This window comes from Pseudomonas sp. KBN12P06040 (assembly GCF_037574965.1).
Taxonomy (GTDB): domain Bacteria; phylum Pseudomonadota; class Gammaproteobacteria; order Pseudomonadales; family Pseudomonadaceae; genus Pseudomonas; species Pseudomonas aeruginosa.
On the sequence record NZ_JBBELS010000002.1, the window covers coordinates 431,457 to 474,587 of the forward strand.

General features: G+C 54.3%; 37 protein-coding genes and 1 pseudogene (1 of these 38 cut by a window edge). 16 read left to right on the top strand and 22 right to left on the bottom strand.

The genetic code is table 11. From position 1 onward, the window contains the following. Positions 1–734 carry the beginning of a SulP family inorganic anion transporter gene (locus tag VQ067_RS32970; protein WP_340081051.1) on the bottom strand. 754 nt of this gene lie to the left of the window's left edge, so the window shows 734 of its 1,488 coding nt (coding positions 1–734); the start codon lies at positions 732–734; the stop codon falls past the left edge of the window. 556 nt (positions 735–1,290) lie between these two features. After that, positions 1,291–2,055: an IS6-like element IS6100 family transposase gene (locus VQ067_RS32980; protein ID WP_001389365.1), complete on the bottom strand. Its 765-nt coding sequence runs from the start codon at positions 2,053–2,055 to the stop codon at positions 1,291–1,293. Positions 2,056–2,103: 48 nt separating this feature from the next. Between VQ067_RS32980 and VQ067_RS32985 the strand changes: the two genes are divergently transcribed. Continuing rightward, positions 2,104–2,631, top strand: a complete 528-nt coding sequence (locus tag VQ067_RS32985) for a recombinase family protein (protein ID WP_237043905.1) — start codon at positions 2,104–2,106, stop codon at positions 2,629–2,631. Positions 2,632–2,696: 65 nt separating this feature from the next. Beyond that, entirely contained in the window at positions 2,697–3,500 is an 804-nt protein-coding gene (gene aph(3'')-Ib / locus VQ067_RS32990; protein ID WP_010794532.1) for an aminoglycoside O-phosphotransferase APH(3'')-Ib, read from the top strand. Between the two features lie 270 nt (positions 3,501–3,770). On the opposite strand, the gene VQ067_RS32995 is transcribed toward aph(3'')-Ib, so the two are convergent. From VQ067_RS32995 to VQ067_RS33010, 4 genes are read right to left on the bottom strand one after another with little or no spacing between them, the layout of a single operon-like run. After that, on the bottom strand, positions 3,771–4,184 hold the full coding sequence (locus VQ067_RS32995) for a hypothetical protein (RefSeq protein WP_103518201.1): 414 nt from the start codon (positions 4,182–4,184) through the stop codon (positions 3,771–3,773). Next, positions 4,185–6,314 (bottom strand): hypothetical protein, encoded by a 2,130-nt coding sequence (locus tag VQ067_RS33000; RefSeq protein ID WP_103518202.1) that lies wholly within the window; start codon positions 6,312–6,314, stop codon positions 4,185–4,187. Positions 6,315–6,319: 5 nt separating this feature from the next. Then, the gene (locus tag VQ067_RS33005) at positions 6,320–7,774 is read right to left on the bottom strand and encodes a tyrosine-type recombinase/integrase (protein WP_103518203.1); all 1,455 of its coding nucleotides are present in this window, start codon (positions 7,772–7,774) and stop codon (positions 6,320–6,322) included. Beyond that, complete coding sequence (locus tag VQ067_RS33010; RefSeq protein WP_164713983.1) at positions 7,771–8,967, bottom strand: tyrosine-type recombinase/integrase; 1,197 nt, start codon at positions 8,965–8,967, stop codon at positions 7,771–7,773. Before VQ067_RS33010 ends, VQ067_RS33005 begins: the two co-directional genes overlap by 4 nt. Before the next feature lie 168 nt (positions 8,968–9,135). Here VQ067_RS33010 and VQ067_RS33015 point away from each other — a divergent pair, with 168 nt between their 5' ends. The 8 genes from VQ067_RS33015 to VQ067_RS33050 all read left to right on the top strand — a co-directional run bounded on the left by VQ067_RS33015 (position 9,136) and on the right by VQ067_RS33050 (position 16,958). Beyond that, a complete protein-coding gene (locus VQ067_RS33015) occupies positions 9,136–9,969 on the top strand; it encodes an APH(6)-I family aminoglycoside O-phosphotransferase (RefSeq protein WP_277836376.1) in 834 nt (277 codons plus the stop codon). 108 nt (positions 9,970–10,077) lie between these two features. Further along, positions 10,078–10,917 (top strand): universal stress protein, encoded by an 840-nt coding sequence (locus tag VQ067_RS33020; protein ID WP_026014172.1) that lies wholly within the window; start codon positions 10,078–10,080, stop codon positions 10,915–10,917. Next, entirely contained in the window at positions 10,917–11,276 is a 360-nt protein-coding gene (locus VQ067_RS33025; RefSeq protein WP_003090764.1) for a TraR/DksA family transcriptional regulator, read from the top strand. Before VQ067_RS33020 ends, VQ067_RS33025 begins: the two co-directional genes overlap by 1 nt. 45 nt (positions 11,277–11,321) lie before the next feature. Further along, on the top strand, positions 11,322–12,284 hold the full coding sequence (locus VQ067_RS33030; RefSeq protein WP_010794530.1) for an SdiA-regulated domain-containing protein: 963 nt from the start codon (positions 11,322–11,324) through the stop codon (positions 12,282–12,284). Between the two features lie 303 nt (positions 12,285–12,587). After that, the gene (locus tag VQ067_RS33035) at positions 12,588–15,176 is read left to right on the top strand and encodes an autotransporter family protein (RefSeq protein ID WP_034000467.1); all 2,589 of its coding nucleotides are present in this window, start codon (positions 12,588–12,590) and stop codon (positions 15,174–15,176) included. Between the two features lie 78 nt (positions 15,177–15,254). Continuing rightward, positions 15,255–16,100: an alpha/beta fold hydrolase gene (locus tag VQ067_RS33040; RefSeq protein ID WP_021263294.1), complete on the top strand. Its 846-nt coding sequence runs from the start codon at positions 15,255–15,257 to the stop codon at positions 16,098–16,100. 25 nt (positions 16,101–16,125) lie between these two features. After that, the gene (locus VQ067_RS33045; protein ID WP_021018614.1) at positions 16,126–16,422 is read left to right on the top strand and encodes a hypothetical protein; all 297 of its coding nucleotides are present in this window, start codon (positions 16,126–16,128) and stop codon (positions 16,420–16,422) included. Positions 16,423–16,454: 32 nt separating this feature from the next. Then, positions 16,455–16,958, top strand: a complete 504-nt coding sequence (locus VQ067_RS33050) for a hypothetical protein (protein WP_021263295.1) — start codon at positions 16,455–16,457, stop codon at positions 16,956–16,958. A 234-nt stretch (positions 16,959–17,192) separates the two neighbouring features. On the opposite strand, the gene VQ067_RS33055 is transcribed toward VQ067_RS33050, so the two are convergent. The 3 genes from VQ067_RS33055 to VQ067_RS33065 form a co-directional block, all read right to left on the bottom strand. After that, positions 17,193–17,696 (bottom strand): hypothetical protein, encoded by a 504-nt coding sequence (locus tag VQ067_RS33055; protein WP_070091420.1) that lies wholly within the window; start codon positions 17,694–17,696, stop codon positions 17,193–17,195. A 287-nt stretch (positions 17,697–17,983) separates the two neighbouring features. Beyond that, positions 17,984–19,039, bottom strand: a complete 1,056-nt coding sequence (locus tag VQ067_RS33060) for a site-specific integrase (RefSeq protein WP_052150492.1) — start codon at positions 19,037–19,039, stop codon at positions 17,984–17,986. Positions 19,040–19,137: 98 nt separating this feature from the next. Then, complete coding sequence (locus tag VQ067_RS33065) at positions 19,138–19,521, bottom strand: hypothetical protein (protein ID WP_010794474.1); 384 nt, start codon at positions 19,519–19,521, stop codon at positions 19,138–19,140. Between the two features lie 195 nt (positions 19,522–19,716). Here VQ067_RS33065 and VQ067_RS33070 point away from each other — a divergent pair, with 195 nt between their 5' ends. Together VQ067_RS33070 and VQ067_RS33075 are read left to right on the top strand one after the other, a co-directional pair. Continuing rightward, positions 19,717–20,142, top strand: coding sequence for a hypothetical protein (locus VQ067_RS33070; protein WP_058199484.1), 426 nt, complete (start codon positions 19,717–19,719; stop codon positions 20,140–20,142). A 1-nt stretch (position 20,143) separates the two neighbouring features. After that, positions 20,144–20,440, top strand: coding sequence for a hypothetical protein (locus tag VQ067_RS33075; protein WP_034000470.1), 297 nt, complete (start codon positions 20,144–20,146; stop codon positions 20,438–20,440). Between the two features lie 6 nt (positions 20,441–20,446). Here the strand turns inward: VQ067_RS33075 and VQ067_RS33080 are convergent, their stop codons facing one another. From VQ067_RS33080 to VQ067_RS33115, 8 genes and pseudogenes are all read right to left on the bottom strand, one after another. Then, the gene (locus VQ067_RS33080; RefSeq protein ID WP_023111089.1) at positions 20,447–22,027 is read right to left on the bottom strand and encodes an alkaline phosphatase D family protein; all 1,581 of its coding nucleotides are present in this window, start codon (positions 22,025–22,027) and stop codon (positions 20,447–20,449) included. A gap of 140 nt (positions 22,028–22,167) precedes the next feature. Further along, positions 22,168–23,436, bottom strand: a complete 1,269-nt coding sequence (locus tag VQ067_RS33085; protein WP_058199483.1) for a phospholipase D-like domain-containing protein — start codon at positions 23,434–23,436, stop codon at positions 22,168–22,170. A gap of 562 nt (positions 23,437–23,998) precedes the next feature. Next, positions 23,999–24,793, bottom strand: a complete 795-nt coding sequence (locus VQ067_RS33090; protein ID WP_034000476.1) for a hypothetical protein — start codon at positions 24,791–24,793, stop codon at positions 23,999–24,001. A 57-nt stretch (positions 24,794–24,850) separates the two neighbouring features. Beyond that, a complete protein-coding gene (locus VQ067_RS33095) occupies positions 24,851–25,579 on the bottom strand; it encodes an energy transducer TonB (RefSeq protein WP_223290632.1) in 729 nt (242 codons plus the stop codon). Between the two features lie 120 nt (positions 25,580–25,699). Then, positions 25,700–26,482 (bottom strand): N-6 DNA methylase, encoded by a 783-nt coding sequence (locus VQ067_RS33100; protein ID WP_034000478.1) that lies wholly within the window; start codon positions 26,480–26,482, stop codon positions 25,700–25,702. Between the two features lie 82 nt (positions 26,483–26,564). Continuing rightward, on the bottom strand, positions 26,565–27,167 hold the full coding sequence (locus VQ067_RS33105) for a hypothetical protein (RefSeq protein WP_034000480.1): 603 nt from the start codon (positions 27,165–27,167) through the stop codon (positions 26,565–26,567). 299 nt (positions 27,168–27,466) lie between these two features. Beyond that, on the bottom strand, positions 27,467–28,237 hold the full coding sequence (locus VQ067_RS33110; RefSeq protein ID WP_223819159.1) for a DUF6685 family protein: 771 nt from the start codon (positions 28,235–28,237) through the stop codon (positions 27,467–27,469). A gap of 332 nt (positions 28,238–28,569) precedes the next feature. Next, a pseudogene (locus VQ067_RS33115) lies at positions 28,570–29,394 on the bottom strand (DNA methyltransferase); the annotation flags it as partial. Positions 29,395–29,488: 94 nt separating this feature from the next. On the opposite strand from VQ067_RS33115, the gene VQ067_RS33120 reads away from it, so the two are divergent. The 4 genes from VQ067_RS33120 (at position 29,489) to VQ067_RS33135 (ending at position 35,397) form a co-directional block, all read left to right on the top strand. Further along, the gene (locus VQ067_RS33120; RefSeq protein WP_034020102.1) at positions 29,489–31,585 is read left to right on the top strand and encodes a hypothetical protein; all 2,097 of its coding nucleotides are present in this window, start codon (positions 29,489–29,491) and stop codon (positions 31,583–31,585) included. After that, positions 31,585–33,549, top strand: coding sequence for an integrase (locus tag VQ067_RS33125; RefSeq protein ID WP_034020105.1), 1,965 nt, complete (start codon positions 31,585–31,587; stop codon positions 33,547–33,549). Before VQ067_RS33120 ends, VQ067_RS33125 begins: the two co-directional genes overlap by 1 nt. After that, complete coding sequence (locus VQ067_RS33130; RefSeq protein ID WP_124082609.1) at positions 33,533–34,042, top strand: hypothetical protein; 510 nt, start codon at positions 33,533–33,535, stop codon at positions 34,040–34,042. Before VQ067_RS33125 ends, VQ067_RS33130 begins: the two co-directional genes overlap by 17 nt. A gap of 104 nt (positions 34,043–34,146) precedes the next feature. Then, positions 34,147–35,397: a tyrosine-type recombinase/integrase gene (locus tag VQ067_RS33135; RefSeq protein ID WP_171891569.1), complete on the top strand. Its 1,251-nt coding sequence runs from the start codon at positions 34,147–34,149 to the stop codon at positions 35,395–35,397. A 153-nt stretch (positions 35,398–35,550) separates the two neighbouring features. Here the strand turns inward: VQ067_RS33135 and VQ067_RS33140 are convergent, their stop codons facing one another. The 5 genes from VQ067_RS33140 to VQ067_RS33160 all read right to left on the bottom strand — a co-directional run bounded on the left by VQ067_RS33140 (position 35,551) and on the right by VQ067_RS33160 (position 43,027). Then, complete coding sequence (locus tag VQ067_RS33140; RefSeq protein WP_171891570.1) at positions 35,551–37,263, bottom strand: UvrD-helicase domain-containing protein; 1,713 nt, start codon at positions 37,261–37,263, stop codon at positions 35,551–35,553. Continuing rightward, positions 37,260–37,793, bottom strand: coding sequence for a hypothetical protein (locus VQ067_RS33145; protein WP_225517907.1), 534 nt, complete (start codon positions 37,791–37,793; stop codon positions 37,260–37,262). Before VQ067_RS33145 ends, VQ067_RS33140 begins: the two co-directional genes overlap by 4 nt. 873 nt (positions 37,794–38,666) lie before the next feature. Continuing rightward, positions 38,667–39,479 (bottom strand): HNH endonuclease, encoded by an 813-nt coding sequence (locus VQ067_RS33150; protein ID WP_128472872.1) that lies wholly within the window; start codon positions 39,477–39,479, stop codon positions 38,667–38,669. 1 nt (position 39,480) lies between these two features. Next, a complete protein-coding gene (locus tag VQ067_RS33155; protein ID WP_160295900.1) occupies positions 39,481–41,121 on the bottom strand; it encodes an ATP-dependent nuclease in 1,641 nt (546 codons plus the stop codon). A gap of 235 nt (positions 41,122–41,356) precedes the next feature. Next, positions 41,357–43,027 carry an ATP-dependent helicase gene (locus VQ067_RS33160; protein WP_034019966.1) on the bottom strand — a complete coding sequence of 557 codons (1,671 nt, stop codon included), beginning with the start codon at positions 43,025–43,027 and terminating at the stop codon, positions 41,357–41,359. Positions 43,028–43,131: the final 104 nt, after the last annotated feature.

Genomic DNA, 43,131 nt, shown 5'->3' on the forward strand with positions numbered 1-43,131 from the left:
TCGACAATGGTCGCGGTCATCATCGACTCCAACAGACCGACCACAGCCAGTGCTGCCGAATAAGGAAAGATGATGGCCAGCGTCTCGAATGTCAGCGGCACATCAGGCCAGAGGAAGATCGGTAGCGTATCCGGCAGTTCACCCATATCACCGACCGTGCGGATATCCAGACCAACCGACATGGCGACGGCGGTCAGCACGATGATGCACACCAGCGGCGATGGGATGAGCTTGCCGATCTTGGGGACATAGGGGAACAGATAGATGATGCCGAGGCCTGCGGCTGTCATGGCGTAGACGTGCCAGGTGACATTAGTCAGCTCGGGCAGCTGAGCCATGAAAATCAGGATCGCCAGTGCATTGACAAAACCGGTCACCACCGAGCGCGAGACGAAGCACATCAGCGATCCGAGCTTCAGGTAGCCAGCAGCAATTTGTAGCACGCCACATAGCAGCGTGGCGGCCAGCAGATATTCAAGACCATGGTTCTTGACCAGAGTCACCATCAGCAGTGCCATGGCACCCGTTGCGGCCGAAATCATGCCTGGGCGGCCACCGACAAAGGCGATCACCACAGCGATACAGAAAGAGGCGTAAAGGCCGACCTTAGGGTCAACGCCAGCAATGATCGAGAAGGCGATGGCTTCAGGGATTAGGGCCAGTGCGACCACAAGACCGGCGAGGATGTCGCCACGGATGTTGGATAACCAGGTTTGTTTTAACGAGTGGAGCATCAGAATTCCCAAGGCAATGGATCGCGCAGCACAGCATGGCGCAGGCCAAGTGCAGCTGGTCGATACGAGGTCAAATGTCGGATGTAGAGGAGCTGTGGCGGGTGTTAAAACCTAAAGCACAGCAGAAAGCGACCGCTGGCAGAGCAAGCAGTCACAGATGATGCGGGGGGGCGAAGCGCTATGGCGGCGTAGGCAGCCAGATCATGTTTTGCAGGGTAAGCATGAGGTCTTATCGAGTGTCTTTAGTAACTCAATGGCCGCAACAGTCTACAGGAAGAGGGCAATTTCTGCGAGTCACCCCCGGACTAGGGCGTCCTGTTTGGATGTCAGCCTGAGCTATACCCTAACTGTGTCATTTTCAGAAGACGACTGCACCAGTTGATTGGGCGTAATGGCTGTTGTGCAGCCAGCTCCTGACAGTTCAATATCAGAAGTGATCTGCACCAATCTCGACTATGCTCAATACTCGTGTGCACCAAAGCGAGGTGAGCATGGCGACGGAGGCTCTGTTGCAAAGATTGGCGGCAGTCAGAGGTAGGCTGTCGCTCTGCGCCGATCAGGCGGCTGCTGCGAAATGGTGGTTGAGCATGCCCATGGCCTCCGTCAGCGCCGAGGGCCCAATGCCAAAAGCTCTCTCCACAAGGCGCACCTCGCCCCTGATGCCGGGCTGCAGGCACCAGGGGCGAGCCTGTCCTTTGCGCAGGGCTCGCATGACTTCGAATCCCTTGATCGTGGCATAGGCCGTGGGGATCGATTTGAAACCGCGCACCGGCTTGATCAGTATCTTGAGCTTTCCGTGATCGGCCTCGATCACGTTATTGAGATACTTCACCTGCCGGTGGGCCGTCTCCCGGTCCAGCTTTCCTTCGCGCTTCAATTCGGTGATCGCTGCACCATAGCTCGGCGCTTTGTCGGTATTGAGCGTGGCAGGCTTTTCCCAGTGCTTCAGGCCTCGCAGGGCCTTGCCCAGGAACCGCTTCGCTGCCTTGGCGCTGCGGGTCGGCGACAGGTAGAAATCGATCGTGTCGCCCCGCTTGTCGACTGCCCGGTACAGGTAGGTCCACTTGCCCCGCACCTTGACGTAGGTTTCATCCAGGCGCCAGCTCGGATCAAAGCCACGCCGCCAGAACCAGCGCAGCCGCTTCTCCATCTCCGGGGCGTAGCACTGGACCCAGCGATAGATCGTCGTATGGTCGACCGAAATGCCGCGTTCCGCCAGCATTTCCTCAAGGTCGCGATAGCTGATCGGATAGCGACAATACCAGCGCACCGCCCACAGGATCACATCACCCTGGAAATGGCGCCACTTGAAATCCGTCATCGTTCCGTCCGTCCAATCTCCGCCAAGCATGCTCAAGCTTCACGATTTTTGCAACAGAGCCTCTATGATGATCTTGCTTCCGGCGGTCGTGATGATCGCCCTGGCTTGACTGCCTGCCTCAAGTCATTGCGTGACGGCGATGTGCTGGTGGTCTGGAAGCTCGATCGCCTCGGACGATCGCTTGCCCATCTGGTCAACACGGTGAAGGAGCTGTCAGACCGCAAGATCGGCCTGCGGGTTCTGACTGGAAAGGGCGCTCAGATCGACACCACGACTGCGTCCGGTCGCATGGTGTTCGGAATCTTCGCCACCTTAGCCGAGTTCGAGCGGGATCTGATCCGAGAGCGCACCATGGCGGGTCTCGCCTCCGCGAGAGCGCGCGGTCGCAAGGGCGGACGAAAATTCGCGCTCACCAAAGCTCAGGTGCGTCTCGCGCAAGCCGCCATGGCCCAGCGCGATACTTCAGTTTCCGATCTCTGCAAGGAACTCGGCATCGAGCGCGTCACTCTCTACCGATATGTCGGTCCCAAAGGCGAGCTCAGAGACCATGGAAAGCATGTTCTCGGACTTACGTAGCAACTCGTTTCTTTTCGCAGGTTGAGCCACCTCCGCGCTTCATCAGAAAACTGAAGGAACCTCCATTGAATCGAACTAATATTTTTTTTGGTGAATCGCATTCTGACTGGTTGCCTGTCAGAGGCGGAGAATCTGGTGATTTTGTTTTTCGACGTGGTGACGGGCATGCCTTCGCGAAAATCGCACCTGCTTCCCGCCGCGGTGAGCTCGCTGGAGAGCGTGACCGCCTCATTTGGCTCAAAGGTCGAGGTGTGGCTTGCCCCGAGGTGATCAACTGGCAGGAGGAACAGGAGGGTGCATGCTTGGTGATAACGGCAATTCCGGGAGTACCGGCGGCTGATCTGTCTGGAGCGGATTTGCTCAAAGCGTGGCCGTCAATGGGGCAGCAACTTGGCGCTGTTCACAGCCTATTGGTTGATCAATGTCCGTTTGAGCGCAGGCTGTCGCGAATGTTCGGACGCGCCGTTGATGTGGTGTCCCGCAATGCCGTCAATCCCGACTTCTTACCGGACGAGGACAAGAGTACGCCGCAGCTCGATCTTTTGGCTCGTGTCGAACGAGAGCTACCGGTGCGGCTCGACCAAGAGCGCACCGATATGGTTGTTTGCCATGGTGATCCCTGCATGCCGAACTTCATGGTGGACCCTAAAACTCTTCAATGCACGGGTCTGATCGACCTTGGGCGGCTCGGAACAGCAGATCGCTATGCCGATTTGGCACTCATGATTGCTAACGCCGAAGAGAACTGGGCAGCGCCAGATGAAGCAGAGCGCGCCTTCGCTGTCCTATTCAATGTATTGGGGATCGAAGCCCCCGACCGCGAACGCCTTGCCTTCTATCTGCGATTGGACCCTCTGACTTGGGGTTGATGTTCATGCCGCCTGTTTTTCCTGCTCACTGGCAAAATATGTATAGGTTGGGGCGTATACTTCGATCCCGAGCCCTACACATAGGGGGTTTTGCCAGATTTAAGGTTGGTCTTTGCCAAAAACGTATACTTATGCGGGGCTTAGCTCGCTTTTGAGTGGCGGAAGTATACGCTAAAAAGACGAGATGACGACTCCAAAAATTTGATATTTCTGAGTCATCATCGCACGGGTAAGGCCCTGCGCAGGCCCACTCATCGATCAATTTTTGATCTAGCGGATCTCCTTGGGTTTAGCATAGGGCAAGGGACGATCTAGGTCTTCTATGGTCAGACCGCTGCGCACAGCGTTGTGACTCCAGCGGACAAACTGCTCCAGCAGGCTGTTGTTCTCGCGTGTAAGCCGCTCTACACGGCGTTCCAAGAGGTGCACTCGCTCGAGAGCCTTCTCAGTCTCTACAGCGCTACGAGGGCCGCCAACGGCGCCTTCCTCCCTGGCGTGCTCCTTGGCATGATCCCAAGCGGCTTTGATGCGAGGGTGCCTCAGCATCGCAGCCTTGGTGTACTTGTGGCCGATCTCAACCTCCAGCATCGCCAGATAGCGATCCCAGGTCAGTTTTCCGGCCCAGCCATCAAGGAGCCTTACAGCCTTCTCAATGCCACTGTCGGTTAGCTTTGGTGCGCCCACTTAGAAGAACCCCATTTCCAGTAGCAGCGACTCATCCTCGTCCACGGCCTGAGTGCTTTTGTTCTCGATTGATTGCGTTACGCCGCCGATGATCCGCACAGCTTCAGCTAAGCCTGCCTTGGATTGAGCATTCTCCGGCGGAGGCAGTGTGACCAAGGTGCCGTCTGTGATGCTTGGGTCATTCATCAGATCAAGCACCTGACGCCATGCATTGAACTTCGGTACATGGAGCCTTAGCCATCTTGATGCCCCTGGCTCCCCTCGTTCTACAGCGCCCTGAGCGTCTGAGACGGCTTTTTCATGGAGCTTGAACTGAAACTCAGCTTCGTCCTTGTGACGCTTGTCGCCCTTCACAAAGGTGTGCTCGGAGCAGCTGACACAGTCCTTGTCCTTGGGGCATGGGGTGAGCGCGTGGTCGTGACGACAGATCCCGTACCGCGTGCGATGAGTCGCGCCTAGCTCCATGCGAAGGGCTTCTTCACGGGATAGACCGTGAGCGACTGAGATTGAGGTCACTTTCTTATCCAGATGACCGTGAACGTTGAGTGCCCTGGTTTGAACGCCCATCTTCAGGTAGGCCTCAATGAAGGCTTCCTGGGGGATATGGTCATACCATTCATTTTGGGAGACGTTCTTACGTCCAGACCAAAATGCGATAAGGGCTTCGCTCAGATGCTTGCTTTGAGCCAGCGTATTCAACAGGTGGCGGAAGTTATGTGTTGTGATGGCAATTGAGCTTCCGTCCTGATTAGCTTTGCCGTTCCTGCTGAAGATCGTTACCCCTTTTGGGTTAGCGCCGAGCTGATTGTTGATCTGATTCGTGGTGATAGGCGCGGGAAGATAAAGTAACGACTCACCGTCCGGCCTGAGGGTATTCATTGGGAATATAAAAAGCGCTTCATGCCATTTAATACCGGTATGTCCATCCAGTATCGGGAAGATTGAAGGTAACTTCCCTAATACGTATTTTTCTAGTGAGTCGAATTCGAATAGTGGTGCTTGGTTGGTGTGTGCTCCATTTGCCATGCGGCCTTTATCATTTGTGCTTTCGCCAGTGGCAATCAGCCCATAACCCCGAAAAGCGTGAGAGTTCACGATTGCAGTCGCTTTTCCAAGAATCTTAGAGGCTTCATGCAAAGTTATCGGCAGGTTTCGTAAGTGCTCAGTACCCGGTGGTAAGTAGATTTTGGTAGGGTTATTTGCATACCAGGCAGCAGCTGTTCTGGCCGTGGCGCCAAGCTCGACGAGATAATCCACCGTCTTCTGAATTACCACCTCAAACTCATCCGAAGCTGCAAATTTGGTCATCGGCTGCGCACCCTTCGCAGGGGCCCATGCAATACCCAGAACGGTGCCTTCCTCAGAATCAACATTACGAAGGCAGTTTACTGGCAGGCTTAGGATCTCACTTGACCTGCTTGGAGCGTACATGGCCAAGGTTACAAACGAAGTAATAACTCTGTCAGGCACATGTTTGCTTGTGTGGTGAATGTCCGCAAGAGCCAGAATGGATTCCAGAGATGGCAGTCGTGCAGCAACTTTTTCAGTTTGCTTCGGCGATATCCGGTCGTTCCTCACTGGAGGGGAGTATGCAATCGGACTACTCCATTCAAGGTGGTTTGGAGTCAGTCGTGCTGGATTGATAATTTCAGTTACAAGTCGTTCAAGTACCCTTGATGTATGCCATGGATCTTTGAATCGCCCCTTCAAAAGATCCGCAGCATTATCCAATACAATTGGCGTAACGTTGGTGATGCAGGGCTTCAATCTGGAGTTAAGCAATGCTTGCTCGATTGCCTGTAATGCGTAGAGGTGTCGCTTGAATTCAGAGAGCTTTAAGCGGCGCATGGTCTCGCTAAAAGCGGCCTTTGCGAAATTCAAGAAGTCCCCCTCAAATGGGACTTGGACTGCCGACTTGCTGCCGGACTCATCGCGAAGTGACTTGAAATGAGCGACTTTCTTGATCTTGCCCTGGCTTCTGCCAATGTTAAATGAAGTAATGTCCCAGCTATTGCTAGTCCAGTCAACGTCGGTGAATGGGAAATTTGTCTTGGCATGAGAAATATATTGCTCCAAGTTTTGCTTGGCGCTTAGTTGTTCTTTGCCGACAAAGTGTATTATCTCGCCCATTGGTTTTATTTTTCCGAGTTGTCGCGCAGTGCAATGATTTGCTGGATGGCGGACATTGCATTGTGGTTGATCTGGCGGATCCTAAGTTCTGTTTCCAGGTCTTGATCAGCAATGAGTGACTCCATCAGGCTCTCCCAGGGGGCGTCCAGCAACGGCTCGAAGTGAGAGCAGCCAGCAAGGCAGGCCACTGGGGCATTCTGGTAGCACTCCGCACGGGTTCCGCATGCTCCCACAGGCTTACCCATAAGCCTCAAGAAGTCAGTAATTACGGCGTCAGGGTCGCCTGCTCTGGTTGCTTCATGTAGCCCGGTAATGGCCTTGCCCTGGAACGCTTTGGCGAAGTACCCCATTTCTTTACCCAGGGCATCACGAATCGGCTTCTGAAGCTCTGGCATGGACGCCCGGTAAAACTGAATGCAGGAGGTGCTCCGGTGTGTAAGTAACCGAGCAACTTCATAGTCAGAAGCACCCTGCGCTAAAGCCCTGGTGGCAAGAGTGTACCGAAAGCGGTAAGGGTTGATTGGAATCTTAGCACCAAGGCGTTCTGAGAATGTGTCCAGCCTACGGATAATGGAACTCATTCTGAAACCAAGGTATTGTGCAGATTCATCATCAAACAGAGGGTCGTCACCATCCGTCTCATGTTGATACGATTGCTGATCCAAGTATTTGATAAGGCATTCTGCTAGGACAGTGGGTGCTCTTCGTGTCCAATACTCAGTGGAGACGGTAAGCTCACCCTTCACCAGCGGGATCCGGAGAGTTACTTCCATCCCTTCCTTGCTGTGAACTACCACATCCTTTTTCTTCATTCTGTAGGCTTGTGATGGTCTCGTGCCAGTGCCTATGAAGAACCAGCAAAGAGTATAGTCGGCTAGTGAAATCACGCCCGCCGCATAGGCGCCATGCAGCTTGGCGTGGATGTTATGTATTTCCTGTTCTGTTAGGGCGCCTTTCTCCGGATCGTTAGTGATCAGGCTGTAGTAAGCTCCTTTACCGTTCTCCTCCCATCGATGTGGGTGCTTCAGGAAATCGATTGTGCTCTCGGATAATCCAGCCATTTCAAGGGCTGAGATCCGGCGAAGAAGCGGGATGACAAAAGGCCTGTAGTTGGCCGAAATTTCATTGAGCTGGTTTAATTCAGGGATATCTATTTCGGTTTTTTGTTGCATTCCAGGCAAATCTAGCCATCTCTTAACCGCGATAGATATCGTTTGGTTGTAGGCGAGGCTGTGGGTTGAAAGCGTGGATTTGATGCATTTGTACATGCTTTCGTGCAAAGGATTGCCTGGTGTTAATCCATCTAGGCGGAGCGCCCTTGAGTTTCCGTCGCGATCAACGCTAGGGATGTGGGCTCCAATTTGGATTTCCATCATACGACCGTCAAGCAAAATGACTTTGTCAACTCTGCTCTCTGAGTTTGCACCCAGTTGGTTGAAGGGGCTAGCTTTAAATTTCATTGCGGATCTTCTTCTTTCTTTTCACGCAGTTTGTTGGCAAGCTTTTCGGCCAGATGGTCTGCTTTTTCTCTGATGTGCCGCCGCGCATACCGCTCGGTCATGTTTGATTTCTTCGACCAACCATTCAGTCGATTGCGCACCTGTTTTTCTTTTTCAGGGGACATCCGACTTTCTGGTGGGAGCGCATCAATACTTCGACTCAGGCGATCATTCCAAGTGCGGCGAAGTGCATGCGGAGCAACACTGTTTGGCAGATCAGCTTTGCGGCGAATTTCTCTGAACAGAAGGTTGATTGCCTCATTGGAAAGGTGATCTCCTTTCACGGTGGTGAAGAGATATCCATGCTTCCTTGCAGATAGCGGAATCTTCGCCCAGCGTTTCATCACGAATTCATGGAACTCGTCGGCTGTCTGCTCTGAGATTGGAAGCGTCCTTGCAATAGTTTTGGATACCCTAACCATTACTCTGCGTGTTGCATGATTGACATCTTCTACCCGGATGAACCTGAGTTCACTTCGGCGAATAGACGTTTCTACAAAGAACCTGTAGATCAAGTGGTTCCGGTACTGGTGGAATTCCGACGTGAATGGATTGTTTTCAGCACCGGGCTCGAAAGCTGCGTCCAAAACCGCCATTACGTCCTCTCCAAGCCCTTCTGGAGCGTCTCCGTCATCGGAGGTGGCTGCCCTAGGCTCTAGGGCTCGCAGGCACGCTATGGCCTTTTCTCGAGCCTTGGTGAGTTCTTTGTCGAGCTTGGCCGACGTCTTCGGTCTAATACGCTCGTGATTGAACTCCAGGAACTTCGCTACTGCCCGAATACGGTAGCCACCCTCTGCTGCAGAGATCATGGTCATCGACACGGCTGGACTCTGCATGCGGCGCACCTGCTCCAGTCGCACGATCTTACGAACTGGGGGATCCAGCGAATCCTGCACCGCCTGATCTTGGGCGGCACGATCAAGTCGGAGGAAAAAGGCCAGGTCTTCGCACTGTTCAATGGACAGAAACGATTCTGAGCGAAGAGCCTGATCTAGATCGATTTTTCTGGAAGCCGCCCACAGGTAGGCCATCCCCACCGAGCGAAGCACTTTTTCAGTAGTGGTTGCCGCGAAGCCTACATCTCGGTAGCGAAGCGTGGCGTAGACGTTGGGGAGGAAGAGGGGGGAGCCTTCTTGGTCGACCAGCACCACCATGGGCAGGTCGTCTGAGGCCGTGAAGGATCTGATGGAGAAACTGATCAATGTATACGCTTCCGGCCTGTGAGCTACTTTGGCCGGCGAGTATAGGGTTGGGTATACAACAAGTAAACCCTCCTTCCCCTTAGGGTACAAGGGGTTGGAGGGTCTTATTACCTACAATGTATACGTTCTAAATCTTATGAACGCTATTGGCACGTTTCGCAACCTGTTCTCATTGCGGACACCTTTTCCAGCCTCGTTTGGAAAGTTTCATTGCCAGACGGGACTCCTGCAATCGTCAAGGGATTGAAACCTATAGAAGACATTGCTGATGAACTGCGCGGGGCCGACTATCTGGTATGGCGCAATGGGAGGGGAGCAGTCCGGTTGCTCGGTCGTGAGAACAATCTGATGTTGCTCGAATATGCCGGGGAGCGAATGCTCTCTCACATCGTTGCCGAGCACGGCGACTACCAGGCGACCGAAATTGCAGCGGAACTAATGGCGAAGCTGTATGCCGCATCTGAGGAACCCCTGCCTTCTGCCCTTCTCCCGATCCGGGATCGCTTTGCAGCTTTGTTTCAGCGGGCGCGCGATGATCAAAACGCAGGTTGTCAAACTGACTACGTCCACGCGGCGATTATAGCCGATCAAATGATGAGCAATGCCTCGGAACTGCGTGGGCTACATGGCGATCTGCATCATGAAAACATCATGTTCTCCAGTCGCGGCTGGCTGGTGATAGATCCCGTCGGTCTGGTCGGTGAAGTGGGCTTTGGCGCCGCCAATATGTTCTACGATCCGGCTGACAGAGACGACCTTTGTCTCGATCCCAGACGCATTGCACAGATGGCGGACGCATTCTCTCGTGCGCTGGACGTCGATCCGCGTCGCCTGCTCGACCAGGCGTACGCTTATGGGTGCCTTTCCGCAGCTTGGAACGCGGATGGAGAAGAGGAGCAACGCGATCTAGCTATCGCGGCCGCGATCAAGCAGGTGCGACAGACGTCATACTAGATATCAAGCGACTTCTCCTATCCCCTCGGAACACATCAATCTTACCGGAGAATATCGTTGGCCAAAGCCTTAGCGTAGGATTTCGCCCTCTCCCGCAAACGACCCCTAATTGCCTGTATCGACGGTTCCACCTCGGCTCCAGCTGTTTGCGACTACGCGGCCTGGGCCAGTCTGAGCCTGGAAGCGCCGCTGACCTTCCTGCATGTGCTGGATCAGCGCCAGTATCCGGTTGCAGCAGATTTGAGTGGCAACATTGGCCTTGGCAGCCGCGAGCACCTGCTTGATGAGCTTGCTTCCCTGGATGAACAGCGCGGCAAGTTGGCCCTTGAACAAGGGCGAATCATGCTTGCAGCCGCGAAAGAACGGGCCGTGAATGATGGTGTGCGCGCACCGGAGTCCAAGCAGCGACATGGCGATTTACTGGAGAGCTTGCAAGAGCTGCAAAGTGAAACGCGCTTGCTGGTTATCGGTCGCCAGGGCGAGTCTAGTGGCGGTCTGAGTCAGCATGTCGGAAGCCAGCTGGAAAGCGTTATTCGTATCATGCACCGGCCAATCCTGGTCACCCCGGCCAACTTCCAAAAGCCCAAGAGCGCGATGCTGGCATTCGATGGCGGCGCTACAACCCGCAAGGGTGTGGAGATGCTGGCAGCCAGCCCGCTGCTGAAGGGGCTGCCGATCCATCTGGTCATGGTTGGGCCCGTGAACGACGAAGCGTCCGCGCAGCTGGACTGGGCGCAGAAAGTGCTGATCAACGCCGGATTTACCGTTCGCGCTGAGACTCGGAGCGGTGAAATAGAACGTACCCTGCACGCCTATCAGAAAGAGCATGGCATCGATCTGCTAGTGATGGGGGCTTATGGACACTCACGTATCCGGCAGTTCCTGGTCGGCAGCACCACTACCAGCATGCTCCGTACCACCACCAGTCCGCTGTTACTGCTGCGCTAATGAGCCTGGACGACGCCCTCGATCTTGCCCATTTCAAGACCCTACTGGAACAGCGGGCTGCCGAGCTGGATCGATTGCTGGGAGACGCTGAGTCTCGCTCGCAATCGGTAGAGCTGGATCAAAGCAAGGTGGGGCGTCTATCGAGAATGGACGCACTCCAGCAACAAGCGATGAACGATGCGATCCGCAGTCGTGCACGGCATGAACGTGTCCGTCTCCAACTGGCCCTCAAGCGCTGGCACGAGGGCGACTATGGCTGGTGTAACCAATGCGGCGAGTTGATCGCCTCGGGCCGTCTGGAGTTCGATCCGGCCACGCCGTTGTGTATCACCTGTGCCAGCCGCGCCGAGTCGGGTTGAAACCATCACGGCTCGTGGCGTCAGTCTGATTTAACGAGGCTTCTAATGTATTTGATGGCTAAAAACTGGCTGGGCCGAACACGGAAAGTAAGTGTTTGGATGTGGGCGCTTGTATGCCTTGTGTTGCTCACCGTATTCCAAGTACGTACTCATCACCTTGATGATCGTCTGTACTTTTGGATCAAGACCCACTGGCACACAGACGATTGGCAGGAGCGCTCTGTGTGGCTGCCTGGCTATCGGGTTGAGCTGGATGCTAAGGCGGTTCCCGGTGTGGACAACAACCTTTCGGGCCTGACCTTCGATCCTGACCTAAATCTGCTGTGGGCGGTTACCAATGGCCCGAACGAGCTGCTGGCCCTCAGTCGTGACGGTGACGTGGAGCGACGTTACAGCCTGGATGGCTTCCACGACGTGGAAGCGGTGTCCTATGCCGGCAACGGTCAACTGGTCATTGCCGAAGAGCGGCGGCAGAGCCTGGTTATCGTGGATATCCCCATCGACGAATACGGTAAGCTTTCTCCTGATCGACCATTGAGCCTAGACCAGTATTCAGCGCTAACCTTGGCGCTTGGCAAGGAGGACAACAAAGGCCTTGAAGGGCTCGCCTACGACCTAAAAGGTGATCGTTTGTTTGTGACCAAGGAGCGTGACCCCCGGCAATTACTGGAAGTGAGCGGCCTTCGTGCCAGCCTGGAAGGAGGCGTTTCCCTGCACGTCCGCGACATGTCCAACCTAGTAAAAGACAAGGTGTTTGCCACTGACTTGTCTTCGGTTGTATTCGATCAACAGAGCGGCCATCTGATCCTGCTCAGCGACGAGTCGAAACTGCTGATTGAAATGACCGACGAGGGCAAGGTGGTGAGTTTCCGCTCCTTGGCGAGGGGGTTTGCTGGTTTGCTGAAAGGTATACCCCAAGCCGAAGGCGTAACCATCGACGATGAAGGGTATTTGTACGTGGTCAGCGAGCCGAACTTGTTCTATCGCTTTACCCGCGAGACAGATTGACCAGTCAACAAGCTACAGTCAGGCGTGGCCGGGACGCTTGAACTGTTAGCGTACGATTTTTTCCGAATTCTGCGGGCTCCCCTTTGATAACCCACTGATTTTTCTTGACCATAACGCCAGATTCGTTCCCGAATATGAGAAATGAAAATGCTGGCAAAATGGCGCCAAAAAAGCACGTCTTGGCTTGAATCCACTGCTTGCCTCGTTATGCTGGCCATTCACCTCCACTGCTACGATGCCCGAAGTTGAGACTTCGTCAGGTGCAAGGAGGCTGAAAACCATCAGACAAGGAATGAAGTACCTGTGAACAAGAGCACCCTGCGCAAGACTCTGCTGGCGGCATCGATCGCAGCAAGCACTCACGTATACGCTGTCTCGGGCGTAACCGACCTGACCCAGGACGTCAGCGGTGATACCGAAGTAGCCCTGTCGCTCAGCGAACACGGCAACGTCACCCTGACTGGCAATGCTCAGCGCATCGAAGGCGAGGATGGGGTTGGCTTTGAAGGCGTGAAGATCAACGGCAACCTGGTCAACAACGCTAACATCACCGCGCGTGGCTCGGCTGTCGACGGGCTGGATCTGGACATCAGCGACGACCAGAACGCCACTCGAACCGAAATCACTGGCGACATCATCAACAACGGCAACATCGATCTGACCGGCGCCGGCGCGGTCGGTATCGTGATGGACGGCGTCCGTGCCAACAGCCTGATCAACAACGGCAATATCGACGTACTGGATGATCCGGACGGCGTAGAAACCGACAAAGCCCGTGGCATCGAGATCGGCAACACCAAGCTGGCGGGCGATGTCATCAATAGCGGCAACATCGTTGCGACTGGTGAAAGCGCGAAGGGCATCACCGCCTTCTCCAACGGCGCTGACGTGAACAACCAGACCAAAATCGGCGCCGATGTTGAAAACAAGGGCAACATCTCGGTGTCCGGCGACAATTCCATAGGCATCGAGCTGGACGATGTGCAGTTCGGTCATGACATCCTGAACAGCGGCGGCATCACTGCCAACGGCGCCAATGCAATTGGCATTACCGTCGACGACACCAACTACAACGCCATCGTCAATACCGGCCTCATCATCGCTCGCGGTGCCGACTCCCGCGGCATCCTGGTGATGGACTCTACCGGCCCCAACTCCGATCTGGGCAACAACGGCATCGTGAACAGCGGCAACATCGTTGCCGACGGCATCGCCATCCAGATCGGCAATCGGCCGGGCAATGGCAGCGGTACCGACCACTTCATCATCACCCAGAACGGCGGCCTGATTCAGGGTGGCGAGAAGTCCATCGATGGCAACATGCAGACCATCCTTCGCTTCAACGGCGGTACCATCGCCGGCGACATCGAAGGCCTGGACTCCATGCAGGTCAATGGCAACGCCAACTTCATCGGTGGCGAAATCGAAGCCGATGACGTTCAGATCAAGGGCGGCCAACTGAACCTGTCGAATCTGCACACCGACCTGACCGGCAACCTGAGCATCGCCTCCGGCGCAGCTCTGCAGGTCCGCCTGAGCGACAGCACCAACGTAAACACTCCGGTGGTCAGCGTCGACGGCACCGCCAGTTTCGCTGCCGGCAGCAAGCTGAATGTCACCGCCAACCCGGGGGACTTCACCGGGACCCGCCAGGGCACTGCGTACACCCTGGTATCTGCGGACGATATTCAGAACTCCGGGCTCGAAGTAAAGAGCAGCTCCGCTCTGCTGCAGGTCAAGTCCTACGAAATCGGCGAGCAGCTGGTCACCGCCGTAGTTACCGGCAAAACCGGTGACGCCGCTCAGGACATCCTGAAAGGCCAGGGCTCCAGCCGTAACGCGCTGAACGCCATCACTCCTTTCGTGGACTCGGTCATGGGCAACATGAGCAGCGACGACCAGGTCTTCCAGGCCTTCGCCAACGCTTCGGAAGCTGAGCTCGCCAAGCTGGCCGAGCAACTGGCACCCCAGGTGAACGGCGGCGCTACCCAAGCTGCGATGGGTACCCAATCGCTGGTTTCCAACGCCATCAACTCCCGTCTGGGCTCCTCGTCTGGCATGTCCTCCGGCGATGTTCTTCAGGAAACTGGTGTGTGGATCAAGGCCCTGCATAGCGACGCCGACCAGGACCGTCGCAATCAGATCGAGGGCTTCAGCGCCGATACCGATGGCATCATCATCGGCGCCGACGGCAAGCTGAACGAGCAGACTACCCTGGGTCTGGCCTACAGCTACGCCATCAGCGATGTCGACTCCGACGATGGCAACAGCACCGATGTGAAGAGCCAGGCTCTGATCGCCTACGGCAGCTGGAAACAAGGTCCGGTCTTCGTCGACGCCAGCCTGACCTTCGGCAAGAACGACAACGAATCCAAGCGTCACATCGCAGGCACCACCGCGAAGGGCGACTACGACTCCGACCTGTTCGGCCTGAACGTCCTGGGCGGCTACGGCTTCAACGTGGGTGACGGTTACATCGTCGAACCTCGTGCAGCCCTGCGCTACAGCAACCTGAAGATCGACGGCTACACCGAGAAGGGCTCCTCCGCGGCACTGTCGGTAGATGGCCAGCGCATCGAAGTTGCCGAGCTGGGCGCAGGTGTGCGCTTCGCCAAGGACTTCAACGTCGGCAACGGCACTCTGAAGCCGGAAGTAACCCTGATGACCTACCACGACTTCGCCGCCGACCAGGCTGACACCACCAGCGCATTCGTCTTGGGTGGCAACGCCTTCGTCAGCAACGCCGCCAAGCCGACTCGCAACAGCTACGAGGCTGGCGTAGGCGCGGAGTACAGCGTTGGCGCGATGACCTTCGGTGCCTCGTACAACTACCTGCGCAAAGCCGACTTCAACGCCGATACCTTCTCGCTGAAAGCTCGCTACGACTTCTAAGCGAAGCCAGGAAGTCGAAAAGCAAATCACAATGGCCCGCCTCGTGCGGGCCATTGTCCATGTGACCGAGGAAAGCCGATGTACAGCGCCCTTAACCGCATTATCCTCGCCGCCGGCGCGCTCCTAGCCATCTCAGGCTGCGCCAGCAACGTCAACCTCAAGGAAATCTCGAGCGGGTCCAGTCTGCACCCTGAGGTTTTGCCTTCACCCACCTACAATATCCAGGCCTTAGTGCCCGCCGGTACCAGGTACCGCACACTTCGGGTGTATATCGAGGGCGATGGCCATGCCTGGGCCACCCGAACACAACCGAGCACAGATCCAACACCTCACACGTCTCTGATGGCTCAATTCGCTGCTGACGATCCCGCGCCAGCAGCGTACTTGGCCCGGCCTTGCCAGTTCGTCGTCACTGGTGCATGCAAACCAGCGCTCTGGACGGCCGAACGCTTTGGGCGGGCGTCTGTTGATGCCATGAACTCCGCCTTGAACAACCTGAAATCCCGGTACCGGACTGAGTCCTTCGAACTGGTGGGATATTCCGGCGGCGCTGCCATAGCTTTGATCCTCGCCGGCGAGCGTGATGACGTTGGACAAGTTCAAACCATCGCAGGGAATGTCGATCCTGTGACCTGGACGAAGCTCAAGAACATCACTCCTCTGCTCGGATCGCTGTCGCCACTGGAATACTCGGCTCGCCTCGCCGGCATCCCCCAGAGGCACTTGATCGGTCAGAACGACGAGGTGGTGCCTGCTGAAGTCGTACGAGCGTATAGCCTGCAGGTCCAGGCAAAATGCCTGTCCTCCATCGTGGTGCCAGGTGCGTCTCACGACCGCGGCTACGCCGACGCATGGCGTGCTGTAAGGGATCTGCCTTTCAACTGCGACATGAGCGGCAGCCCCCGATCATCCATGGCTGAATAGCCCCATTTCTTTGAAGGACGCGGTCATGCAACAGCAGATCATCATCCAGCCAGAAGGCAGCGAACTGATCTACGAGGTTCTCGTCAGCCATGACGGCGGTACCGTCTGGGTCAACTGTTCGGACGGCAACAGCGTTGGTCGCTTTTCCAAGCATGCCGGCATTGACCTTCATCGGACGATCGCAGAGCAGATGGCGGGGGAGGGCCAATGCCTGGACTGCACTCATGAGCCGGCCGGGCCCGAAGAATGGGAGCGATTCTGTGGCGGGTTGACACAACATTTCAACGTCACCCTGCCGCCGGATCTCATTCGATTCCCATAACTCCATCGTTATCAGAAAGGACATTCCTACTGATGTTGAAGAAAGTGAAGGATCAAATCGCCGTCCAGTGGGGACGGTTGACCGATTGGCTCGACGTACTCGAGCGCCGTTGGAAATCGTACTGGTTGAAGAAGGTCGCATCCGCAGCAGCATTCGCTATGGTCGCTGGCTTCACCTTGCTGGCCCTATACGGCCCGGCCGTATCACTGAGCTATCTCGTGACGGCCGGTGGTCTATTGCTGGTGGCGCTGAGCCTGCTCGTGCGATTCAAATTCCTGCAGGATCTAGCGACTCTCGCAGGCGTCGTGCTAGCCGCCTGGTGGTACGTGCAGTCACTACCTGGCGTCTTCAATCCCGTCCAACAAGTGTTCTTCGATGCTGAGCCCGAGTCTTCTGGCTTTTACGTTCTACCTCAAGTCAACAAGGACAAACTAACCTTTGTTGAGGCTTGCAAATTCGAATCAGCGACTTCGACGATGAGCTGTAAAGTCCGGGTTGTACCCAAGGTTGAGAACCGAAAGGCAGACAACTCCTGAGATGCTCAACAATGAGGCGGACAATTCGACACGGTCCGCCGTAGATCTTGGGATCGCTGAGCGATGTCGGCTGCCCCCTTATCCAACTTACGCTCCAACAAGTGTAAGGCGGTATAAGCTCCGGATGGCACGTTGACTCTGGAACCGTAGTTGGTCTTCGCTGGTAAATTCTGGATTGGCCAGCGTCTGATTCACTCTCCCAGGGGACGCCGCGGGCGACCGCGGCAAAAACGATCACTCCCGATACTGCTCAAGCGTGTCCCTACAAACCTTTGAAACTAGCGCGATATGCGCAGCTTGTTTCGCCGCCAGCTCCGTACTTGCCCTAACCCGCACCCGGATCGAATGGGGTAGGAAGGTCGCTCTTAGCAGCAACGTGTGGGTATGCTCATTTCTAAGAAGGCAGCGCCGCCGAATCTCTGTCAAATAAGGAACCAAGTCGGGGATTTTGCGCAGTGAGTCCACCACATGGGAGCAGACCTCAGCCTCATCAGAGAGGCTTTCCAGAACATCTGAAATGTAATGCAGCGCGGGTCCAGTTCGCATGGTCAGCGCCGTCGTAACGCCAAATACGGACAACCCACTGCAACCGTCAAAGTCGAACGTTTCGCGATCCTGCTTTCTTCGACGTCCGGGCGTCCCCCGCCTTGTTCGTCGAACGCGACCTCCTGTAGTCGCGGCAGGGCCGATTTCATACATCGAACGGCCTTCTTCCGCCTGATCTAGATGGGTTTCCATCGTGTATTCCTCTCTCGTATCTCATCGCGCCCCACCAACCTGATGGCCGGCACCCCAGGAGTCTATCCAGCGGGCAATCGACGCAACGATACCGTGGCCCCAGGTCCTCGCAACCCGAAATGGCGGACCTCGTTCACCACGGCTGTATCGTGGTCATCGGAACCGAACTATTGGAAAGCACGTTGAGGAATGCCGATCCGGAATGGCGTGTGAAGGTTGCAGAGGCCGAAGATCCTTGAGGCTATTTAGAACTTGGGTGAAGCGTGGCAAGGCAGGATGTCACGACTTTACTCATCATCTTCCAGGCGCTCCACGATGCCCGGGAAGACCTCACCATGGCCAGGCTCCCAGCGCGGCGCGCTGAGCGAGGCCGGCTGACCGATGGCGAGCTTGCCAAAATTGAACTTGGGCTGAACGTACCCTTGAGCATTCTGCACACTCTTCCAGCCAACGTACCTCATCATGCTGATGAGGTCCCAGCCCTCGTCGATCGCCCAATTGGCAAAGCCATGTCGGAAGGAGTGGCTGGTGTAGCGCTGCTCTACGCCGGCGGCTTCAGCAACTCGCCGCAAGATGGGACCGATAGCGGAACTTGACAGCCCCTCATCCGCCATCCGCCCCCAGCGAGTGATCGGTCGGAAGACGGGCCCATAGTGGATACCAGAGTCTTCGAGCCAATGCGTGTATGCCCTGACGGGGCAAAGCTCGATTAGGGCCGGCACGATGAATTCCTGGCCAAGTGCATCACGGTCATGCTTGGTCTTTCTGAGGAAAATCCGCATATCGCGGTCGGGAATCACCGTGATGTTGTGTGCCTCGATCCGACTCAATTCGTCGCTTCGGAAGGCACGCCAGAAGCCGATAAGCACCAGCGCCCGATTGCGTGAAGCGGCCAGCTGCTTGGCGAAGTCGCCGGCAGAAATTGCGGCGCGCTCAGCGGTGTCCAGGTAATCGATCATCTTGCGCAGATTCTCGATCGCGATGGGGAGGGCCTTCTTGGGCGCTTTGTTGAACAACGCCCGGATGCCCTTCATGGTCCGCTTCACCTTACCCTTGGTTGGGTCAGGAAAGCCGAACTCTTGGTGCCACTTTGCGATGGCTGCAACTCGCAACTGCAGGGTGTTAACAGAGAGCTCTCCAGCGAAAGTACGCACGTAGCGATCCACCATCTCCTCGGTGGCAGGGAGCAGCCCCCCATTGCTTTTGAAATGCTCACGAGCCTGTCGGTAGGCCTTGTCGGTGTTCGGGCTACCTGCGGCGCTATCGATGAGGGCTGACTTCAACTCGAAGTCCATGGCCATCATCTTGATGTCGGCATTGTCGCTGTCGGGTCGCTTACTCATAGTCAAGGTCGCTGGAAGGGTCTAAGCATCCTAACGCAGACCTGCGTGATTTGAACGCTGCCAGTGGCCCTGGCAGCGCCCTCGCGTGACGAATGTGATTATTGTTTGCTCTGGCCCCACATCCGCTCAACTACATCGTCTTCGAGCTTATAGCGCCCCTTCGGACATTCAACGATCCATGGCGACTTTCTGGCCCGGGAGTTGAAACCCACCAGCTTGCAGGGGCCCAGGCTGGTATGCGGTTTAGTTTGGGACACGTCGTACCCGTAGAGGTTGGCTGCTTGTTCGAGTTCAGTTTGGGCCTTGGACTTTGCGCCCTTGACCGTGGCCTCGACCTTGATCGTGCAGGTCCCCTGCGGGTCGTAGGTGATTTTTCCAGCCTCAATGTTGATTTCGGGATGGAGGTTGGCCAGTGCGCTGTTGATCAAGCCACGAAGAACCTTGAGGTTGGTAGTGTTGAAGCCGGAGGTGAAGTCGGTCATTTGGAGCTCCTTCTGAGGTGTTGTTGAACGGTGACGACCATTCTCCGCCCCCCTCACCGTGCCAGAAGCCAAACCTGGAAGAATCCCAACATCAGTCCTCGTACTCCTGTAGCAAATCACCCAGGCCGTCATTATCCCGAGAAATCTTCACCTCGGCCGTTATCATCACCAGTACCACCAATACTGAGTTCGCCTATGAAACGTGCCATCGTTTTGTCACTCGTACTTACATCGGTAGCCGGCTGTGATCCCCTAACTGAAATGGCAACCAATGTCAGCCAGGCGTTTATTGCCCAATACCCCGACCTGCAGAAGCCGATCAGCCTGGTGTTCGTTCCGGGTTACAAGGTCATGATCGGCGGCAAGGCCACACCGATCACCGGGGAAGACACTTGCCCACCGCAGGACGGCGTTATGGCCAAGTTGTTCGGGCCCAATCCCGATGAGGGCAGCAACAGATGTGTTGAGGTTTCGCCGACAGCGACCGAGGTGCACGTGAAGTTTCCCGACGTAGCTGCAGGCGGGTGCCTGAAGGAGGAGAAGTGGAGCGTCCTGCGCGATGGGGATCGTGTGGCGCTTCGCCGGCCGAATGGTGACTTTGTGATTCCGGAGAAGCCCTGAAGTGCGGCATGGTGACAAGCTGAAAAGCTTCAAGACCGGGGTGGTGATTCCGCTGTTGATCCTTGGCTTGATCGCCATCTGGAACATGGACCGGCTTGCGGCAATGTTCTTCGAAGCTGAAAACGCCACAGTCAGATTGAGAAACTGCGCCAGCGCCGAGTGCGAGTTGCACGGCACTCTCCGAATTGAGCCAATGTCCGGTGACTACCTCCTGACCAGCGCTGAGGGAAGGGTCACCCGCTTCCCTCAGTCCTCCCTGGCCAGCGCTCGCTGGCCGGCCCAGATCGTCGCCGAGTAGTCCCGCCTACTGATTCACAACGACAGGCTGAAGCACTGTAGGCAGGACGACTGGATCGATCACCTGGGTCAGCAGGTGATCATGCCCCTCCACGTGCCAATTGGCCCAGATTCGTCCCTTCCCATCAGGCTCCAGGCTGAGCCAGTTCCGTTCCGGTACCAAGTAATGGCCTTTGAAGCCGATCGGCAGCATGCGGGCCTTCACTCCGTACTCGATGACCTCTTCACCTGCCCCGAACTTCTCCATGAAGTACACGGCCACCGCTGGAGGCGGGGTGTGCACGATCCCGGTAGATACCAGTTGGAAGATAGCTCCGGCACCATTCCCATGTTGCGGAAGGCTCGACTCGATTACGGCAGCCGCAGCGACATGGACGTCACCGCTCACAATGGTCACCCGAGTTCCTTTGGCCGAGAAATTCAGCAAGCGCTTGATCAATCGCTGCCTTTCGTCACGGTGTGGTTTGCTCCGCCAATGATCACGAAGATCATCCTCAAGCTCCCATTGCCCGGGCAAGGCATTGAGTGCTACCTCGGCGGCATTCAAGTCCAGGTAGGCAACAGGCAAGCTGGAGTAGACGATCAAGTGCTTGTGCTGGGAGGTATCGAGCTGATCCAGCCAAGCGAAGATGGCGTCCCAAGTGTACTCCGAAGCGATTTGCGTCGGGCTGAAGCCGCCAGCTATCTGTAGATCCGGGTGGCGTTCGCTGCGCAGATCTGGAACCAAGAATGCGACCTCGCCGAGACCAGAGTAGGCAAGGCTGAATCCTTTTGCCTGTGGACTCTGGTTGGGTACCGCAGAGGGATGGACCTCGTCCTCTGCCAGCTGCTGCTGAAAGAGTCTGTAGTACCGCGTCGCCAGCCGGAAGAGGTTCTGGTAGACGTCGCACTCATGCAGGTCCTGAGGATATGAGCCCCACCCATCGGTGATGTCGTGGTCGTCCCACATGGCCACGTAGGGGATCGACTGCAGCATCTCGCGCGGGCCGGCCTGATTCCAGCGCTGGACATAGAGTTGGGTGAAGTATTCGTCGACCTGCTTTTCCAACTTTCGTGACCATTTCGCAGCTACCTGCTTGCTATGCCACAGATCAGCCCAGTCCTTCATCTCTCCGGGTATCACCATCAAGTCATCGGTGTAAACCTGGTCTCCACCCATGACCAGGACATGGAATTCTTTACCCTTGATCTTGTGACGTGCAGCCATGTCGAACCAGCGTTCGTTCTGCCTGTCCTTCACCTTCTTGCGGTACTTATCAGCAGAGAATCCGTTGCACGAGCCATAGGCAACCCTCGGAGACTCCCCAAGGGCAGGAACGAAGAAGCTCGCCCTGCCTCCTGACACACTGCAGGAGCACTGCTGAGACCTGGCAGCTTTCTGAGACGTTGATAGGTCTACCCTCCAGACATCCTGGGTTGGACTTCCGAATGGGATCGAAGCGATACGGGTGACCTTATCGACCGCGCAGTTTGTGGGCTCAGGCTTCGGTTTGGGGTCACCTTTGTCCAGGACAACGAGAGCAGAGACCTGGTACAGATCGTTGTGGATGCCGCGAAAATGAAGGATGGGACCGAGTAACAGGCTCATGCGCTGTCCTCCTTGACGTAAAGGTATGAGCCCCGTCCTCGCTGACTTTCAGTCCCCCCACAGCGGCGGCCGCGGCTTTCTCGATGGTTGCAATGTGATACTAGCCGGTGCCAGAGAAAATGCTCGATCGCCCGAAGTCTCTATGTGGCGCGGACGTCAAACCCGAGAAACCGCAGCGCCTTGGCCATGCGTCCGTTGATCGGGGGCACCTGTTCTGGGTTCAGCGTTCCGACCAACTCCAATGCACAGAATCGGCCGAAGGAAGCGAGTTTGTACTTCGGATCGTAAAGTACGGAGCCAATGCGTGCGGCAAACTCCTCGTGGCCATGAATCAGGTAAATCAGGGTGTCCTGAACGCGACCGAGGTCCTCCCGGTTCCCTTCCCAAAACTTGGCCGGCAGAGCTTCAGCGCCACCCAATGTGAAACGGAGCTGCTCGGAGAATGCGTGGACACACATCAGCGCTGCAGCGATCTGCTCCTTGCTGCTGGCACGGATCGACTCCGGGCTCTCCATCACAGCGTGGAGTGTTTCAAGCATTTCGAAGTAACCCTCTGGAATCCGAGGTGTAGCGGTTGAAAGCCATTCCAGGGCCAAGGTTTGGATTTGGGGCTTTCGATCTTGCGGCCGGCGGATCGGTGCATCCTGCCACGCGGCATCTCCCGGGGCGTGCTCGAGTCGCACCCAGTTCAAGAAGCGGTTCACCTCCGGTCCCCATGCAAGGGCGTTGAATTCAGGTCGGCGAGTGCCTTGCTCACGAAGGATTGCGGCGACCTCCTCAAACGCCGGCAGGTATTGCTCATAGATAGTCTTCCTCAGATCACTGAGGTAATGCTGCTGAGCGGTCTTATGTCCGCTGCCGGCAAGGACAGTTGGAGGCTCTACATCAGCGAGGCTTTGGAAAGGGGCGTCCCGACTGTCCATCCGACTGGCCTTCTCCCAGGCATCCTTGAATTTCAGATAAACCTGCCTGGTTAAAACCTCGGCACTGTCCCAAAGCACAGCGAACAGCGCCTCGAGGTCTCTGATCCGCTCTTCATCGCCAGGCTGGTCGAGCAGAACGACTGCTTCTCGGTTGCTGACCAGGCCGCCATCCGTGAGGTTTGCTGAGCCCAACATGGCCACGCCATCGAAAAGGAAGATCTTGGCGTGAAAGCCATCCGTGAAGTACCGGATGGAGCAGTTGTCGGCTTCAAGTGCTTGGCGCAGGGCGGCGGGATTCGTCGCTGGATTGAGCCCCACCAGGAGATCGATCTTCGCGCCACGTTCCGCAGCCTCCAATATCTCGCCCGGACGAGTGAAGTAGGGTGCTGCAAGCCGGATATGCGACGCTGTAGAGATGAGCCGCTGGAAAGGCCTGAGGACTTGGTCCTGGCCGGGGCTGTTGGTGAAGATGCTGCTGTCCGCCATGCTGACAACCTGTTCCGTGATCTTCAGGACAGGCTGGCAGCAAGGAGCGGGGACTTCAACTGAGCCGGCGCGCGATTGAGAAGAGGGCGGCCCGTTCCGCATCGAGGTCGGGGCGGTGAAGGAAGGGGAGCCACTCAGCCGCCAGGTCCTCCTCGAGCGCGTTACGGGGGACTCCTGGCCAAAGGTTACCAGGGGGGCTAACCACTGGCACAACAGATCTTCCTTTTGCGTACAGCAAGCCCCAACGGGCAGGAAGGTCTTCCGGCCGTATCAACCCTTCCGGGCAGAGGTAGAAACGATAATTGCCCAAGCCTCCGGAAACCCGCTCCGGCTTCAAGCGATCGGCCCGGAAGTCACTGAGGCTGACCTTAACCTCAATCACTCCGGAACACATGGAACGGAATCCCAGAACATCGGGCCGCTCACGGCTCCCTGCTGCCCAAATTTCGGTAGTAACCACAGGGAAGCCGTTCTTCTTGAACCACCTGGCCCCCATGGCTGTCAGCTTGTCATGCTCGGGACTCGGCATATGCCCTCTCTTTTTTTGACCTGATCAATGGGTTCAGGCGTCAACGTCTTGGGTCTTCGGCGGCGGCACGGGCAAGGTTAGGATTTGCGCCAGGTCATAGACGTACACCTCGACGCTGACCAGCTTGGAAGCGTGGTCGCCTTCACGGCTGACGAACTGGGCGATCTTGTGCGTCCCCGGGAAGCGCTGGGCAAACAGCGCCCGAAGTGCATCGCGGGATGCCGGGCAGTCGGTCACGCCTTTGCCGTCGTCGTCATGCAGGACAAAGCCACGGCGCTCCAGGTCGGCCAGCCAGAGCGCCTTGCGCTCGGCGTGGGACAGATGCTCAGCGCCCGCAATGAGCGGTCGAGCAGAAAAGGACTGCAGGGAAAATCTCACCTGCAAGCTGTATTCCCCGAACTGAATTTCGCTGGTATGGCCGAGGCCCTCCAGCCGCCACCAATCGCGCAACTGGCGGGCCAAGTTGCCGAGTGCCGGCTGTATGGCCTCCGCCGGCATCTGCTGGCCCAGCAGCGCCTCCAAGTCGCGGATGCGCATGTTGGCCTGACGCAGTTCCCCGAAGCGCTGCTCGATGGTCGTTCCCGCCTCAGTGTCGACGCCGAGCGAACGGCCTAGGGTGGCCAGCTCAAATTCGGTTGTTTCCATCGCCATGCGCGCCTGGGCACGGGTCAGGCCAGGCACGGTGCTCTGTTCAAGAAGGAACGGCAAAATGGCGAGACTCTGCTGCGCCTTCTTGACTGTGGCCTTGATGGCGGCCCGCTGGTCCTCGCTCAGGTCCAGAGGCACCTGTTCGGCGGGGTCGTCAGTATGTTGGGTAAGGCGGCGCACTGGTCGAAACTCCTTTTGGCGCAGCGGTGGCCGAACTGGGCTTAGGCTGTACCGCGATCATTTCCCAAGACTTTCGGGGGTGAAGAGCACTTTTCTGTTCTTGTAGAGGCTCTGGTACACGTCGGTGGGAAGGGAGGCTATTTCCGGGATTGCCTTGACGTCCTGGATTGCTTTGACCGCGGAGGTGTCAAAGGCCTTATTGCCGCTCGACTGATGAACACGGACTTGCTTGATCACGCCCTTCCGATCCATCTCGATTTCGATGGTGACCTGCATGCCATCCTTTGCACTAGCCGGACGGTGCCAGTTGCTACTGATCCGCTCCACCAGCAGGCTATCGACTTTGTCAGGAGTGACCGGCCCATCGACTTTCTGTTCATTGTCCAGCAGCTCGGCCAGAGCCTTGGTCTTGGGGCCGCTGACTCCGGTACCGATGCTTGGGGTAGTAGATCCTGGGTCAGACTTGGCCTCGCCAGTTGTTGCTCCCAGCGGGCTGGCGTGCTCAGACGGCAGAGGCTTCCCGTTACCATCTTTGCCGGCTGCCGCAGGGCTGCGAGCAAGCTCGACCACTTCCTTCACCAGCCTAACCACACCCTCGATCTTGGCATCGGCCTCGCCGGCACGCCCCTGTAGATCAGCAATCTCTTGCTTCAGCTGATCGACTTCTCTGGCGTACTGGTCGGCCGTCTTCTTCGCGTCCAGAGCGATGAAAAAGCCGCCCGCGGAAAACGCGAGCACCACGGCACCAACTGCAACGGCCATCAGCGCATTTTGTTTCTCGTTCACACCGATCCCCCCCTGGGTTTACATCGAAGAAGGGAGGATAACGGGCGCTTCCGATGCTCCAAAGTCAAAGGGTCACGCGCAAATCCCCGTCCGTTGGAAGACGCTGAACAAGAGAGCTGATCAGCCGATCGCCATGGCCATCCTCCGCTCATGCAAAGAGTCCGCGTCCTCATGACCAGATTGATTGCCAATCAACTCCCGTCCCCTTGCACTGTCCAAACTAAACCCCCGGCGCAGTTTGATACCAAAGAGTCCCATAGCGTGGGCTAGGGTGTACCAACTGCTGTGCTGCTTGAGGGTCAACGTGTCTCCGTGCACCACCACGGCAGGAATATGCAAAAGACTCAGTTGCAGATACGCCATGTGGACGGCCCTGCAGTCGATATCGACCAGGGTGGCGTGCAGGTGCTGCTGGTAGTTGATGCCCAATTCTCGCAGACGAAGTGCAAACGCGATGACCATCGCACCAGCCCCACAAGAGGGTTCCGAAAGGGTGATGAACCCTCGCTCCTCGATAAGACTTTGAACATGTCCTGTATCAGCAAGCGTCAGGTCCGTAAGGACCTGGCTGATCGATTCTGGGGTGAAAAACTGTCCACTCCGAGAATTCGAGCCGCCTACCTCCATGAACAGTCTTCCCAAGATATCGCTGGGGTCTTTTTCCAGGGCCTGCTGTAACTCATCGAGCATTGCACGGAATAGGTGTTGATCCTTCGGCTTGTACCTTTGGATCAGCCGCATGTACTGGGCTTCCCGGGTCTCACGGTGGAGCACGTCTACTGCGTTTGAGAGCGCCACGGCTGCCATCTCGCAGAAGTCTTGAAAGACCTCGCGGGGTGGGTGGTAGCCCACCGAATGAATGAGCTTGGCCAGGTTGTCGGTGTGCTGCTTTGCGGGTGACATACTGCGCTCCATCAGTTTCTAGATGGGCGCAGTATTCAAGGAGATAGGTTGTGCCAGAACCGGTGCCGCTTGGTATGGTTGGTCAGCTCTTACGGCGGGGCAAAGCCCGAACCTCCGGGCCAATTACGAAATCGTGACCAGGTGGGGGCTGGACATAGTCCGCTTCCGGTTGGATAAGCAAGGGGGCGATGTCGCAGCCCAACTGCTCGACGTTTCCGAGCTTCACTAACTCTTCTTTCAACCAAAGAACCTTCGCATCTATCTCGTGATAGGCGACTTCCCACTGCAGGCCGATGTAGCCATTACGTCGCTCCTGCAGTCCTTCCGCGATCCGGTTCAATTGCTTATCGCTCGGCTGCAGCCAGTGAAGGGCCAGAGGATTGGTCAGAAAAACGGTCCCCGGCCTCACATCCAGCGTCAGGAACTGATTGTCGGGCCCAACCTGGGAGAACATGTGATCAGCCTGAATCGCCAGGTTGATGAAATACAGCCCCTCCCAGTCTGGATCGGCATGAGGCCATGACTCACAGCATGCCACCCAAAGCGTGGCGGTGGACAGGGGGTAGGGAAGGTCGTTGAGGCCAGCGGTGTGGATCTCGATGATGGGGCTCAATGAGGAGGTGACAACCTGCTCGGGGATGGCAACCGCAATTAGGGACTCTGCATCTACGGCGAAGGTATTCATGAGTCTTCTCGAGCTTGAGGCCGGTAAGGCGAAGTCGGCCAGGTAGAGTTAGGATCAATGGGCCAGGTGCGGTCGGCATACGACATCGCAGCTTCGCGGGAGCGGAATCGACGGCGCATCACCTTCGAGGGATGACCAATATCCGACTTGTCACCGGTAATGTACGGCGGCCACGCCAGCCAATAGTCGGCTTCTGGCTGATCGTTTTCATCATGCGGCTGGGCCGCACCCGCCATATCCCGGCGCGTCCAGCTGCTTGGCCTGAACTCTCTCCAAGTCGGGGTCTGGCTATCCATAGGTTACTCAACAGGCTCCATCTGCCGGCGAGCAGAGGCAATGTGCGGGAGACGTACTGGCCTTGCAGATAGTTCCAGGAGGTGCGCTCCCAGATCGAAGTGGCCTGCCGCGCGCATCAAGGGAACTATCCTCATTGCCCTTGCATCCCCTCGAGGGAGAAATACCGCCCGACCGTCGAGGTGGCGAGGCAACGGTGACCAAAGGAAACCGGCCCGGTATTCCCTCATTGCATCGAAGAATCGTTGGAAAGCCTCTGAATCATCACTCAGGGCAAACACCTCATACTCGCCAACCAGCTGAGACACCGCGGCCTGAGAAAGGCGGTGGACGCGCAGAAGGCCTTTCAGAGGAACGGGAACTTCCAACCGGGCAGCCAGGTAGCGGCCAGCCACGAAATGATGGGAACCCCCAGAGTTCATCAAGAAAACTCGGCCGTCCCACTGGTGGCATGCAAAGAAGTCGTCGGTGGAGTCGCGATGAAGGATGCGGATCTCGTACCACCCCAGGCTCTTTTCAAGGTTCGCGTGAGTGATTTGCCCTACGAGATACTGCGTCCTGGCCACAGCCATAGCATCGAGGCTCTCGAAATCTCGAAGCTCCGACTTGGAGGCACAAAGCCCCTGGACATCCTGGATCTCACACTCCCAGGACTCGACGATCTCTGTGTAGCCAACGTTGGCCAGCGCATCGATGGTGTGGTGGTAGCTGCAGAATTCGGTTCCAACAGCCTTCCATCCAAGCAGCTCCCCTGGTGCTCGCCAGTTTCCGGTCAAGTAGCTCCCCTTGCCCCACTCGTGCCACCGAACGACCTCCGATGAGGCAATCGAACAGGGCTGCCCTGGTATATCGAACCTCAGATCGCGGTTTTGCTGCAGCATATGACCAAGGGAGGCCGGATGCCCGAGGCAGTCCAAACTGAAGCGAAGGACCTTTGCCCATGTGTCACGCATAACGCCTTTCTCCGATGTGTTGAATCCCAGCCATTCTCGGGACTTAGTTGGCTGCATAGCTGTCAATCCGCCCCAGTTGTAGGGCCGAACCCACGGCGCGCCATCAGTGTTTGAGGATAACGGCCAAGGGGCTATTCGAAGAACCTTCGTGGGATTCAGCGGCCGAAAGCAGCAGCGATCTGTGGATTGAGCCAGAACCCTGGCCGTCCACGGAACAATTCAGCGCCAGTGCGGATGTGCTGCAGCATCAGTTCGCCCGACATCCAGGTGCGGCCGAGCAACTCGGCTGCCAGGGATGTCATGTTGCGACCGGCCCAGGCATCCACTACAAGATCGCCTTCCTCAGTCAGAAACTGAATCAGGAACTCGGGAATCGAAAAGGGCATCGGAGCACCGTGGGTCGGCAAGCCAAGGGCCTCTGCGGCTTTGCGGTGTTGAGTGCCGTAGGTGCAACGGTGTCCACGGGTGATCACGTTCTTCGGAATCGATCCGGCAGTCTCGTTGCTGAAGCTGCCCGGGCGTAGGCGATATGCGCCATCACCGTAGTTCGTGTGGCGTTTCTCGCCACCATTCTGGATCAACCGCAGATGCCGTTCGGAATGCGGCTGGAGGACACGGTTGTTGTTCGATTTGCATTTCAGCGGGTTCTTTGCGAACCAGAGTACAGGCTCATACCCAACATTGAGTTGCTGACGGGATTTCGAAGCCCACTGTACCGGCCCCGGAGCCTTCGCGGGGTTTTGCCAGATGAGCCGGTCCATCAGGTAGAGTCCAAATCGATCACAGACTTCCAGCACCAGGCGCTCCACATAGGTCGAGCGCGCCGGTAGTCCCGGGAGGAAGCAATCCTGCGATACGTTCAAGACGAGACTGCCTTCTTCTGCCAGCGCCTCGACCACAGGCTCTAGCGTGGCGCAGATGAAGTCGACGATTTCCCGCTCATCAGGGTTGCCGTAAGCCCTTTCCTTCCTCAACGGGTACGGCGGAGATGCCGCCTTTTGTTAGCAAACCCTATTGAGGGAAATAGAACCGTCGTGGAGCATGCGCCCGAAACTCAGCTGCTAGAGAGCAAAAATGGCTAAGCGCGCACGCTCCACCAAGGGAAAAGCTTCATCAGGGAAAAAGAAGTCTGGGCTAGAACTGAAGGTCAGGAACGATGGCCGCCAGTCAGGATTTACGGTCGTCAGCTTTGACTTCCTGACTGACTGGTTGGGTGAGGATGCAGATCCCTTTTTGAAAGGCATTTCGCGCTTCTCTAGACGCTACACAAGTGCGGCCCCTACATACGCTATACGGCGTATTCTCCAGTATTGGGCAATGATGCATAGAAAGAGAGGCTGGAAAAAACCTAAGGATACAGATGCGGATGACTTCAAACTTCAACTATCTGAGCTTCGGAGAAGCTTTTATACCGATGAGACAGAAAAGGGGTTGGCCCTCACAACGACCTCAAATAAGTGGATATCTTTCGTAAGACTAATTGAGATTCTAGTAGTTGCAGAAGTTATCCCCAATATCACTATAGGTGCATACGTTCGAGCTCCAGGAAAATCAGAAATATTAACTGAAAGGCAATCAGTGGTTGATGGTGCTGCGGTTGTTTCGGTGCCGAAATCATTTAGACCGGATAAAAACTCATACAATGACGATCTTTTTGAGTCAATATCTTTAACTGCTTCTGATGAAAGGTACCTGACCGAGTACACTGCTAGAATAAATCGTGTGCTGGATACAATTAAGTCGTGCGCGCTAGAGGACTTTAATCTACTAAAGTCGAAACAGGCAGAAGGAGATGCGCTGATAAAGAATACCGGCTGTGGTTATCTGACGGCTATGAAAGAGAATCCGTGGCTTATGAGGTATTTTGATTTTTCCACTAGGTGCCATTACTTTGAGGCAGACGGTGGACATCCTAACTTGCTTGGAAACCTACTTTCTGTTGTTCATCATGAGATGGGGGGGATCCCTAAGCCTCATCGAAAATTCAAGTCGAGTGACAGAAGGCCGGTATCAAACAGCGGAAATTCTCATTGGCAATATGTTGCTAAATACGGAAAGAATAAGCTCATCCCGTATTTAGGATTAATGAATAGCGAGGCTGCGGCAGTTTGCATGCTCTTGATAATGATAGAGCATCCAAAGTTCAATTCGACTTCATTGTACAGAGCCAAAATTGAAGACGCGGATGGATTCGCAATCCTCCTGTCGTCTGCCGATGGAAATAATTTGCGCCTTACGGTTAAAAAGCCGAGAGCTAGGGAGCAGAAATCAGAAATATTGAGTGACTTGGCGAGAGACGTTATTTCGAAAGTAATGGAGTGGACTGCCCCTATCCGAGAAGAGTTGAGAAAGCAGGGGCGAAACGAGGAGGCTTCTAATCTTTGGGTGGGAATAAGCTCTTTGAACTATGACTTGAAGTCCTTTTCTGAGAAGGCGTTGGTAGGAGCGCTTTATATGAATCCAATTTGGCGTTCGACAGGTAAGGAAGAGTTTAGTACAAGGGCGTATTCATTTGTAGATAGACACCCGGTGCTCATGCCGTGGAGAGATAAGATCAACTATAAGGCAATTCGTGTCAATGTAGGTGTGGCGACATATCTTAATACTAATGGCGACTTGGTTGCTACAGCTAAGGCATTTGGCCATAAGCACATTAAAACTACTATTAATAATTATATTCCGCTTGCGCTGCAGCGTGCAATTTTTGAGCGGCAGATCCGTAGGCATCAGAATCTACTAATCACTTCAGCGATGGATGAAGAAAGCGAAATGCTGAAGATTTCGGATTTTAGAACAGTGGAACAATTACATGAATTTCTTAAGTCCATCGATAATTATTTGTTTGAAAGTGAATTGGAAGCGCAAAGAAGGGAAACATCCGAAAAGCTAACCTTTGATTTTGCCACCTTGTCCAGACTCGTCATATCTAATGATCCTGAAGCGCTTGCGGTTGCAATGCTTTATCGGGATGCTCTCGACAAAGCAACCCCAACCTTCCTAAATAGGCCAGACAGTCTTACTGGCATCACACCAAAATTTTGGATGGACTTCATTGACGCAGTTATGGCACCACTTCCGTTATCAATGAGCGATTTAAGTAATCTTGTTAAGAAGGCGCTTTTGAAGAAAGAAGCGATGTCGACTATGGTTATCCTGCCAGAGGTGGGGTGATGAGTCGACACAAATTACCGGTCGGAGTCATTGATTTTTTTGATCGAACAACTAGAAAAATAAATCATATATACAGACCTGCATGGCTTCTTAATGAGCTGGAAAGTTCTACATGGGTCGTAGACTCAGGGGTGGTTGTTCGGAATGTAGACGGCACCATTAAAGGTGGTGTTCGTCTAAATTGGAACAGGCTTTTGCCAAGCGGAAGCTTCACAAGCCCTGTTTATGCGGTTCCTTTGGAACAGGCAAAAATGATAGTGGTGTGCGCCTATGATGGAGCTCTTAAAGTCGCTAGATCGTTAAGAGGCATTCTTCACTTTCATTTATATCTGTTGTGGCTAGCTGAGTTTCTTGCTGTTCGATATGGAAACAAGTTTTCTGAAGAGGGGTTTTCTATTTTTGGGGTGGATGACGTAGTTGAGTTTCTTGGAGCGGCAGAGGTAGGAGGTGTTAGTGGAACAGGGGCTTTCATACAGCGCTGGGAAGATTATCTAGCAAATTCCAAGGATGGAATTGAGCCAATATCACTTTCCGAGCATTTGGGAAAACTAGGAGCACTGGATGGTAACGGTAATCTAAATTTGCGCTTCGCTGCGGCTGCTTTGGGGGTTGACTACAAACGGTTATCTCAATCTACCGAGTTCAGAAGATACTTGACGCATGGGTTTGATTGTGAGGCTGGAGGTAAGTCCAGCGAGAACGGGGCATCAAGAGCCACAACTGCTCTATCAAACTGGATGGTTAATTTCTGTGAACTGCTATCTTCTCTGCCTATTCAATCGCATGTAGAAATAGGTAATCCTTATTTAATATCGGATATTGTGCGGCCTTTCCGCATCGGAGGAAACGGTAGAACAAGAACCTTGCCTCTTTCTACGGGAAGAAGTCTTATGTTCGGTTGCGGCAAATGGATGATTGATACGTATCCGGCACTCAACTATTACTGCAATGAAGTTGTTCCTCTTTCACGGTCGATAATGGATGAGTCGAATGTTTCAGTGTTTACGGCGTTATCCATATCAGAAGAAATTGTTCCGATTCCAGATGGACTGGTCTCTGCTTTTGATGCTTACAGACGAATGCAGGTGGATCCTCTTATCTCTGAGGCAAAAATTAGAACTCAGTTTCCATTCTCGATTTTCTTGTTGAGGCTTCATACGGCCGTCTGCTTCTGCTTGATCGGTGTCCTGACTAGTTGTCGCAGAAATGAACTGGTTGATCTGGATAAAAGCGCTAGTTATGAGGTTGACGGTAGATTCTATCTTTCTGTTTTACTGAGGAAAACTGGGTTTGATAATATGCGTGAGCCGATGGAAAAGCCGGTTCCGCGCCTTGTTTATGAGTGTTTATTATCTTTAAATGCGCTAAAAAAACTTTGGCAAATCATAGTGCCTTCAAGTGATATTTTATTTAAGTCGCAGGCGTTTTTTAAAGTTAACGTCAGAGGTGCCTCTCCATTCAATGTGGCTGATGCTTATGTTTTTCTAAAGGAGCTTAGTGAGTACCTAAAACTTGTTGATAACTCGGGAGAACGATGGGTGGTGCTCCCACATCAACTTCGCCGCTATTTTGCTATGACATTTTTTCACTTCGGAGGATTGGAGAATTCATTGCCGGCGCTTTCTTGGTTTATGGGGCATGAAGATATTGGGGAAACCTGGCGCTACATTAAAGAAAGCTTAACAGGAAAAGAGCTCAGTGCATCCGAAGCTGCGTTGGCTACTTCTGCAGTTTGCTCTGATGATCAATCTCATGGCGTTCAGCAACTCAGGAATATCCTTATTAAGCATTTTGGCACTGAAAAAATCAACGTCATGCATGAGGATGAGTTAAGAGATTACCTAGAATTATTGTCAGAAAAAGGTGTATACACCGCTACCCCAATTCAAATTAATGCTGGAAAAAGAAAGAGGTATACGGTGGCAGTTTCAGTTAGGGAGGGTGCCGATGCCTCGACTTGGTAAAGGCCAAATTGCATCAAGCATCAAAGTCCTATCTGAAACTGCCGCTAGGAGCGCTGCTTGTAGAATCTCTGAGTTTGATAGGATTAGAGCAACTCCTTCCCCTTCTAAGAGTGAGCTATCAGCTTTCACCTCTGTTTCAAAACTAGCTGCTTGGGATAATGAGTCTCTTGGAATTACTCCTTTAAGTCATAAAACATTACGGAAATATGTGAATGGGCTATATGAAGGTGGACTTTCCCAGCTTCTACGTGATGCTGCTTTGATCATCGGCGACTCCCGACAGCTGATCCGAAAAAAGTCTTCTGATGATGTTGATGCTTGGAAGTTAAGCTCTCAGTTAGCGGTAGATGCTGCGCTAGACATGACCGCTAGATACTTGGATTTGCTTGAACGGCTGAAGAGATTATCGTTGCGGTCAGATTTAGCAGAGTCTGAGTTGCAACGGCATTATCGGCGATATGAAAAAAATCCTCACATTAAGGTTGTGAAATGACTTCGGCTGGTCGGCTTTGGCGCACTTCCTCTAAAGAATTTTATTTGCCTGGATATGATAAGTTGAGGAGGTCGGAGCGATGGGCGGCCCCCGAAATGAGGGTGATGTATTGGCCAGATGGTTGTATATGTTGGCAGCTTAACGTTTATTTCCTTCATCTTAGGCGCTCAAATAGCGCTATTTCCACAATTAACACTTATGCATCAGAGCTATCCTTGTTTGTACGTTTTTTGTTTGAGTCTGAGGTGGTGATTGAGGAAGTGTGTGATGATGTGCTGGTTTCATTTTCAGACTGGTTAATTAAGCGCAAAAAATCTTCTGGGAGCCACATAAATAGAATTTTGTTGCGGGTTATATCGTTCTTAGAGTGGTATCAAACTTTTTTGGTTGGAAAGCGTTTAGTGGGTTCATTAGGGCAGGGGGCTCAAGTAACAATTTCTTTGCGTTCGTTGAAGAGTAAGCAAGGTGTTGTAAGGGTTCGAACCCAGCATTATGCGATGGTGCCTGCAAGCATTCCTCGTACAGTTCGCCCTATTTCTTCTAATGCAATATCTGCTCTGCTGGATTCTTGTGAATGGACTGCCAAAACTAATTTTCGTCGCAGCCGTGATCGATGTATGCTTGTTCTCCTTGCAGATACGGGCATACGTAGAGAAGAGCTAACTTGGATCCGAGTTTCTGATATTGTAGGGGCATCTGCTGACCGGAAATTGCCCGTAAGAACATCTAAAAGAAAAGGCAATCCTTACAGGTTAATACCTATCTCAGACGAAACGTTTAGAATGCTCTTGGAGTATATCGATGTTACTCGCTCTATTCAGGTTAGGAGATTAAAGAGGAGAAAGATTGGCTTCAAAGATCTGGACTGGCTGTTTTGCACCAGAGAGGGGTTCAAGATGGCGCCCTCAACAGTGTCACAGTTGTTTTCTGATCTCCGGGCAGAGGCGGGCCTTACTGAGCGGGTATCCGCTCACATGCTTAGGCACCGATATATTACATTGCAGGTTATGGCTAGGCTTCGATCTTTGAGCAGCCGGGGGTCAATTGGCGTTGAGGCACTTACTACTGTTCTCTCAAAGGTCGCGAGTCTCAGTGGTCACTCTTCGCTTGATAGCATGTGGCGCTATGTAGATTGGGCCTACGAAGAGCTTGAGGTTGAATACAAGGATTCTGCAAACGTCGCCGCCGAGGCGATGAGTGTTATTGAAGCTTTGATGGGTGAAGCGAAGAGTAGTGAAAATAGGGCTCTAGCAGAGTCAATTTTAATTGTGAAAGAGGCTTTGTTGCAACTCAGGACGAAGAGTTATGAGTTACCAAGTGTGGTGGCCCATTCCCTTCGTGGCTCTGCTACTTAGTCTCGACATGTATAGTCTTGCCTGCGTCGTTTCGGATTTCTTATTTGCAAGTAGTCACAATAACCTGATTTCTTTCTGCTATGACTGAATCCGCTTTAGGACCGCTTCTGAATTAGAAACTTCCTATGCTTTGATGTGCCCCGCAATGCAGAGTCACAGGAAAGGACAAGGTTCGCGCTTCGGCGTCACAACGGTAGTACGGCGTATCGCTCGAGTCACTCCTACCCGTAGAGCTAACAGGTCTTGAGCGCAGGTCTTTGGGTCCTGCGGGGGTTTGGCGATGCGCTGGTATAGGCCTTCGTAGATGATGACCTCGTCGAACTCTTTGCCTTTGGACTTATGAACTGTCATGAGATGGATGCCGCGCCAGTCTTTTTGAGCAGCAGCGAAATGCTCCTGCATCAAGGCACTGCGGACTGCCTCTTCAGCACCTCTGTACCCACCCTGGGCACGCCACAGGGCACCCAAGCTGGTGCGCAGTACCGAGCCTCGATGAAGAAGTCGTAAGTAGCGGGCATCCGTTGCTACTTGCCTCAAGGCTTCCGCGGTGGAGGATGCCAACAGGCCGCGCAGATATAGCCAGTCCTCCGAAGGGTCACCTGTGAATTCCAGTCGTTGCCGCAACTCTGAGATCCGTTGAACTTCGCTGACAATCAACTGGCGCTTGGCACCGCGGATCTTTCCCGTGGAAAGGAAACCGCTAAGAGCGCCTGCCAGGTCAAGCTCCGTCTGAGGTGTAGGCTTGCCTCCGCGCCGTCCGCGAATGTGCGAGTGAAGTGCGCCGAGCATGCGGCTTGCCACATCGCTAGCCGTACCTCCCTCCAGTAGCGTGGCGATAACGCCAGCGGCTAGAGCCGGCGGCTCTGCATCCATTGCAACGTCGTGATATAGCTCCGGCAGACCATCAGACGTGGATGAGAAATAGTCAGAAAGCTCAAGCATTAGCCGTTTGGATGGCACCAGGACCGCGATCGACTTGTCCGGTACTTTCTTGAGCCGTTCCAATGCCGAGTAAACTGCGGTCTTGGCGCTGAAGTGCGAGCTCTTTCCATATAAGAAGCCGTAGCGAATGATTTTGACCTGTTGATAGGTCCTGCCCTTGTTCGCCCCGGTGAGAAGGTCGTTCCCATAGGTTGCGATATCGGTACCGCCGCTGCGATGGTTTTCACCGGCGAAATCGAAGTGAGCGGCGCTGAAGCTCTCCAGAAAGTCGCCCACCCGCCTGGGGTCAGCGCCTCGAAACTCGTAGATTCGCTGTTCGGGGTCTGCCAGTGCAATGAGGCGACTGCGTCTTCCAAGCTGCTGAATCAGCGCCCATTCATCACTGTTTGTGTCCTGAAACTCGTCGAGGATGATTATGGGATAGGTGTCGGAGAAGATGGTGTTTAGCCGATCACTTCGACGAAGCAGGTCGCTGACCAAGCTTGCGAACAAATCGAAATGCAGACGGCCTTCCTGCTCGAAAAGGCGCCGCTTCTCATTTTCGTGTTGGGCCTTATCGATATCAGTCAAATGCGCTGCTGCTTCTGGCGGTGGCAGGAGCTGCAGGCTTCGCCTGCCATTCAGCAAATAGGCATGGCTCCGGAGAATGCTCCATGCAAAACCGTGGTACGTACTAACCTCCAGTTGCTTCAGGTCCTCACGAGAAATCAGCTCAGAAGCCTTTTCGATGATGCGCGCTACGGTAGGTCTGGCGAAGCTCAAGAAGAGAATCTTCTGGCCTGGCTTGAGTACTCCTGAGCGAATCTCATCGCGAGCCTTCACCAGCGCGACGTGTGTTTTGCCTCCACCAGGACCACCCAGCGCTAGGGCGTGCCCGGTGCACGCCAGGAAGCCGCGCTTCTGATCGCTCCACACTTCAGTCATGTCGAAGGCTGGGGCGGGGACGGTTGAAACCTTCCATAGGCGGCTGCCAATGGTGCCGGCTTGGCTGCAGTTTCTGGGAGAAGGGGCATGCCGGCTGCCTGGGGAGGTAATGGAGGCAGCCGTGGTGGCTCAATGACGTTCTTGATGGCTGCCAACGTGATTCTCACGTATTCAGGCATGTCGTCGGCGGTTTGACAGGAGGCGAGCAAGTCGCCGGCGTCGCCACCACCCTTAGCCCAGCTGAAATAACTCGACAGAGCAGCCTGCAGATCAGCCAACGGCGTTGCGGCTGCTGGTGTCCATGCCGCGAGATGCTGCGGCCAATCGCCTCCGGCAACTACAGCAGCGGCATAGCTGCGGAGTGCGGCCTCAGATGCGCCCTGCAGCACCAGGTCTTCGAAGCCTGCGCTCGCAGACTCGTAAGGATGATCGACTGAGGCCTTGATGGCTGCGAGTGCCTCCGGCGATTGCTTGTCGAACACCGCAAACACGCTCTTACCGAGTGACAGGAAGAATGTGCGCAATTGCACTTACTTGACCACCTGATTGCATTCGACTTGACCAAGCATTTGCATCGGATCTGACCATTACACCGCGTGGCCATGACCGACAGAGAACGACCCCACAACATGCGTCCCTGAGTGGCTGATTACCTCCTGATGATTACTCCGGTGGATGGGCGGCAGCGATCTCCAACACGCAGTGGCCACTCAAAAAGCGGCTACCCTGAAGTACAGTTCTGTTTTGGGAGGTCTGTATGTCGAGAAAGCGCCGAAAGGACCTGAAGCACCGAATTGCCGAGTTTGAAGCTGAGGCCAGGAGGCTGGCTGGTAAGGTAACTGAGATAGAGCGACGCTTCATCGCTGTTGGCTTGGAAAGAGGCAAAGACCTTGAGCCGGTCGGCCGTCTGGCCGGTGCAAATCGACGTCGTTCGATTTGATACTTCTCGCTCTAACTGGACACCGGATCTCAGGCAAGTGATGCAGGCAGAACGTCTGCTTCTGGCCGCATTTCCGCCGGTCCCCACTTCCACCATTTCCAGAGATTGACGACACTCGGGAGATTTCGGATCTGGCGGTCTATCTGATTTCTTTTATCTCAATAAAAATTATCGAGAGCACGCCCGCAAAGCTTGACGACTGAGGCATGGTAGAAACATGTCCATCGACTGTTTGGGCGGAAGCAGTTCGATAAAACGTCCGCATTTGGCCGGTTTCCGCCGGTCGCGACGGGCCGGGATCGGCTGAATCCACAGCCAAAAGCTGCCATTCTTCCCAATAAATAAATCAGCCCACTTTTCCTGTGCCAACCCGTCCGCCTCGGCTTTAGATGTCAGAGTTTCCATAAAGTAGATTCACCAAGGTGCGGTGGTTTTATTTATTGATTACTAATCAATGCACTGTTCATAGCGACTGCAAGTACCTGAGCGCATCATCATTTAGGTTCAATCCATGCCAGAAGGCGCAACGCCATCCGTTAGCCGACTTTCCGCATTCAAATTCATAGCTTTCGAGCCGCTGAATTTCCGTTTTTATGCTTACCAAGCTAGATCGATCTGGAAGAAACGTCCTTATTCCATTGATCAAGACCCCCCATTGTGTCGTCAGATATTCATCGATTCCCGCTCGCCTTAGGACATTGTCGATGTGCCACTGGACAACAGCAAGCTGACTTCCGGTCACATTGTAAGGTATTGGCGTCAGCAGTGGCGCATTCCAATCAGGTTCAAATCGTACGGACAGGATCTTGTTATTTGCAAAGTAGTCAAAATATGGATGCAGAGGGCGCTCTCCTGCATTCGCGCCTTTGAACGCGTTGCTTCTCTTGTTGTTGCACCTATCACAAGCTGGCACCAAATTTTTTGAGTAAAATGAGAATTCTGCGTAATTTGCTTTGGGTAGGTAATGATCCAAGGTCCCCAGTGCATCTCGCCCACACACGGGGCACACGCCGTCAAGTTGAGATCGCAGCGTCGCAATGAAATTTAGAACGGATGGTGGCGCTTTATAAATTCCGTTAAGGTCTTCTTTTAGTGGGGCGTATGACACGTCCTCAGCGATACCCCAGGGATCACCATTGCAAATATCATACGCTTGATAGCGCTCAGCAATATCAGCTATGCGATGCACAATTGCTTTCGCATTTTCCTTTCTAGAGTGCTGCAGAAAGCTGAGAAGCAAATTATCTTGAATGACGGGCGGATCGAGTTTCCTCATTTTACTGCTCCATCATCCTACGCAGGCGCATGAGAGCTTCGGCGCTCAACTCTGAAGAGTATCTATCAAGTGCCTCCGAAAACGTATTGCTCTCTTGCTCTGCTAGCTCTAACAACTCTTCATAGAGATGATGGGGTAGATCGTCGCCAAATACCTCATTCGAGATTGATGCGACATTGGCTCCTAGAGTTTGCATGCGCGGCTTTCTTACAGTGAGTACTCCATCTTCATCGCGCATCACATGCACCTGAGCACTTTGAACTTCCCTGACGACAAACGGGGAGTGTGTGGCGATGAATGCTACCGAACGTGTACCGTTCAGAATTTTATTTAGACTACGCATAAACCTTGATATAAGGTTTGGATGCAGAAAATTCTCCGGCTCATCAATAATCAACGCGGATGCCGGCCCAGAGTTAGCTAGTGCAACCAAAATGAATTTTAGGAAGGCCTGCTGGCCCAAGCTAAGCTTACGTTCCTTTCCGTGTTTATCGACAAATTTCAATGACTGCCAAGAGGCGACATTTGCCGCATTCTTTAAAATACGTTGTTCGCCACCACGCTTCCACTCTGAAAATGGCATATAGTCTACATCGTACAGCGCCATTCTTCCTGACTCTCCTGGTCTGTCTTTTTTCATTGGGACCAGAACTTCAAGCTCACTGAATTCAGTGCGCAAAATATCCGAGAGATGTTTAAGCAAAGCACCTTGAGCATCATGTCCGCGAGCCACATCGACAAGCAATGTTGTTGCAGAGTCCTCGCCTTGCTTGCGGGGGCTTGCCGGATTGAATGTAAAAATCCTAGCTCTCGCGAGCCCCTCCTTTGACGTGGGGGAGAACTGTCGAACAGATGCAGTGTGAATGAAAGCTATAACTTGATTCAGTTCGGGGCGATTGGTAATTTCAGCAGATCGACTTTCTTTGTCGGCCAAAACTTTTGAGAGCTTTGCAAGCGCCGAAGTTTTGCCGCAGCCATTCTGGCCGATAATGACCGCGATCCGCCCTCTGAGAAAATTTTTGCTATCAAACTGGAAGTCGAACTGGGCTTGGGGGCCAGTTCCCTTCAACTCAATACTGAAAGGTTGACGTGCATCAGCATCAAGCTCTTGCAAGCCTTGCAATATGCGCTCCCCCTTGCGATAAGCAAAGTAGGCTTCGCTTGATCTAATCATCGCATGGGTGAACACTTCTTCTTTATAGAAGTCATACCAATTATTGGTGAAGGTCCGGCTTTTAGTCGTTGCTACATCTTGTAAGCTAGCTAGGATTTTCCTTGCCTGAGTCTCGCCTAGCGTCCGCCGCAAAAAGCTGTATGACTTTGCATCTACCAGCAGTGTGCGGAACGGTTTTTTAATTTCGCGGTGGTAAATTTCAGGTTTTTCAGGCGAAAGCAGACTGCCAACAGCCTCAAAGAGATCTTTTTCTCCTTGAATGGCACACCTCCCTTCAAGCCAATAAATCTGCCCTTGTTTATCGCGATAGCCTATGGAGCATGCTATAAGGTAGCCGAAGTCGTTAAATTTTCGGGCCAGCGGAACAATGAATGCTTCCGCGTTGGAGCTTTCCGCGAAGCTCTCATCCAAAAGGAAGGAGGTCAGTGGCTGGTTAGGATTAGCGTTAGAGCTTTTTTTCGCTGGCATTCCAAGATCCATCTTAAGTCAGGCGCGCCGCGACATTATCAGCGCGAGCGGCCTACTGATACTGTCTGGCAACAAAAACGATGCACTTTCGGAAAAGCGGACAGATTTGTTGGGATGACTGTCCGCCTCTGGCCGACTCCAGCCCACTGTACTGGTGACTCCCGGCCAATGGTGGCCGTCCTCTGTGACGGCTTCAGTCTCCCCATAAGGTTGATGCGCGATGCGCAGCGCGGCCCTACTTAAAGTGCTGACTGGTGAGGTGTCGAACAACATGACTCACAAACTCACCATGTGGAGCTCGATGCTCATCCCATCTCTTGACGTTCTTAGGGCGTGGTCGATAGTCCGCAGTGGTGAGCGCAAGACTGTGTTTGGCCCGAGAAACTCCTACAAAAAACACGCAGCGCTCTTGGTCGAGGTGCCCCCAGAACGTTTGCTTCTCGACGCCGAGCACAACTACCGAATGGAACTCCAGACCTTTGCTTTTGTGCATGGTTAGGAAGCGAACTGCCGAATCGTCAGAAAGGCGTGCCAATACCTTGAGTAAATCTGGCTCAATCGCAAGTTGCGCCCGGATACGATCACGAACGTCTCGAACAACCTCTAACAAGCGGGCCTTTGAGCGATAGTCGGCGGAGAGTGCGCTGACGGACGACAGGCCAAGTTTCTTTAGGAACTCATTGGTCAGATCCCACCACGAGCCATATGGGCTCGCTGTTTTTCGCTCCTGCTTAACCTTCTTGAGGTGATCCCGGTATGTCTCTTCAAAGATCCGTTGAGCGCTATTTTGGCTGTCGTCGTCTTCGAACGGGGTGAAATGGTCCATTAACCGTGACCATGCTTCTGCCTCGCCCTGGCCGTAGAGGCAAGTGAGGTAATCGATTACAAGGCCGACTGCTGGCTCTTTCAGTAGGTCCTGAAGGTCGTGATCATTACGATGAGCGATTCCCCGCTCAGTGAGCCGCAGCATTAGTGATTCGCCATACTCTTCAACTTGGCGAGGCATCAAAACGGCAATTTCACTAGGTGGTATGCCGTCCTGAGTAATCCAGCGCTGAATAAGGTTCGCAAGAGCCTCAGCTTCCTCAGCGGCATTTCGGAAATTCCCAGCCAGAATCTCCCCGCCTTCGCCCTTGGCGAGATCATCCGGCATCACTGCCTCAGCCTCGATCTCCCGAATAATATCGTTCTGCATTCGCAGTAGTGCTGGCTGGGATCTGAAGTTCAAAAACAGACGTAGCGGTCGGGCATCAAAGTCGTCAGCGTAGGTTTTGAATATCCCCTCGAGCGCCCCCGCCCATCCCATGATGGTCTGCTTAGTGTCCCCTACGGCGGTCAGGATCGCCGGCGTGTCGTGGAACAGCAGTTTGATCAGTTCGTATTGGTCTGCCGTACAATCTTGGAATTCGTCGAGGAACACGTGCGTATAGGACTGCCGTATCGTATTGCGTGCGATCGCGCTCTCTTTCACGATCCGAAGGGCGAACGGAAGTAGGTGTTTAAAGGTGATCTGTTGGCCCCAGATGTATTCCGGACCAATTTCATAGTCCTGGCTCAACGCCTCATCCACCAAAACTGGATGGAACCGGTCGATGATCCGCTTCGCAAAGCCATGGAAGGTAACGCTGTCGAAACGTGACGCGCGATCCCAACCACAGCGAAGCTGTACTCGCTTTTTGAGGTTCCGGCTTGCGTCCGTCTTGAATGAAACGGCAAGGATGCGTTTTGGGTAGCGGCAGGCGTTTGTACGCAGAAGAAAGTCAGCTCGCTGTGCGAGCACCTCTGTTTTTCCCGCACCAGGGCCAGCAGTAAGCACCACTGACCTTTCGCGCTCACGAACTGCCTCCCACGCGTTTCTTTCCAGTCGAATTCCTGGAGAGGGAACCCAGCGTTCAGGCTTGATCATTCCGGCGACTCATCGAGCCGTTCGATCACCTTGTCTGCTAGCCGATCGAGCGAGTCAGGCAGGCCATCAAGAAGTTCCTGATCGGTGAGCCTTCCCAACGCGCC

What these genes read in the sequence shown, in the direction of transcription:
- VQ067_RS32980 (WP_001389365.1), bottom strand. Translation starts at nt 2,055, where the DNA reads ATGACGGATTTCAAGTGGCGCCATTTCCAGGGTGATGTGATCCTGTGG.
- VQ067_RS33000 (WP_103518202.1), bottom strand. Translation starts at nt 6,314, where the DNA reads ATGGGCGAGATAATACACTTTGTCGGCAAAGAACAACTAAGCGCCAAG.
- VQ067_RS33005 (WP_103518203.1), bottom strand. Translation starts at nt 7,774, where the DNA reads ATGAAATTTAAAGCTAGCCCCTTCAACCAACTGGGTGCAAACTCAGAG.
- VQ067_RS33010 (WP_164713983.1), bottom strand. Translation starts at nt 8,967, where the DNA reads ATGGTGGTGCTGGTCGACCAAGAAGGCTCCCCCCTCTTCCTCCCCAAC.
- VQ067_RS33025 (WP_003090764.1), top strand. Translation starts at nt 10,917, where the DNA reads ATGAGCCTGGACGACGCCCTCGATCTTGCCCATTTCAAGACCCTACTG.
- VQ067_RS33030 (WP_010794530.1), top strand. Translation starts at nt 11,322, where the DNA reads ATGTATTTGATGGCTAAAAACTGGCTGGGCCGAACACGGAAAGTAAGT.
- VQ067_RS33040 (WP_021263294.1), top strand. Translation starts at nt 15,255, where the DNA reads ATGTACAGCGCCCTTAACCGCATTATCCTCGCCGCCGGCGCGCTCCTA.
- VQ067_RS33045 (WP_021018614.1), top strand. Translation starts at nt 16,126, where the DNA reads ATGCAACAGCAGATCATCATCCAGCCAGAAGGCAGCGAACTGATCTAC.
- VQ067_RS33050 (WP_021263295.1), top strand. Translation starts at nt 16,455, where the DNA reads ATGTTGAAGAAAGTGAAGGATCAAATCGCCGTCCAGTGGGGACGGTTG.
- VQ067_RS33055 (WP_070091420.1), bottom strand. Translation starts at nt 17,696, where the DNA reads ATGGAAACCCATCTAGATCAGGCGGAAGAAGGCCGTTCGATGTATGAA.
- VQ067_RS33060 (WP_052150492.1), bottom strand. Translation starts at nt 19,039, where the DNA reads ATGAGTAAGCGACCCGACAGCGACAATGCCGACATCAAGATGATGGCC.
- VQ067_RS33065 (WP_010794474.1), bottom strand. Translation starts at nt 19,521, where the DNA reads ATGACCGACTTCACCTCCGGCTTCAACACTACCAACCTCAAGGTTCTT.
- VQ067_RS33070 (WP_058199484.1), top strand. Translation starts at nt 19,717, where the DNA reads ATGAAACGTGCCATCGTTTTGTCACTCGTACTTACATCGGTAGCCGGC.
- VQ067_RS33080 (WP_023111089.1), bottom strand. Translation starts at nt 22,027, where the DNA reads ATGAGCCTGTTACTCGGTCCCATCCTTCATTTTCGCGGCATCCACAAC.
- VQ067_RS33085 (WP_058199483.1), bottom strand. Translation starts at nt 23,436, where the DNA reads ATGGCGGACAGCAGCATCTTCACCAACAGCCCCGGCCAGGACCAAGTC.
- VQ067_RS33100 (WP_034000478.1), bottom strand. Translation starts at nt 26,482, where the DNA reads ATGTCACCCGCAAAGCAGCACACCGACAACCTGGCCAAGCTCATTCAT.
- VQ067_RS33105 (WP_034000480.1), bottom strand. Translation starts at nt 27,167, where the DNA reads ATGAATACCTTCGCCGTAGATGCAGAGTCCCTAATTGCGGTTGCCATC.
- VQ067_RS33120 (WP_034020102.1), top strand. Translation starts at nt 29,489, where the DNA reads ATGGCTAAGCGCGCACGCTCCACCAAGGGAAAAGCTTCATCAGGGAAA.
- VQ067_RS33125 (WP_034020105.1), top strand. Translation starts at nt 31,585, where the DNA reads ATGAGTCGACACAAATTACCGGTCGGAGTCATTGATTTTTTTGATCGA.
- VQ067_RS33130 (WP_124082609.1), top strand. Translation starts at nt 33,533, where the DNA reads ATGCCTCGACTTGGTAAAGGCCAAATTGCATCAAGCATCAAAGTCCTA.
- VQ067_RS33135 (WP_171891569.1), top strand. Translation starts at nt 34,147, where the DNA reads ATGTATTGGCCAGATGGTTGTATATGTTGGCAGCTTAACGTTTATTTC.
- VQ067_RS33140 (WP_171891570.1), bottom strand. Translation starts at nt 37,263, where the DNA reads ATGACTGAAGTGTGGAGCGATCAGAAGCGCGGCTTCCTGGCGTGCACC.
- VQ067_RS33150 (WP_128472872.1), bottom strand. Translation starts at nt 39,479, where the DNA reads ATGAGGAAACTCGATCCGCCCGTCATTCAAGATAATTTGCTTCTCAGC.
- VQ067_RS33155 (WP_160295900.1), bottom strand. Translation starts at nt 41,121, where the DNA reads ATGCCAGCGAAAAAAAGCTCTAACGCTAATCCTAACCAGCCACTGACC.
- VQ067_RS33160 (WP_034019966.1), bottom strand. Translation starts at nt 43,027, where the DNA reads ATGATCAAGCCTGAACGCTGGGTTCCCTCTCCAGGAATTCGACTGGAA.